We start from the raw sequence: 45,172 nt of genomic DNA on the forward strand, positions 1-45,172 counted from the left end.
GGCCCCCACCGTGTCCTCCACCACCGTGGCCCCCCCCACCGTGGCCGCCGCCCCCGCGGCCCCCCCGCCCCCCCCCACGGGCGGCGGGCGCCCCCCCCCCCCACGACGTTCACATGCGCCCGTTCACGGGAATCAGCGCCCCCGTAATCGCCTGGGCCTCGGCCGATAGCAGAAATCCAATGAGCGCTGCGACTTCATGCGGCGCCACCCAGCGCGTGAAATCCGCATCGGGCATGTCCTTGCGGTTCTGCGGCGTATCGATAATGCCCGGCAGGACTGCGTTGACGGTCACGCCCTTGTCCTTCAACTCCTCCGCAAGCGCCTCGGTCAGCCGGGCGACGCCGGCTTTCGAAGCCGCATAGGCGCCCGTCCCGAGTCCGGCTTTCCATCCCGCGCCCGCGCCGATATTCACGATCCGCCCCGCCTTGCCGCGCAGCAGATGCGGTAACGCGGCCCGCGATGCGTTCAGCGCCGTCTTTACGTTCAATTCGAACATCAGGTCCCAGGTGGCCGGATCGCCGTCCGCCACGGTCTCCCAACGGAACGCGCCAGCGATGTTGAGCAGCGCGTCGAGCCCGCCCAATTGCGTGTTCACGATATCCAGCGCTTCGCGCGCCGCCGCGACGTCGGTCAGATCGACGCCGCCGATGCCAGCCGCTTCGCCGACGCCGGCTGGCAGCGCGTCCTTCGCGGGCGCTGCGCCGCGTCCGATGAGCGCCACGCGTGCGCCGCGCGCAATCAGCCACGCCGCTGTCGCGACGCCCAGATTGCCGAAGCCGCCCGTGATCGCCACCACCTTGCCCTTGACTCCGGCTGCGCCTGTCATGTCCGTTGTGCCCGTTTCCATAGCCGTTTCATCCATCCCGGTTCAACACGATTCAACACGGCGGCCGGTCGGCCGCCTGCGCGCACACCCTTACATCGCTTCAAGCATGCGGCGCAGCTTCAAGCCTCGCTGCGCGCCGCCACGAGGCTGCGCCTGCGCAACGCTTCCGTTGTCGTGCCCTTGCCGTCCGGACTCCAGCCCGGCGGCAGAACGACATGGCGCACCGCCGTCCATAGCGTCTTCGCCGCGGCCACGTCACGGACCAGGCTGACCCAGTGCTCGAACTCGACGACGAGCGGATTGCGCGGCCGCGTCGGCGTGACGAGACCATACCGGCACGGTTCGTCGGCACGTTCGGCGACGTAGGTACCGAACAGCCGATCGAACACGATCAGCACGCCGCCATAGTTCGCGTCGAGGTAATCGACATTCGACGCATGATGCACGCGATGCGCGGAGGGCGTGTTGAACACGTACTCGAGCCAGCCGAGCCTCGGTATCCAGGTGTTGTGCAGCCAGAACTGGTAGAGCAGATTGAACGAGAGCATCGCGAGCACGACCTCCGGGTGCACGCCCAGCCACACGAGCGGCGCGAAGAACATGGCGGGACCCGTGAGCTTGCCGGTCCAGCCGAGCCGGTACGCGGAAGAGAGCGTCAACTGGTTGGGCGAGTGGTGCACCGCATGTGTCGCCCAGAAGAAACGGATACGGTGCGACGCACGGTGATACCAGTAATAGCAAAACTCCTGGCCAACGAAGATCGGCAACGCGAGCAGGAGGCTGTCGAAATGCAGCGTGTAAAGGCGATGCTCCCAGGCGAAGGCAAAGACCGGTGCGGCGAGCGAAAGCGGCACGAGCGCGAAGAGCTTGCGTCCGGCAAGGTCGGCGAGCGAGAGCCAGACTTCATACCAATCGAACGGCGTGCCGCTGCGGCGTTGGCGCCACGTCAGTACGCAAGCTTCGATCAACGAAACGACGATGACGAACAACGTCACGTAGTACGCAATTTTTCCGGTGGTGAGCATGATGAGTCTTTTGTCGGGTGAAAAAGGACGCGCCGTGGGCGGATCAGGCCGCCAGTGCGTCGGATGAAACGCACTCTAGAAGCGCGGCCCCGGAAAAACCACGCACAAACCATGTCGCCGTATGTCACGGCACCTGTCACGCCGAGGGCCGCACGGACAGCGCAAGCGAACGCATGCCGCGCAACGGCGTTCGCCGGATTCCCGCCCGCGCCCGCTGCACGGACCGTAGCGCCGGAAATGCGCCGGACCCCGTCGCCCAAAGAAGCCGCCCTCCGTGTAACACCACGACATGCTTTATGACGCGACCGGCGCGCGTCCCGGTCCTATAGTTCGTCCCGCTGACACGCCAAAGCGTGACCCGAAACGAATCGCAAGGACCTCTGATGAAGACCCGCACTCTCGCCGCCGCCATTTCGCTGCTCGCCTTCGCCAGTGCCAGCGCGCCGGCCTTCGCCGGATGGTCCGGCCACGGCACCGCCTACACGCCGCACGGCACCTACAACACGGCCCATGGGGGCTCGTGCGGCGGCGGTAGTTGCTCGCACGCGGGCGGAGCCGTCGGGCCGTGGGGCGGCGTCGCCACCAACACCGGCACCGTCACGCGCACCGCGCCGGGACAGTTCTCGAACAGCGGCACCGCCGTCGGCCCGAATGGCCGCTCGGTGCAGCATTCCGGCGACACGAGCTGCGCGAGCGACACCTGCTCGCATACCGGCACGATGACCGGGTCGGATGGACGCACCGCTTCGACGGCGGGCAGCGTGACGCGCGACGCACCGGGACAGTATTCGTCGTCGGGCACGATCACGGGGTCGGGCGGCAATACGGTGAGCCACTCGGCTTCGACGAACTGCGCCGGTTCGACCTGCTCGCGTTCGGGCACCGCGACCGGCACGGACGGCGGCACCGTCACGCATTCGGGCAGCGCGCCGCGCGTCGCGCCCGGTGTTGTGACCACCTCGGGCGGTACGACGGTCGTCCATGGCGGCACGGTCACGACAGGCGGAACGGCGGTTGTCGCCGGCGGTACCGTGACGACGGTGGGCGTGGCCGTGGCGCCGGCGCCGGTGGTGGTGGCGCCTCCGCCCCCCGCCACTGCGGTTTATGTCGCGCCGCCGCCGCGGGTCGTGTATGTCGCTCGCCTGGTGCCGCAATCCGTCTACGTCGTGCCCCGCGGCGTCTACGTGGCACCGGCTTCGCGCCCCGCCATCCGGGTGCCGGGCCACTGGGCCGGCGGCGTCTGGGTACCCGCGCACTGGAACTGATCCGTAGACCGTTCAACCGCTTTCGACCTTGATCAACCCAACCCGGCCGGCAAGGGATGCCGGCCACCCCACGGAGAAACCCATGAAGAAGATGATTGCCGTGCTCGTTTTGTGTATCGTTTCAGCAGCAGCCTCGGCTCAGGGCACGCCGCCCCAGGGCGCCGACAATGCCCGCGTCGAACGCGCGATATCCCAGTTGCAAACGCGTTTCGCGAGCGCGAACACCACCCGCGACGGCAAGCTGACCCGCGCCCAGGCGCAGGCCGGCATGCCGATGGTGGCCCAGCATTTCGACGAGATCGACACGCAGCAACAGGGCTACGTCACGCTGGCGCAGATCGAGGACTTCATGCGCCAGAAGATGGCGGCCCGTCAGGGCGGCTGAGGCCGGGCGCGGCCAGGCTTACCAGGAGACCACCGATGGAGCAGGCCAGCAGGATCGTCGTACTCGACGACGAGGTGGAGTTACGCAATATGCTTCAGCGCTTCCTGAGCGGCCACGGCTTCCAGGTGCGCGCCGTGGCGGACGGCAGGAAGCTCGACCGTCTGCTGCAGCGCGAACCGTACGATCTGCTCGTGCTCGATCTGATGATGGAGCCCGAAGACGGTCTCGCTGTCTGCAGGCGTCTGCGCGCCGAGGGCCAGACGCTGCCCATCCTCATGCTCACGGCGAAGGGCGACGCGGCCGACAAGGTCGTCGGCCTCGAAACCGGCGCCGACGACTACCTCGCCAAGCCCTTCCTGCCCGACGAACTCATCGCGCGCATCCGCGCGCTGCTGCGCCGCCAGAAGATGGCGGCGGGCGAGCCGACCGTGACCTCGCAGGTCCTGCGCTTCGGCGACTTCACCTTCGACGTCGGCAAACAAACGCTCCTGCGCGACGGCCAGCCCGTCGAGGTGCATTCGGCGCAGATGCTCCTGCTGCACGCGCTCGGGTCCTCGCCGAACCGCGCCGTGAGCCGGGAAAACCTGCTGGCGCGAGCGCGGGGCCGCGATCACGACGCGCTCGACCGCAGCGTGGACGTCCAGATCCTGCGGCTGCGCCAGATCGTCGAAGACGATCCGGCGAAGCCGCGCTTCATCAAGACGGTCTGGGGCATCGGCTATATGCTCGTGGCCGGCGTCGACGCGTGATGCGCGCCACGCTCCCGCGCTCGCTGCTCGCGCGCAATATCGCGCTGCTGGTGATCCTCGTCGCGCTCGCGCAGGTGTGCTCGCTTGCGGTGCTGCTGCATTTCGTGCAGCGCCCGCGCATCGAACGCGCCTCGACCATTTTCGCCGACTACGTGATGCTGCTGGACGGCGCCATTGCAGGCATGCCGCCCGCCGAAGGGCGCGCCGCCGCCGCCCGCCTTCACGCGCAGCGCGACCCGCCGCCCGCGATTCCCCCGCAGCCGCCCACCCTCCTGAATTTTTTCCGCACGTGGCAACGCGACGTTTTCGTCGCGCAATTGCAGCGCCACCTGCCCGCCGACATGCCCGTGCAATGGCAGGGCGGCGCCGATCAGCGTCTGTGGATCCGCCTGCACGCGGCGGGCGAGCCGGCATGGCTACCCATGCCGATGGTCCCCGACACGCAGGCAGCCGGCCTCATGACGACGCTCGCCCTCTCGCTCGTGCTCGCCCTGCTCGCGGCGCTCACCGGCTACCTGATCCAGTTGCACCTGAACCGCCCGCTGGCCGAGCTCGCCCGCGCCGCTCGCCGCCTGAGCGCGGGCGAAACTCCGCCGCCCCTGCCCACCGACGGTCCGACCGAGATCGCCCAGGTGAGCCGCGCGTTCAACCAGATGACCGAGGCGCTGCAGCAGGCCGAAACGACACGCGCGCTGATGCTGGCCGGTGTGTCGCACGACATCCGCACGCCGCTCACGAAGCTGCGCCTCGCGATCGCGATGGCCCTGCCGCGCGGCACGAACGACGCGCTGGTGGCGTCGTCGGAAAGCTATCTCGATCGTATCGACACGATCCTGCAGCAATTCATGGACTACGCGGGCAGCGGCGAGCGCGAGCCACCCCAGATGGGAGACATCAACGCGCTGGCCGGACAGCTCGTCGCCGATTTCGCGGGACTCGGCCACGAATTCGAGTTCGAGGAAGGCCCGATTCCTCCATTTGCGTTCCGGCCCGTCGCCGTAATGCGCCTGCTCATGAATCTCATGCAGAACGCGGTCGCCTATGGGCACAGCGGCCTCCTCGTGCGCACCTGGGTCGCGCACGACGCCGCGCATGTGGCCGTGTGCGACCGCGGCAACGGCATCGGCGCCGCCGAACTCGAACGGCTGAAGGCGCCGTTCAGCCGGGGCACGAATGCGCGCACGCACTCGGGCGGCACCGGCCTTGGGCTCGCGATCGTCGATCGCATCGCGCGCCTGCATGGCGGCTCCCTCACCTTCCGCGACCGCGACGGCGGCGGCCTCGAAGCGCTCGTCGTCCTGCCGCTCGATCCGCTCGCCGTGCCGACCGGCATGCCGCGCGCCTGAACGCTTCCGGGCTTTCGCACGACCGTGCCGGTGACATGAATCGACATAATTTGCGCGTGGCGCGATCGCGCCCACCCCCTCATACTTGCGCCTGAGCGTTGCGAAACGAAGCCGGCCCGAACGGCCCGCAAGCGTCGAGCAACCCTCCCCGATAGTTCGCAATCCTGATTATGTGGCGATTATCGGCAACTCGTCGGCAACCCGCCGCCCTCAATCGCGCCACTCAGGCAACGGACATCGACATGAACCCCTCCCTCCATTCCCTCGTCATCAAGGCCAAACGTCTCGCGGGCACGGCGCTGATCGCCGGTTCCATCTTCAGCGCGGGCTGCGCCTCGGCCATGCCCGTCATGCAATCGACCGGGCCGGTGCCCGCGGCGAAAGCCGAAATCGTCTACGTGTACGCATTCGACGCCGCGGCAGACCAGGTCAAACTCGACGACAGCGGCCTGCTCCAGAAGCTCATGTCGACGGCGAGCGGCACCTCGGCCGCGCAGCAACAACTGCAGACCGCGCTCAAGGCGCGCGAACAGCTCGCCGACGACATCGTGCACCAGCTCCAGTCGATGGGCGTGCCCGCCATGCGCGTGGACGGCCCCGCCCCCAGCGGCCGCAACGCACTCATCGTCGAAGGCCAGTTCGAGAAGATCGACGCGGGCAATCGCCGCCGCCGTATCGTGATCGGCCTCGGCGCGGGCAAGAGCGAAGTGGAAGCCACGGTGGCGGTGCTCTATCGGCCCGCCTACGGCGCGCCGCAACCGCTCGCCACCTTCTCGGCGAATGCCGACAGCGGTCACATGCCCGGCATGGCGGAAACGGCGGGCGTCGGCGCGGCCGCGGGGCAGATCGCCACGTCCGCGGCTGTGAGCGGCGGCCTGCACGGCGTGTCCGAGACGAAGCGCGATACCGTTTCGTCCGACACGGCCAGACTCGCGAAGAACATCGCAAAGCAGCTCGCCGCGGCGAGCGCGAAGAACGGCTGGCTCGACGGCGTCAAAGCCGGCTGAGCGGGTTCGCCCTGCCATGGCACCGGTCAACCGGCGCTCATGCGCGTTTCGTCGACGAACTTCTCGGTGGCATCGTCGATCCTGCGGCCCCGGCGGCCCATGGGTCCGTGAATGAAGATGGCTTTCATATCGACGCGCGACTCGCTGTTCGTCGCCGGCGGCGGCGCCATCTCGTAGCGCACGTTGCGTTCGTGGTCGGCCATCTGCAGACGCGGGTCGAACACCGAATTGAAACGCCACAGCATCCGCACGAAGTTCGTCTGCCCATGCGCGAGAAGGCGCGCGGCCTGGCCCGCCGCGCCGCGCAGCGCGGTCCAGCCCAGGTGCTTGCGGTTGAGCACCTGCTGCGTGCGCACAAGCTCCGCATAGAACTCCGGCAGCGGCAAGCGCGTCGGCACGACCGCGTGCTGGATGTCGTAGAGCCGGTAGTCGAGGCTCGTGAGGCGCCGCGATTCGTGCTGCCAGTTCTCGGTGCCCGGATAAGGCGTGTTCACGCTGATGTTCACGATCTCCGGAATCTCGAGACACCACTGGCGTATCGTCTCGAAGCGCTCGCGGTCCCAGTCGGGGTCGGCAATCAGGTTGATCGCGACCGTGATGCCGAGCGAGCGCGCGAACTCCAGCGCCTCGAAATTGCGGTCGAGGCTGATACGCTTGCGAAACGCCTTGAGCCCTTCCTCGTCGATTGCCTCCAGGCCGAGAAACATGTACTTGAGCCCGAGCGCCTGCCATTCCCGGAAGACGTCCTTGTTGCGCAGCAGAACGTCGCCGCGCGTTTCGAGGTAATAGCGCTTGCGGATGCCGCGCCGGCGAATCGCCTCGGCGATGGCCATGCCGTGCTCGGCGTGCACGAAGGCCACGTCGTCGACGATGAACACCCCGGGCTCGCGCAGCGCGGCCAGTTCCTCGACCACGACTTCCGGGCTGCGGATGCGATAGCTGCGGCCATAGAACGTCCATGCGCTGCAGAAGGTGCAGTCCCACGGGCAACCGCGCGCGAACTCGATGGACGCGCACGGATCGAGCGTGCCGATGAAGTACCGCCGGCGATGCCGCAACAGGTCGCGCGCGGGGCGCACCGTATCGAGGTCTTCGACGAAGCGCGGCGGCGGCCCCGACCCGTCGCGCGTCAATACGCCCGGCACCGCGAGCAGATTGCCGCCGCTCGCCACCGCTTCGAGCAGGGCTGCCACCGAAGCCTCGCCTTCGCCGCGCAGCACACAGTCGATCGCGCCCGCTGCGTGGCGCAGCAGGTCGGCGGCGGTGAACGAGACGCTATGGCCGCCGACGAAGACGAAGCACGACGGCAGCGCCGCCTTTACGGCTTTCGAGAGATCGACGATTTCGGGAATATTCGCGAGGTAATTGCCGGAAAAGCACAGCGCCTCGGGCCGGAACTCGCGCAGTGTGCGCATGAGGCCGGCGTGCGTGTCGGCCTGCAGGTCGACGAGGCGCACGTCGTGGCCCGCCTCGCGCGCCGCACCTGCCACCGCTTCGAGGCCAAGCGGTTCGAGCCGCAGGAATACGCGCGTATACATCAGACCGCTCGGATGAACAGCAAGCAATCTCATGAAGCCTCCTTGCGATGCGCCGGGGCTATCGCACCGACGACGCCCGCCGCGCCACTGCGCAAGAAACGCGCCTCCCTGCTCGACATCCGTCTGCACGGCGCTTCCGTCCGAGTCTACGCGCGTTCGCACTCCGGCGTCTCGCCACTGCGGCCGCGGTGCGGTTGGTACGGTTGGTGCGGCGGTTGGCAACGGCGACGCGTTTGATAGACTCGTCACCATCGATTGCACCGGCCCCGTCTCGTTCCTCATCGTGCCTGCCACACCCGCCCTGCCCCGTTTGCTCGCGGAAATCCGCGCCTGCCGGATCTGCGCCGAAAGCTTGCCGCTCGGCCCGCGTCCGGTCGTGCAGGCGGGCCTGGGCTCGCGGCTGTTGATCGTGGGGCAGGCGCCCGGCGCCAAAGTCCACGCCTCGGGCGTCCCCTGGGACGACGCGAGCGGCGAGCGCCTGCGCGGCTGGCTGGGCATCGACCGCGAGACCTTCTACGACGCGTCGAAAGTCGCGCTCGTGCCAATGGGCTTCTGCTACCCGGGACGCGCCGCCGACGGCGACAACCCGCCGCGCCCCGAATGCGCGCCGCTGTGGCACGCGCGCCTGCTGGCGCAACTGCCCGACGTCCGGCTCACGCTGCTCGTCGGCCAGTACGCGCAGCGTGCGTTCCTCGGCGCGCGGCGCAAGGCCTCGCTGACCGAGACCGTCGAGCAAGCCTGCGACTACCTGCCCGACTATTTGCCGCTGCCGCATCCGTCGCCGCGCAACCAGCCCTGGCTCAAGCGCCACACCTGGTTCGAGCACGACGTGCTGCCGGCGCTGCGCGAGCGCGTGGCGGCAGCGCTCGCGCCCTCGCGTCCTTCCTCCACCAAGCGCCCCTCGGGAGACCGCACCATGAGCAAGCCGATCATCGACATCCAGCGCGTCTACGATCCGCCGCCCACTGCCGGTCACGCGTGCTTCCTCGTCGACCGGCTCTGGCCGCGCGGCATCCGCAAGGAGACGCTCGCGCATGTGCAGTGGCTAAAGGAAGTTGCACCGAGCACGGCGCTACGACAGTGGTTTCATCAGGACCCGACGCAATGGAACGCGTTCGAGCAGCGCTACCTGGCGGAGCTCGACGCGAATCCTGCCGCCTGGCAGCCGCTCGCCGAAGCCTGCGCGAAGGGGCCGGTCGCCCTGCTCTACGGTTCGCGCGACGTCGAGCACAATCACGCGATCGTGCTGCGCGACTATCTGCTGCAAAAGCTCAAGCGCAGGTAGCAAGCAAAACGTCGTAAAGGTATCCCGGCAAAAGCAGCGCTCCGGAGAGCCTGATCTGCTACCGTAATGGCTGATCACGCAACGATCTTCGAGCCATCCCCTCTCCACGGAGCAACTGCGATGCGCAAGCAGCTTGTCGGTGCAGTGCTTGCCGGTCTCGCCGGCACCTTCGCGGTCTCGGCGCCGGCATACGCCCAAAGCCAGGCCATCACGAGCATGACCGTGAATCTCTATGCGGGCCCGGCGGGCGACTACCCCGTCGTCGCGCAGGTACCGGGCGGCGTGCAACTGGCGGTGATGGGCTGCGTCGCGGGCTATAGCTGGTGCGACGTGAGCCTGCCAGGCCTGCGCGGCTGGGTATACGGCGGCTACCTGAACTATCCGTATCAGGGTAGCCCCGTTCCGCTCCTCAACTATGGCGCCACCATTGGCCTGCCCATCGTCACGTTCTCGATCGGCGCCTATTGGGGCAACTATTATCGCGACCGCCCCTGGTACGGCAATCAGTCCCGCTGGACGCGGCACCCGCCGCCGCGGCCCGCGCCGCCGCCCCGGCCGGGTCCGCGTCCGCCCTCGCACGGCGGGAAGCCGCCGCCGCACGGTGGAGGTTCGGGCCACAACGGCAACCGGCCTCCGGGCGCAGGACCGGGACAAGGCGGCCGGCCCCCTGGCGCCGGCCCGGGCCCCCGGCCGCCCGGTGGACAACCCGGCGCGGGCGGCGGGCGCCCGCCTGGCGGGAATTCTGGCGGCCGCCCGCCCGGGGGGGGCGGAAGGCCGCCGGGTGGGGGCGGTGGCGGCGGAGGAGGGGGTGGCGGAAGACTGCCGGGCGGAGGCTGATCGCCCGTCTGGCGGAACCGGTCTGTCTCCCGCTTGAGCCTCGCGGCGGCCGTCTCAGAAACGGTAGCCGATGCCGCCCAGGATCACGTCGGTATCACGGCTATAGCGCGTCACCACCCGGTTCCACGTGACGCGCGCGGCCCAGTGCTGCGTCACGCGGTAAGACGCCGACACCGAAACGAGGCCGGAGAGAATCCCGTCGCCCGTATCGCGATCGTCGCCATTGCGGCCATGATGGACGGCCGCATACAGGCCCGCGCCGAAGCCGAGCGTGAGCTTGTCGTCGAGGAACGCCCGCGTGAGCCAGAGTTGGGCCGTGGCGCCGTCGCGCCGCGCCTCGATGCCGTTGCCCTCGTGCAGATAGCCGATGGTCGCGTCGACGAAATGCCAGAGCCCGCGGCGGTATTCGATCGATTCCGCCGCCGAAGTCTGCGACTGAAGGCTGTTGAGGATCGTCTCCCCGGCCATCAGCGTAATTTCGTTGTTCGTGACGTCGTGCGTGCGCGGCAGGGCCCAATCGCGCGGTCCCGGCCTGTCGGGCGCGTCGAGCTGATAGCCGATGCCGAGCAGCAGCGCGGTCGTCGACGGACCGTTGACGACCTGCACGCGGTTCAGTTGCAGGTTTGCGGTCACCCGGTTCGACGCATACCATGTTGCGCGTGCGCTGTAGACCACGCCCCAGCCATGCGTATTCGAGTAGCCAAGCCCCTGCGTGGCGGCCTCGGTGTCGAAGTATCGATAAGGCCCCACGCCGAGCGCGAGCACGAGGCGCCGCTGCGCGAGCGGCAGGCGGAACCAGCCCTGGATCGCCTGGCCGTCACGGTGATGGTCGGGAATGTGGCCTTCGTTGAGCCAGTCGATACTGGCCGCGAAATACTCACCGAAGCCTTCGGTGTAGTCCATCGCCCACGAGTAGGTGTGGTTGGAGCCGCTCCTCAGTCCTCCCCCGTACAGCGAGAACTCCTGCGCGTGCGACGGGCTGGAGCCAGCCGCGAGCGCTGCGGCAGCAAAGGCCAGAGTCCACTTCTTCATCGTTCTTCGTAGCCGTTCGAAAGCGGCGCGGCACCGGCTGGCCGCAACCGCCGATAGCGGACATACCCGACGGGCTCATTGTGCCGTGAATTGCCGAACGCCGCTCCAAAGACCGGCACGGCCTGGCCACCATCGCCAGAACTTGCCACGGCCAGCTTGCGGCCGGCCTCAGCATAGCCGGCGAGCGTGTCAATTATATGCGCGACGTTTACCCGCGTTACAGCCATGACACCCACGACTCTACAGCGGTTTCCTTCCGGCATCTACTATGTAATCCTGATTAATATTGCGTAAAAAAATGCCGCATCTTTGTGCGGCATCGCTTGCCGGATAACGCGAATGTCAGTGAACGCGATGGCAAACGCGCAACGGATGATAGTTGTGATGCTCGACGTGACAAACTGTAACGCAAGCCGCTTCGCCGTTCGTTACGCATTTGTAACGCACGTAGCGCTCGCTATCAACGTCTTGACACGTCCTGCCATTGTGCTGCCGGCCCATGTACTCAGCCATTCGCGCCAACCGGTGCGAGTCGCTTCAGCAGTTCCTGACCGCGGCTCGTGAGGCGCAGCGCCGGATCGCGCTCGGTTACGTCCATCTCGACGAGTTGATATCGTTGCAGCGCGAGAAAGTCGGAATCGAGTGCCTGAATCGGCGTATCCGCATCCCGGATCAACAGCAGTGCAGCAAGCTCGTGGTGACTGAGCATCGAATTTCTCCTGTTCAGAACTCCCCGTAGCGACCAGCATAGTCGTCCCGCGGTACAGTTTCGCTACAGTCGTGTTTCGCGGTATTATGTGACACAGCAACGCGGCGCGTGGACCATACGAGAAACGATGCGCAAGCCGCGTTCGCCGTCACGGCGGATTGTTGTGCCGTTCGAATGCAATGATTTGGCTTTTTTTGCTGTTCGCCTGTTAAATCGGATTCCTCAATGAAGATCCGGAATTCCGCAGACGGGCAAAGCGTGACCGGGACGCATCGTTCCGGCCGGCTTCCCGGCGCTCGCTGCCGCTGGCCCACGGCACATCGCGCCGCCGGCTTCATTGCATATGCATTCCGCCGTTGATGGCGATATCGGCGCCCGTGATGAACGCCGCGTCGTCCGAGCACAGAAACGCCACCAGCGCGGCGACTTCGTCGGGCTGCCCGAGCCGCCCGACGGGAATCTGCGGCAGGATGCGCGTCTGCATCACGTCCTGCGGTACCGCTTCCACCATCCGGGTCGCGAGGTAGCCCGGCGACACCGTATTCACGGTAACGCCCTTTCGCGCGACCTCCAGCGCGAGCGACTTCGTGAAACCGTGCATCCCCGCCTTCGACGCCGCATAGTTGGTCTGCCCGAATGCACCGCGCGAGCCGTTGACCGAGCCGACGTTCACGATGCGGCCGAAGCCGCGCTCGATCATGCCCGCCACGAACGGCTTCGTGACGTTGAAGATCGCATCGAGGTCGGTGCGCACCACGGCGTCCCAGTCGGGCTTCGTCATCTTCATGAAGGTCCGGTCGCAGGTGATGCCCGCGTTGTTGACGAGCACGTCCACCTGGCCGAGTTCGCTCAGGACGCGTTCGGCAGCGCGGTGGCATGAGTCGAAATCGGCGACGTTCATCTCGTACGACTCGAAGTGCCGTCCGGCCGCACGCTCCGCCTGGAGCCACGCCGGCGCCCGCTCGTTACCGGGCGAGCGCGATACCGCAACGGTCATGCCCGCGTCGTGCAGCCTTCGGCTGATCGCCTCGCCGAGGCCCCCCATGCCCCCCGTTACCAATGCGATACGTTTAGCGGCCATGCTGCTCTCCGTGGGCATGCCCGGCGGGCTCGGCAGTGTGCACGACCGCGTCGCTGACCACACCATTGCCTGCATAAGCGCTGCCTACGGCGCGCTCGAACATCGCCATCCAGTCGCGCATCGGCAGCGCGGACGCCGTGCCGGCGCCAGGCTGGAACGTGCCAAGCGAGTCATGCCAGTTCTGCGCGAGGTCGCGCGCCAGATCGCTCCACGCGCCTGCGCCCTGCAGCGTGGCGGCGACGCCCTCCTGCCAGAGCGCGGTGCTCGCGCCGACGTAGTCGTGCAGCACGCTCTGGCCGGCGGTGGCGAAGTCGCTCCAGTCATGGGCCTCGCGCAAGGATTCCAGCGTGCTTTCAAGCGCTGCCCTGTCGCGCGCAAGGCGGCGCTGCTGCAACTTCAGGAGTTGTTCGCGCCACTGCTGGCCATGTTCGAGCAGTTGAAGTGCGGCACTGGCGTTGACTCGGTACGCATCGAATGCAGAAAAGGAAACGGTAGCCATGAGCGGGGTCCTCTCAGGATCGGAATGCCCGGCGCGGCGCCGGGTTCGGCGCGCCACGGACCGGCGGGAGCGAACGCGGGCGGCATGTGCGGTTCGGACCCGGTCATGTCCGGATTTCGGGCGCGGACGGCGCGCCACACGACGCACGTTCGTTCGATGCACGTGCGGGCTGCGCGCAGCGGATCGCGGCGGCCCAGGCGGCGCTGCACCGAGGGTTCGGGATGCAGCAGACTTCAGGTTCGCTCGATCACCTCATCATCATAGGCACGAAGATTGGCCGCTGCGTGACGGATGCGCTTCCACCCGCTGATCCAGATCATTTATCGAGAAAACAGAGTGACCCGACAGACGCCACCCAACCCCTTTCCCAGCAATTTCGAGATTAATCGCCGGACCAGCACGAAGTGCTTCACGAATTGTGGACGCTCACGCGGCGGCCTCGTCCTCGCAGCGCACGAGCATCACGGGACGATCGGCCATGCGCAGGAACGATTCCGCCACGCTGCCCAGCAACAGCCGTTTCACGCCCGAAAGGCCGCGCGTGCCCATCACGACGAGTTCGACGCCCTCTTCAGCCGCGATGCGATAAATCACCGCGGCAATTTCTTCGCCGCTCGAATCGGCGGCGCGCGTGCTGCCTTCTACCCCTTCGCGCGCGAACACCGCCCTCGCTTCCTCGAACGCCAGCGTGGCGGCGTCGTTCTCCGCGGACTGGCGCGTCGGCTCCTCGGCGAAGCCCGAGGCGACATCCACGAGCCGTGCGGGATGCTGCACGACGCACAGCGCCTGCACGCGGCCGCCCGTCGCCTTCGCGATCTTTACGGCCTCGTCGAGCGCGCGGCGGCCGCTACGGCTGCCATCGACCGCCACCAGAATTTCCTTGTACATCGTGACCTCCCGGGCAATGCCCATGATGCGCGGCGGCCATTGAGCGCCGCCGCCCCGCATGCACTCATCAGCGCAGGGTCAGCACCGCCGCGCCCGTCAGCCGTCCCTCGCGCAGGTCGGCGAGCGCTTCGTTCGCGCGCGCGAGCGGGTAAGGTTTTGCCTCGATTTCGAGCGTGTGGCGCGCGGCAATCGCCATGAACGCCGCGCCGTCCTCGCGCGTGAGGTTCGCGACCGACACGATGTGCCGTTCGTCCCAGAGCCACGCGTAGGGAAACGCCGGAATGTCGCTCATATGGATGCCGCCGCAGACCACCGTGCCGCCCTTCGCGACCGCCCGCAGCGCGGCCGGCACGAGCGCGCCCACGGGAGCGAACAGCAGGGCGGCATCGAGCGCCTCGGGCGCCGGCTCGTCGCTGCCGCCCGCCCATGCAGCCCCGAGGCGCCGCGCGAACTGTTGGGCCGGGTTGTCGCCAGGACGGGTGAACGCATACACGGTGCGGCCCTGATGCCGCGCGACCTGCGCGACGATATGCGCCGCAGCGCCGAATCCGTAAATGCCGATGCGCTCGGCATCGCCCGCCATCGCCAGCGTGCGATAGCCGATCAAGCCGGCGCACAGCAGCGGCGCCGCGTCGACGTCGCTGTACTGGCGCGGCAGATGGAAGCAATAGCGTGCGTCGGCGACGGTGCGTTGCGCATAACCGCCGTCGAGCGTATAGCCGGTGAAGCCGGGCGTGTCGCAGAGGTTCTCGCGGCCGCGCAGGCAGAAGCGGCAATGGCCGCAGGTGTGGCCGAGCCACGGCACGCCCACGCGGTCGCCCGGCGCGAACCCGGTGACGCCGCGCCCGAGCGCCGCGACCGTGCCGACGATCTCGTGCCCCGGAATCACCGGTTTCTTCGGATGCCGAAGCTCGCCGTCGACGACATGCAGATCGGTACGGCAAACGCCGCACGCGTGCACGTCGATCAGCAATTCGCCCTCGCCCGGTTCGGGGTCGGGCAAATCGACTTCGCGCAGCAACGGACTCGTGCCGTCGAACAGCATCGCACGCATGGCCTGGCTCCCGGGCAATGCACCGCGGATGAATGCGCGGTGTCCACAAGAATCATGTTACGCGGTCGGCATGCGAGCGGCGCATCACTGCGCAAGGCTATGCAACGCCCTCAGCCTCCCCGGCCGAATACTCGTGCGAAAGCGGTCACGAACACGTCGAGCCGGTCCGCCGCGAGGCAGTTGATGCCCGCGGCGCCTACCCGGCCGTTGCCGCCCGGAAAACCGCGGCACAGTTCGTCGGCGCCGCGCGGGCTTGCGAGCGGCGCGCGCACGCTCACGGCATAGCTGCCGTCCGCATTCGTGGTCAGTACGGCGTGCGCGCGCGTGGGCTCCTCGACAGCCAGCGCATTGCCGAACACCCCGCGCACGCGGCGCGCCCATGGCGCGTCCGGCAGCACGACAACGCTGCCGTACTGCAATGCGATGAGCGGCGTCACGGCCTGGGCGAGCGCGAGATCCTCGTGGCGGCGCTCGGCGAGTTGCCCGACGAACGGCTCGGCCCCGAGGAAGTCGAACGGATCGGCGTAGGGCCGGATCGCCTCGTAGAGTGTCTGGGGCGCGATCATCAGGTCCGAGACCGCGTCGCCGTAGGCGTTGTAGTTGATCGACTCGCCCAGCTCGCGCAACTGCCCGGACTGCGCGTCGCTCAAACCGGCCTGCTGCGCAAGCGCACGAGCCGTGGCGGGCAGATTGTCCCCCCACGCCGCCGTGATCGCCCACCCACGATAGCGTCCGCCCACGTGACGATCCACCAGCACGCTCGTGCAAACCTGAGCGGTGGTGTCGATATGCGCGACGAGATTCACGGTGTGCGGCAGGTCGCCCGCGTAATGATGGTCGAAGTATTCGACTCGTACGCCCATTTCTAGCAGCTTGACGAGCGCCTCGCGATTCGTGTCGAACGAGATGTCGAGTACCGTCAGCGTATCGCCTGCCCTGGCCGGCACGCGCGCGACGAGCGCCGTATCCCGCTTCACGCCGGTCACGAGCTTCGTCTCCAGCGGCCTCGCGAGACGAAGCTGGTGCAGCGCGCAGATGCCGTCCGCGTCGCCGTTGAATACATCGAAGTGCGCCATGTTGTCTCTGTTATCGATGTGTAAAACGTAACAGTATCGCGCACCGTGGGGCGCAAGGACAAAGACGAGCGCAAACGCGAAGCGATTCGGTCAAGCCGTGCCACCCGCTAAACATGGCGAGGCGCGGCATGCGAACAGCATCGAATGAGGTGGAATACCGCAGGGTCGCTGCCCGGCGCGGGCCTGCCGGCGGGGACGTTCGTGACGGCGCACCGGCAGGCGCCCGGGATCGGACCGGCGACGGTCGCCCGCGCCGGCGCCCCGGGGAGGGTCAGCGCACGACGATTGGCCGCACGACCGGCCAGCGCAGCGTGGATGCGACCGGAAAGCTCGGTTTGCGGCCCACAGGGGCGCGCCAGGACTGCATGCGGGCGCTCATCGCCGAACACAGGGCAATGCCCTCCTCGCCGTACAGGCTCGCCATGGCCTGCTGCACGAGGCCCGCCTCGAACCAGCCCTTGAAGCGCCGGTGACAGGTGCGAAAGTCGGGATAGCAGTCGGGCAACGCGGACCAGACCGAACCGGTCCGCAGTACCGAGTGGATAGCTTCGAACACGGCCCGCGCGCAATGCGCGGGCCGTCCGCGGCGCGGGCCGCCAAGACGCCCTTCGTGAAACAGCGATGCGACGCTGTTCCATTGTTCATCGTTCAGCTCCAGGCAGGGCTGGCGGGAAATCTGATGTTCCATGAGATTCTCTCTTACAGCAACCCTCCCAAGTTACCGTTCAAGCCAGCCAGACAATATCGGACTAGTCTCAAAACTCCGCGACGCCTCTGGGCGCCGTTCCGCCCGGACCATTGCGCCACCGACGTTACGCCGGCACGCTACACTGCCGCTTTCCGAATATCGCGGACGCATCCCGATGAAGGCTTCCTCCGATTTCTCCGCCGCTTCCCGCATCCGTGTCGGCATCGGCGGCTGGATCTATCCGGAATGGCGTGGCACGTTCTATCCGGACGGCCTCCCCCAGCGGCGCGAACTCGAATACGCGAGCCGCAGCCTGTCGACCATCGAAATCAACAGCACCTACTACGGCGCCCAGCGCCCCGAAAGTTTCGCTCGCTGGCACGACGAGACCCCCGACGATTTCGTCTTCGCGCTAAAGGCGCCGCGTTTTGCGATGAACCGCCGCGTGCTGGCCGAAGCGGGTCCGACCATCGAACGGTTCCTCGCCTCGGGCGTATTGCGCCTTGGCGCGAAGCTCGGCCCGATCAACTGGCAGCTCACGCCCGGCAAGCGGTTCGATCCGGAGGACTACGCACGATTCCTCGAACTGCTGCCGTCCGAGGCAGAAGGCGTGCCTTTGCGGCACGCACTGGAAGTGCGCGACGCGAGTTTCCGCACCGCGGAATTTGTCGAGCTGGCGCGCCGCCACCGCGCGGCGATCGTGGTATCGGGAGACTCCGATTACGTCTCTATCGCCGACGCAAGCGCACCGTTCGTCTATGCGCGCATCATGGGCACGCGCGAGAACGAGCCCCTGGGCTACGCTCCGGGCGAGCTCGACCGGTGGGCGCAGCGGGCAAGTCTCTGGGCCCGCGGCGGCACGCCGGACGATCTGCCCACGTTCGGCGCGCCGCTTGCCGCGAAGGACGGCCGCGACGTGTTCCTCTACGTGATCAGCGGTTACAAGGTGCGCAACCCCGCGGCCGCGAGGGCGTTGATCGAACGGCTGAGCGCGGCGTGACTGGCCGCACCGTTCAGCGCGGCTGTTCGCTGCACCACAGATAACCGATCACCGCGCGCGTCACGCGCGCCTGGAGCACCGCGGCATTGGTCTCGCCGCGCTCGCCTGCCGCGTCGACCATGCCGTGCACGATGGCCGACACGTCATGCGCGGCGGTATCGCAATCGTCCAGCCGCGGCGCATCTGTCAGGCGCAGCAAACAGACGAGTGCCGCGTGGAGCCGCTCGCCCACCCGCGCATCGCGCTCGTCGAGCGGCAGGCGGCGCTCCTCGAAGTCGAGCACGCGCGCGAGCGCCGGACGCCGCATCTGGTGCGCCACGCCCGCCCGGACGAGGCCGAGCAGACCGGCCTCGCAGGTCGACGCCAAGGCTGCCGCGTCGACCTCCGAGAGCAAGACCGCGCTTTCGCGCTCGATGAGCGCGGCCGTCAGCGCGTCGCGATTCGGAAAATATTGATAGAGCGAGCCGACGCTCACGCCCGCACGCTGGGCGACCGCGTTCGTCGTGTAACCTGGCAGACCCGTCGTTTCAAGGATGCGGGCAGCCGCTTCGAGTATGGCCTCGACGGTGGCTGCCGAGCGGCGCTGCGTCGGTTGCTTGCGCGCATCGAGCGGTGCCGGTCGGCGGCGCGCGCCGCGTGTCGTGGTGGTCATGGTCGTGGACGCCAGGGCAGATGTGAGCTATCGCTCGCATTCTACACCTCGCATCCGGGCCTTCCCGCGGGCAGCGCGGGTGAGCGCAGGCGCTTTCAGATCTGCCGGCGCATCTCCGCCGCCGGCAGCTTCATCATCTGCCGGTATTTCGTGACGGTACGGCGCGCGACCTGCACACCCTGCTTTTCGAGTTCCTGCGTGAGCACGACGTCGGAGAGCGGATCGCGCGGATCCTCCGCACCGATCATTTCCTTGATGAGCGCGCGTACGGCTGCCGCCGAACACGTGCCGCCCGTGCGCGTTTCCAGCTCGCGCGGGAAGAAGCGCTTGAACTCGAAGATGCCGCGCGGCGTGGCCATGTATTTGTTGCCGGTCGCCCGGGAAACGGTCGACTCGTGCAGGCCGAGTTCGTCGGCGACGTCGCGCAGCAGCATGGGACGCAGCGCGATCTCGCCATACTGGAAGAACGCCTTCTGGCGCGCGACGATGCATTCGCCCACGCGCAGGATCGTCTCGCAGCGCTTGTGCGCGTTGCGGATCAGCCAGCGCGCTTCCTGCAACTGCTGGGCAAGCGGCGAGCGGCTCGTCTCTCCCGAGCGCGCGAACATCTCCGCGTAGAGTTTGTGAATCCGCGCGCGCGGCTCGATAGCCGGATTGACGCTCACGACCCACTTGCCCCGCACCTGGCGCACGATCACATCGGGCACGACGTAGCCGCCGTCGGCCCGGCCATACTGGTTGCCCGGCTTCGGATCGAGCCGGCGCACGAGCGCGCACGCCGCCTGCAGTTCTCCCGCGTCGCAGCCTAGCTGGCGCTGGAGCTCGCCGTTCTCGCGGCGCGCCAGCCGTTCGAGATGCTGCGTGACGATCCGGTGCGCAAGATCCCGGTTCGGCGTGTCCTCGGGCATCGACTCAAGCTGCAGCGCGAGACATTCGGACAACGAACGCGCGCCGATACCCGGCCTATCGAGCGTCTGCACGACGCGCAGCGCCACGCGCAGGCGGTCTTCGTCGAGCGTGTCGCCCACACCCTCGACGTCCGCCAGATCGGCCAGATCCTGGCGCAGGTAGCCGTCGTCGTCGAGCGCCTCGATCACCACCTGGACGGCGCCGCGATCGAGATCGTCGAGCGGCGAGAGGCGCAATGCATCGTGCAGTTGCTCGCGCAACGATATCGGCACCCGGACCCAGTCCGAGGCCTCCGATTCCGAATCGTCGGCACCGCGATAGTTCGATGTGCGTAGCGTGCCGGCCGCGGGCAGGTCCGCGGTGTAGGCCGACGGCTCCGACGCGAGCGCGCCGTCGTCCGCCCCGTCGCTCGCGGACCCAGCGGCAGTCTCGGGCGTTGCGTTCGCCGCCACGGCGCCGATGCCCGCCGCCGCGCCGTCCGCGGTCTCGGCTGCCTCGCCGTTCTCCGCCGCGGACGAGGCGTATTCCAGGAACGGGTTGGTGTCGAGTGCTTCGCGAAGCTCCTGCTGGAACTCCAGCGACGATAGCTGCAACAGGCGCACCGCCTGCTGCAGGCGCGGCGTCAGGGCGATCTGCTGGCGCGCGTGTAACGCAATGGAAGGCATGGCGAATCCCGTTCGTGAAAAGGCAAGTGAACGAGATCAAGCAACACCCATGCCAGTATCGACAAGTCTATGTTCTGAAACGGGATCGGCACTTGCTAGGCAATTTCGGGCACCCGCCCGGTCGGCACGTTTTTACAATCGCACGGAAAATTCTCGCGACTGGCACGGCTTGCAGCCGGGCCGCGCACGTGGCCGGTGGGGACAGACGCGGCGATGAACCGGCGGGCTCCGGAAGCCGCGCCGCCCGCCACGTTGCGCGGCGCGGCACAACACTTGCACGAGTCATGGCGGACATCACCGCAAAAGGAGAAGCTCGCATGAAGCACACCCTGACTCTCAAGACCGCAGCCGGGATCGCCTGCATGACCTTCGCCCTCGCCGCCGCGGCGCAGACGGACGCAAACGGCTCGACCGCGCCGGCGGCCAGCTCGGAAACCGTGGGCCAGCACGTTGACGACGCAACCATCACGACCAAGGTAAAAGCCGATCTGCTTGCCGCGAACAACGTGAAGTCGGAGCACATTCATGTGAAGACGCGCAAGGGCGTCGTGTCGCTGACCGGCACCGTGCCGAGCGCCGAAGACCGCGACAATGCGAAGCAGGTCGTGGAAAACGTCGCCGGCGTCACTTCGGTGAAGGATCACCTCAAGGTCGTGACCCAGTAACACCACAACCGGGGGCGCAAAATACCGCGCCCCCGGCCTGGACTTCGACCTCGGGCCGTCCGCAGCGCCTGTGCGCCTGTGCGCGTGTCAGCCGCGGCGCGACCCGGCCTGGCTCAGTTGCTCGCGGCGCCGGTCGCCCTGGCGCGCGAGCATCCAGCCCGGATATTCGGCGGGCAGGCGGCTCACGTCGTCGAGCTCCGCCAGTTCCTCCTGAGAAAGCTTCACCTGCGTCGCCGCCACGTTGTCGTCGAGCTGATCGACGCGTTTCGCGCCGACGATCACCGAGGTCACGACAGGCTGATGCAGCAGCCACGCCAGCGCGATCTGCGCGACCGAAACGCCCTTGCGCCCGGCAATCGCCCGCATCGTATCAACGCAATTCCACGCGCGTTCGCGCTCCACGGGCGGGAAGTCGAATGTCGTGCGGCGGCTGCCCGCTTCCCCTGCCTTGTCGCGGCCATACTTGCCGCTCAGAAGGCCGCCGGCGAGCGGGCTCCACACCATGAGACCCAGCCCTTCGCTGGCGAGCATGGGCACGAGTTCGCGCTCGAGATCCCGGCCCGCGATCGTGTAGTACGCCTGCAGCGATTCGAAGCGCGAGAGGCCATGGTGCTGCGCGATGCCGAGCGCCTTGACGATCTGCCAGGCCGCCCAGTTCGATACGCCGACGTAGCGTACATGCCCCTGCCGCACGAGCGTGTCGAGCGCGCGCACGGTCTCCTCGATCGGCGTAGCCGGGTCGAAGCCATGGATCTGGTACAGATCGACATGGTCGAGCTGCAGGCGCTTCAGGCTCGCCTTGATGCCGTCCATGATGTGATAGCGCGTGGCGCCCGCCTCGTTGGGCGTCGCGCCCATCTGACCGAAGACTTTCGTTGCGACCACCACCTGCTCGCGCGGAATCTTGAGGTTTTTCAGCGCCTGCCCGGTGATCTGCTCGGACACGCCCTGCGAGTAGACGTCGGCCGTGTCGATGAAATTGATACCGGCGTCGATAGCCCGGCCGATCAGGCGTTCGGCATCGGCCTGCTGCAGATCGCCGATCTGATTCCAGATGCCGTCGCCGCCGCCGAAGGTCATCGTGCCGAGGCAAAGTTCCGAGACGAACAGGCCGGTGCGGCCAAGAGTGTTGTATCGCATGGTGATGCCTCCGTTTTGAGAACAGGGAGAAAAGCCGACCCCGGCGAGAATACTGCTCGCGGCGCGCGCGTGCAGAAAACCGGCCAGGCCGGAGCGAGCCCCTTCGACAGCGCAGCGAAACGCGTGCCGCTTGCGCCCCATGCAGCCCCGCGCAAAAACTGCGAGACTGGCGCATGCGCACGCTGGACAAACGCGTGTGCGCCCTTACCTGTGTCAGCATGACATTGCCTTCCCCTGCCACCCTGAGTCTCGAAGCGGCTGCGGACGATCCGCTCGCACGCTTCCATCCGGCCGTCGCGAACTGGTTCAGGCGCAGCTTCGCCGCGCCCACGGCCGCCCAGTGCGCCGCCTGGCCGCTCATTGCCGGGGGCCGCGCGACGCTCGTCGCCGCGCCGACCGGTTCCGGCAAGACGCTCACGGCGTTCCTCGCCGCGCTCGATGAACTCGTGCGCGAAGGACTCGCAAACGGCGGCGCCCTGCCAGATGCGACGCTCGTGGTCTACGTCTCCCCCCTCAAGGCGCTCTCGAACGACATTCGCCTGAACCTCGAACGACCGCTCGAAGGCATCGCCGAAGAACTCGCGCGCCTCGATCTGCCGCCCGTCGAAATCCGCACCGCGGTCCGCACCGGCGACACGCCGCAGCCCGAGCGCGCCGCCCTGCGCAAGCGCGCCCCTCACATCCTCGTGACCACGCCCGAATCCCTCTACGTACTGCTGGGTTCGGAGTCGGGTCGCCGCATGCTCGCGACGGCGCGCAGCGTGATCGTCGACGAAATTCACGCGCTCGCGGGCAACAAGCGCGGCTGCCATCTCGCGCTGAGCCTCGAGCGGCTCGACGCGCTGTGCGGACGGCGGCTCCTGCGCATCGGGCTTTCGGCGACGCAAAAGCCTGTCGATGCCGTCGCGCGCTTTCTCGTCGGCATGGGCCCCGAGCCGCAGACGCCACCGGCCTGCGAAATCGTCGACGTCGGCCATACGCGCGAGCGCGATCTGGCGATCGAGGTGCCGCCCGTGCCGCTGGAAGCAGTGATGGCCAACGACGTTTGGGAGCGCGTCTACGACCGCATGGCCGAACTCGTGGCGCAGCACCGCACGACGCTCGTATTCGTGAACACGCGGCGCATGGCCGAACGCGTCGCGCGCCACCTCAGCGACCGGCTCGGCGCCGAAGCCGTCGCGGCGCACCACGGCAGCCTCGCGCGCGAGCACCGCTTCGATGCCGAGCAGCGTCTGAAACGCGGCGCGTTGCGCGTGCTCGTGGCGACGGCGTCGCTCGAACTGGGCATCGATATCGGCGACGTGGATCTGGTCTGCCAGATCGGCTCGCCGCGCTCGATCGCAGGCTTCCTGCAGCGTGTGGGGCGCTCGGGGCACCAGGTTGGCGGCATGCCGAAAGGTCGGCTCTTTCCAACCTCGCGAGACGACCTCGTGGAGTGCGCCGCGCTGCTGGACTGCGTGCGACGCGGCGAACTCGACCGGCTGAGCGTGCCGCACGCGCCGCTCGACGTGCTCGCGCAGCAGATCGTCGCCGAAGTGGCCTGCGAAGCGTGGGACGAAGACGCCCTCTATGCACTCGTGCGGCGGGCGCTGCCCTGGGCCCGGCTGGAACGCGAGCCGTTCGACGCCGTGCTGCGCATGCTCGCCGAGGGCTATACGAGCCGGCACGGACCGCGGGCGGCGTACCTTCATCGCGACGCCGTGCACCACGTGCTGCGCGCGCGCCGCGGCGCGCGGCTCGTCGCGCTGACGTCGGGCGGCACGATTCCCGATAACGCCGACTACAGCGTGCTGCTCGAACCCCAAGGCCTGCAGATCGGCACGGTCAACGAGGACTTTGCGGTGGAGAGCCTCGCGGGCGATGTCTTCCAGCTCGGCAATGCGTCGTATCGCATTTTGCGCATCGAAGCGGGACGCGTGCGCGTGGAAGACGCACAAGGGCAGCCGCCGAACATTCCGTTCTGGCTCGGCGAGGCGCCGGGACGCAGCGACGAGCTTTCTGTCGCCGTAGGACGCCTCCGGTCTCAGGCGGAAAGGTTGTTAGCGGGAGCGGAAACACCCCTTGGCGCTATAGACAAAATTGACCGGCCCGCCTCGCCCTCGCCGGAAGCCGTGCGCGAGGCGGAACTGGCTGTTAGTTGCATTTCAGACGAGACCGACATTCAGCCGCAATGCCCGCCATCCCGGACCGCCGAGCCAGCCTCGTCCGGCGTGGAGCGCGTCTGCGACTGGCTCGCCGCGACGATCGGCCTGCCCGACGCCGCCGCCCGCCAGATCGCCGAATACCTCGCGCGCGCCTGGACCGCCCTCACCGCGCTGCCGACCCACGACACGCTCGTGATGGAACGCTTCTTCGACGAATCGGGCGGCACGCAGCTCGTGATCCATACGCCCTACGGCAGCCGCATCAACCGCGCGTGGGGTCTCGCGCTGCGCAAGCGCTTCTGCCGGCAGTTCAACTTCGAACTGCAGGCCGCCGCGACCGAGGACGCCATCATCCTCTCGCTCACCGGCGCGCACAGCTTCGCGCTGGACGAGGTATGGCGCTACCTGCACTCGAATACCGCCGGGCACCTGCTCGTGCAGGCGCTGCTCGACGCTCCGCTCTTCGGCGTGCGCTGGCGCTGGAACGCCACCACGGCCCTCGCGCTGCCGCGCCAGACAGGCGGCCGCAAGACGCCGCCGCAGATCCAGCGCATGCGCAGCGAGGATTTGCTCGCCGCGGTCTTTCCCGATCAGGTGGCTTGCGTGGAAAACCTCGTGGGCGAGCGCGAAATTCCGCGCCATCCGCTCGTGGACCAGACGCTCGACGACTGCCTGCACGATGCTATGGATACCGAAGCATGGCTCGCCCTGCTCCGGCGTATCGAAGCAGGCAAGGTGCGGCTCGTGACCCGCGACCTGAACGGGCCGTCGCCGCTCGCCGCCGAGATCCTCACGGCGCGCCCCTACGCGTTCCTCGACGACGCGCCGATCGAGGAGCGCCGCACCCAGGCCGTGCTGAGCCGTCGCTGGAGCGACCCCGAAACGGCCGACGACCTGGGCGCGCTCGATGCCGAAGCCATCGCGGGCGTGCGCGAGGAAGCGTGGCCGCAAGCGCGCGACGCGGAAGAGATGCACGACGCGCTCACGACGCTTGCCTGCCTTACCGAAAGCGAAGTGCAACGCGAGCCGGGCTGGTCAGACTGGCTGCGCGAACTGGCACGCTCGGGCCGCGCGACGCGTTTGCCTGTCGCGGAACACGACACGCTCTGGATTGCGGCCGAACGGCTGAACTGCGTGCGCGCGGTCTATCCGCAGGCGCGCGCCGAACCGCCGCTGCAGGCGCCACCCGGCTACGACGAAAGCTGGACCGAGGAAGCCGCCCTCGTCGAAGTGGTTCTTGCCCGGCTGTCGGGCTTGGGTCCGCTCACCCTCGCTCAGGTGGCGCGGCCCCTCGCGCTGGAGGCAAGCGCCGTCGCGCGGGCCCTGACGGCGCTCGAAGCCCAAGGTTCGGTGATGCGCGGCCGCTTCACGCCTGGCGCGCGCGAGGAGGAATGGTGCGAGCGCCATCTGCTCGCACGCATCCATCGCTACACCGTGCGCAAGCTGCGCCGCGAGATCGAACCGGTCGAGCGCCACGACTTCATGCGCTTCCTGTTCGAGTGGCAGCACGTTGCCGCCCCCACCCGCGGCTCGGGGCGCGACGCGCTCGCCGCCGTGCTCGCACAGTTCGAGGGCTGGGAGGCTTCGGCGCTCGCCTGGGAGGACGAGATCCTGCCTGCGCGCATCGACGATTTCACCCCCATGCTGCTCGACGAGCTGTGCCGCTCCGGGCGCCTGGCGTGGGGCCGCCTGCCGTCGCGCGCGACGGCGGGGTCGGCGGTGCGCAGCACGCCGGTCGTACTTCTGCCGCGGCGCGAACTCGCGCGCTGGACCGCGCTCGCGGCAACACCCGACGCAGCCGGCCTGCCGGCCAGAGCGCGGCGCGTCTACGACGCCCTGCTGCGGCACGGCGCGATGTTCTTCGACGAACTGGCTGCCGATACGCATCTGCTGGGCGTAGAGCTGGAAACCGCGCTGGGCGAGCTGGTCGCGGCGGGGCTCGTGAACGCCGACAGCTTCGCGGGCCTGCGCGCGCTGGTAAAGCCCGCGGCAAAGCGAAGTGCGCACGCGGGGCGGCGGCGCACGCGCGGCTTCGCGCCGCTTGTGGGGGGCATGGCCGACGCGGGGCGCTGGGCGGTGGTGAGACGCATCGAGTTGTCTGTCGCCGATGCGGCCGCCGTAGACCAATCTTTGGGTCAACAAGACGTTGCGGCGATTCCGGATACACGCACCCAGCCGCGCGCCGATCCCGATCTGCTCGAACACGTGGCCAACGTGCTGCTGCGCCGCTACGGCGTGGTGTGCTGGCAACTGCTGATACGCGAGGCGGAGTGGATGCCGCCATGGCGGGACCTGCTGCGCGTGCTGCACCGCATGGAAGCGCGCGGGCACGTGCGCGGCGGGCGCTTCGTCACCGGCCTTTCGGGCGAACAATTCGCGCTGCCCGAGGCCGTCGCGCTGTTGCGCGAGGTGCGCCGGCGCGGCCCCGGCGACGGCACCCTGGTCTGCCTCGCGGCCACCGACCCGCTCAATCTGGCCGGCACGCTGCTGCCCGGGGAGAAGGTGCCGGCGCTCGCGGGAAATCGCATCGTGTTTCGCGACGGCGTGCCTGCGGCGACGCTCGTGGCGGGACGCTTCAGCCTGCTGGGCGCCTTCGACGAAACGGTGCGCGCGGCTCTGCAGGCGCGGTTGATGCGGCCGTCGTGCTAGTGCAACGAGCGCAGGCACGGCTCCGGCGACCGCCCATCAGCGAGGCGCCCCGAAATGGCGCCGCACGCGCAAACCGTTCGCCACCACGAGCAGGCTCGCGCCCATGTCCGCGAATACGGCCATCCAGAGCGTCGCCTCGCCCGCCAGCGCCAGGGAGAGAAACACCGCCTTGATGCCGAGTGCGAGCGCGATGTTCTGCGTGAGCACCGCCGCGGTCTTGCGGCTCAGGCCGATGAACGCCGCGATCTTGCGCGGATCGTCGTCCATGATCGCGACGTCGGCGGTTTCGAGCGCCGTCGCCGTGCCCGCCGCGCCCATCGCGAAACCGATGTCGGCGCGCGCGAGCGCCGGAGCGTCGTTCACGCCGTCGCCGACCATCCCTGTCATGCCGGACTGCGCGGACAGTTCCGCGACCGCATCCTGCTTGTCCTGCGGCAGCAGATTGCCGCGGGCCTCGTCGATGCCGAGTTGCCCCGCAATCGCCCGCGCGGTCGCCGGGTTGTCGCCCGTCAGCATCACGGGCCGCACGCCCAGCGCTTTCAGCGCACGCACCGCCGCCGCGCTCTCGGGCCGCGCGGCGTCCGCGACAGCGAACACGGCCACCGCCTCCTTCGGCGAGCACAGCACGATGGCCGTCTTGCCCGCGCCCTCGAGCGTGGCGAGTGTCGCTTCGAGCTCGGGCGAGCACAGCCCCAGTTCTTCCACGAGCCGATGGTTGCCGAGATGCCAGAACGGGCCGTCGACGCGCCCCTTCACGCCGCGGCCGCCCAGCACGGCGAAGTCGTCGATGCGTTCGAGCGTATCGACGGGCTGCCGCTCGCGCCAGCCGGACACGAGTGCGCGCGCCACAGGATGGGTGCTCGATTCGTCGAGACTCGCGGCAATGCGCAGCGCCGCTTCGACAGGCAACCCGGCGATGGCGAGCACATCGGTCAGTACCGGCTCGCCCCGCGTGAGCGTGCCCGTCTTGTCGAGCGCGACGACTTTCAGCAGCCGCCCGCGTTCGAGCCAGACGCCGCCCTTCACGAGCATGCCGAAGCGCGCGGCGGCCGCGAGGCCGCTCACGACCGTCACCGGGGTCGAGACCACGAGCGCGCACGGGCACGCGATCACGAGCAGCACGAGCGCCTTGTAGAGCCAGCCAGTCCAGGCGCCGCCGATGGCGAGCGGGCCGGCCACCGCGATCAGCACTGCGAGCGCGACCACGGCGGGCGTATAGAAGCGCGCGAACTGATCGACGAAGCGCTGGGTCGGCGCGCGTTGCGCCTGGGCGTCCTGCACCGCGGCTGCAATGCGGGCGAGCGTGCTCTCGCGCGCCGTCGCCGTGACGACGGCTTCGACCACACCGTCGACGACGATGCTGCCCGCGTAGAGCGTATCGCCCGCGGCCTTGTCGACGGGAAGGCTTTCGCCCGTGATGGGCGCCTGGTCCAGGGCCGCAGGGCCGTCCACCACGCGAGCGTCGAGCGGCACGCGCTCGCCGGTCCGCACACGAATCCGGTTGCCGATCGCCACCTCGCCGACCGCGCGCGTGAGCCACCGGCCGAGGCCGCGCGCGGCGGCATCGGCAGGTTGGCTGGCGTCTTCCGCCTGCCAGACCTCGGCGGTGTCGGGGGCGAGCGCCGTCAGCGAGCGGATGGCGTTGCGCGCGCGTTCGAGCGACAGCGCTTCGATCTCCTCGGCGAGCGCGAACAGGAACACGACCATCGCCGCCTCCGGCCACTTGCCGATCACGACCGCGCCGATCACCGCCAACGACATCAGGAAGTAGATATTGACCGTGACGTTCTTCAGCGCGATCCAGCCCTTGCGCAGCGTCGGCTGGCCGGTGCTCCACGCGAGCACCTCGGCGGACGCGGCCGCGACGCCGCTGATTGCCAGCAGCAGCTTCTGGCGGCCCGCAAAACGCAGCGTCTCGACCTGGCCTGCGGTCGGCGCGGCCTCGTCGAGCACGCGCGGTGCCATATCGAGGGCACGCAGTGCCTTGATCAACGGCTGCGCATCGTCGAGGCGGTGGTGCACCGTCAGCTCGCGCGCGAGCAGGTTGAAATCGAGGCGCACGACGCCCGGCATCGGTTCGAGGCGGTTGCGGATCAGCCGCTCCTCGGTCGGGCAGTCCATGTTGTCGATGCGATAGCGCGCGCGCTGTGTGCCATCGGGGGCAGGCGGCGGCAGCTCGCTGGGTGCTGCGGCGTGATCGTGGCCGTGGCAGCAGGCGCGGGCTGAGGTGTTGGCGTGGTCGTGCGTATGGCGGGCACCGTGGTCATGCCCGTGGTCGTCTCCGCGGCTGTGCCCGCCATGGTCGTGGTCATGTTCGTCGCCGCAGCCAGGGCCGTGGTCGTGCCCTTGATCACGGGCATGGTCGTGCTCGTGCGCAGGGTCATGATCACAACCATGACGATGCTCGTGCCCCTCATCCAGCGCCGATGCCCCGCCGGACGGATCTCCCGCCAGCCCTTCGATGCGCGCGCAATAGCGTTGCCCCGCGGCGTGCCGCAACCTGAAAGCCGTGACCATGGCCGATTTCTCCCAAAAATGACACAATCATTGGACAGCCTGTAGCGGCTACAGGGTCAAGCCATTTTTGGGAACCACGAGCATGAGGATCGGAGAACTGGCGCGCCTCGCTCATTGCGATGTCGAAACGGTGCGCTTCTACGAACGTGAGGGATTGCTGGACGAACCCGCGCGCGAAACCAACGGCTACCGCAGCTACGCGGGCGGACATGTCGCGCAGCTCAATTTCATCCGCCATTGCCGCTCGCTCGGTATCGGGCTTGCCGATATCCGCATGCTGCGACGCTTCCAGGTAGACCCGAGCCAGCCGTGCGACGAAGTGAACCAGCTCATCGACTGCCAGATCGAGCGGATCCACCAGCAGATCGCGTCGATGCGGACGCTGGAGCAACAATTGCGTACGCTGCGCGAAACCTGCCACGCGCACAACAGCAGCACCAGCGAATGCGGAATCATGAGAAATCTGGAGCAGCCCATGGATGAAGAATCCTGCTCCTGTCACGCAGATGCGCCTTTGCACGCCGCGGACGGCACGCCGCCGCCGGACCATAACTGAGCGCAACCGAGCGGCGCGCCCAGGACGTTTCGGGGTACTTCAGGGCGCGGCGGCAATCACCTCCGCTACCGTGGCCGTGAGCTTTTTCGCGTAGGGCACGTGCAGGAATTCGTTCGGGCCATGTGCGTTCGATTTCGGCCCGAGTACGCCGCAGACCATGAACTGCGATTTCGGAAAGCCCGCCTGCAGCACGTTCATCAGCGGAATCGTGCCGCCTTGGCCCAGGTAGGCGCAGTCCGCGCCGTAATGCTCGCGCGAAGCGGCATTGAGCGCGTCCGCCAGCCACGGTGCGAGTTCGGGCGCACTCCAGCCGTTCGCGGCGCCCGTGTCGGGCCTGAAGGTCACCCTCGCGTTGTACGGCGGGTCGAACTCGAGCAGCGCCTTCAGTTCGGCCACGGCCTTCGATGCCTCGACCAGCGGCGGCAGGCGCAGCGACAGCTTGAACGCCGTGCGCGGGCGCAGCACGTTGCCCGCGTCGGTCAGCGCGGGCAAGCCAGCCGCGCCCGTCACGGAAAGCGAAGGCCGCCACGCGGAATCGAGCAGCGCCTCTTGCGAATCGGTGGTCGTGGGCAGCACGCGGCGGCCGTCCTGGCCGCAGGCCCACGGAAGCGTTTTCCAGACGCCGTCGCCCAGTATCTTCGCGGTGGCTTCCGCTTCACGCAGGCGCTGCGGCGGAATCGGGCAATGGAACCCCTTGGGCAGGAGCGTACCGCTCGCGGCGTCCTCGAGCCGCTCGAAGAGTTGCCGCATCACGCGGAAGCTGGACGGGGCAATGCCGCCATACGAGCCCGAGTGCACGCCCTCGTCGAGCACCTGCACTTCGAGATCGCCCGACACGAGGCCGCGCAGCGACGTGGTGAGCCAGAGCTGATCGTAGTTGCCCGCGCCCGAGTCGAGGCAGACCACGAGCCCGACCTTGCCGAGCCGTTCGCTCAGCACGTCGACATAGTGCAGCAGGTCATAGCTGCCCGACTCCTCGCAGGTTTCGATGATGCCGACACAGCGCGGCCGCTCGATCCCCTGTGCGTCCAGCGCCGCCAGCGCTGTGACGCTCGCGTAGATGGCATAGCCGTCGTCGGCACCACCGCGACCGTACAGCCGCCCGTCTTCGAGCTTCGGCGTCCACGGGCCCAGATCGTTGCGCCAGCCCGCGAACTCCGGCTGCTTGTCGAGGTGGCCGTAGAGCACGACGGTTTCCTCGCTGCCCGAGCGCGTGGCCGGCGCTTCGAAGAAGATCACCGGCGTGCGGCCCACGAGCCGCACAACTTCGAGCTTCAGACCGCGCACCGGCTGCCGCTCCGCCCAGGACGCCGCGTCCTGCACGACACGCTCGACATAACCGTGCTTCGCCCAGTCCGGATCGAAGGCCGGGCTCTTCGCGGGCACCGCGATATAGTCGGTCAGCGCGGAAACGATCTCGTCGTTCCATTTGCGCTCGACGAAGGCGCGCAATGCGTCGTGATCGAGTTGCTGGCTGTCCTGGGTCGAATCGGAAATCATGGTTTGTGTCCCCGCGATGAAAGCTCCGATGATAGACCCGTTCATCCGCCCGCCGATATCCCCCTGGCCGATCGGCCAGGGGCTGCGCGCAATCCCATTTAGGGCGACAATGTAAGCTTACGCTGCAGCCCGGCGCGGGCTTTCACATAAAGGGAGGATCGACATGGCGAGCCATTCCGTCTTCGATATCGTCGTCCTCGTCGCGACGGTGGTGCTCTATTTCCTGCCTGCGCTGATCGCAGACCGCCGCAGGCGTCACGACCTGCTGACGATCGCGCTCTTCAATGCCGTGCTCGGCTGGTCCGTCGTCGGCTGGCTGGCGGCGCTCTACTGGTCGATCCAGCCGAATCCGCCCAAAGATCTCGCGAGAGAAACCAGGGATCGCCAGCGACGCCTTGGCATGGGGGGATTTTCGCGCATGCTCTCCGATCGCATAGCGGCGCGCGCCGCGCGCGGCAGCGGTGATCGCAAAGGCCCGTCGCGCTGAGGGATGCCGCGCCGTCCGGCTTGTCCCGATGGCCAGCGGATGCGGCACGGGCACCCGTTGGCCGGAGCGGCGTGAAATAATGACTCGAAGTCCTCACCGGTCACACGAACCGGCCCGTCTTCCCTGCACTTTCCGGAGCCCACGATGCATCACGCCGCCCCGATCCTCGCATTTGCCGCCGTCTCGCTCGGCATGGCCCTCACGCCCGGCCCGAACATGATCTATCTGCTTTCCCGTTCGATCTGCCAGGGGCGCAAAGCCGGCCTGATTTCGCTCGGAGGCGTCGCGCTCGGGTTCGTGTTTTACATGCTGTGCGCCGCGTTCGGCATTACCGCGCTGCTGATGACAGTGCCTTTTGCCTACGACGCGCTGCGCTTTGGCGGCGCACTCTACCTCGTGTGGCTCGCGTGGCAGGCACTCAAGCCGGGCGGCCGCTCGCCGTTCCAGGTTCGTGAACTGGCGCCGGATAGCCCGCGCAAGCTGTTTCTGATGGGTTTCGTCACGAACCTGCTGAATCCGAAGATCGCGATCCTCTATCTCTCGCTGCTGCCGCAGTTCATCGACCCGCACCAGGGCAGCGTTCTTGCCCAGTCGATCATGCTCGGCTTGATCCAGATCGCGCTTTCGATCACGGTGAATGCCACCGTAGCCATGACGGCAGGCACGATCGCGGCTTTCCTGGCAGGGCGTCCCGCCTGGCTCACAATCCAGCGCTGGTTGATGGGAACGGTGCTGGCGGGACTCGCCGTAAAAATCGCGGCCGAAGGGCAGCGCTAAGGCAAGCCCGGCTGGCCGGCGCCACTGCGTACCCGGAGTGAACGTCGAGCCAATTCCCAGCTAACTCCAGCTAACCGCAAACGAAACTCAAACGCGCCCCGATGGCGAACGCATAGCGGGCGCGTGCAGCTTGACCGAACCGGCGGGAATGGAGCGCGGCTCGATCTGGACCATGTCCTGGGCGAACATGTCCTGCCGCAGTTCGCCATGCTCATCGAACCACTGGCAGATCAGCCAGTGGCCAGGCGCAAAGCCCACCGGGCCGGCATACATGACGGTCATGCGCGGACCGCCGGATTTGAGGGTGACGACGTCGCCAATTCCGGCCATGGCGGCGCGCTGATTTTCGGCAACGTCGATGGTCGTATCAAGCATGTTATTCCCCGGAAATGGGTTATGCATACCCGGCTGGGTTATACGTTTCCCCGCTTGCAGGCCGGTCTGTCAATAATGGCACCCGGCTTTTTTATAAGTCTCGAAAGACTAACAATACGAATTATTCCGCGCAAGTGATTTTTAGATGAAACGGACAGAAAGGAAATCAGGCAATGCCGCAACCCCGGTCGCGGCAGCACGAATTACCGGGCGCCCCAACCGCGACGGGCAAAATCTCCGCCAGCAATCCGGCGAATAATCGGCGCAATGCGCCGCGGCATTTCGTTCTGCAATGCCGCAATAATCTGTCTGTTACCCGCTGAAAGGCGGCTCGCAGAATGCCCGGAATAATCGCCCGTCTGAAATTTTCATGAGGCGATTGAAAACGCTTTGCGGCCGGCAGGCTGTTCGTTATGTACCGTGAAGCACTTTTTGAACAATTCATTAACCCAGACCTGCCGGTATTAGTCATGGTATTTGCCGCAGGACGAGCAGCAAAGAATGCCTGTCACATTGCCCGATTTTCTCGCTCCCCAAAAAGAGCCCGATCCAAACCGGGACATCGCTCTGGAGCCGCATCGACACGGTATCCGACTTGCAAGAAGGCCACATGAAGTTGTCAGTTGACAACCAACGTTACCCCGCATACACTGAGGCAGTTGATGAGACGTCCACATCCGAGGAAAGAGATAGAAGCTGCGCTGCAGTATGCCGAGTCGAACGGCTGGATGGTGCGGCCAAAGAAGGGCAATGGCCATGCGTGGGGACGGATTTACTGTCCCTACAACGATGCAGATTGCCGTTGCGGGGAATTTTGCATTACGAGCGTATGGAGCACGCCTCGCAGCGCCGCGAATCACGCGGCGCACCTGATGCGGGTCGTCAGCAACTGCACGACTCACCGTCCAGAACATGCCCCATGTGGCGCAAGCGCTCACGAGCCGGAGTAACTCATGGAATACGCTTTCACTCTCAAATACCAGTTGACGGCAAGCGATTGCGATCACGAAGCGCTTGTCGAACGGCTTGGCGAGGCGGGCTGCGATGACGCCACCCCGGGTATCGGGCAACCAGGGCGGATCGCTCTTGCGTTTACGCGCGAGAGCCCTGACGCCTGGACGGCTATCCGTACTGCTCTTCAGGATGTGAAGCAGGCCATTCCGTCCGCTCGCCTTATCGAGGCGGCGCCGGATTTCGTCGGTTTGACAGACGCCGCCGACGCAACCGGCATGTCCCGTCAGAACATGCGCAAACTGATGCTCGCGCACGCCACGGACTTTCCCGCGCCGGTGCACGAAGGCAACCCCTCGTTGTGGCACCTGTCCGACATTCTTGCGTGGCTGAACGACCGGGACGGCTACAGCATCGACGCCGACCTGCTCGACATAGCCAGTTCCGCAAAGCAGGTCAATCTGGCAAAAGATGCGCGTGAAAGAGAACCCCTCGCCGGCCGCGAGCTCGAGGGGTTGGTCGCCTGACCGGCATCCTATTCGCGAAACGGGAGCGCACCCTCGCCTTGCTGCCCTTCGGCGCGCATGTCGAACACGTTTAGCGTCATCGCCACGAGCGCGTAGTATCCCAGCAAGCCAACGAGATTCACCGTCACCTCGCGCCCAAACCGCTCTATCGTCCGCGCGTACGTCGCGTCCGATACACGCCTGGCATCGTACAGCTCGGTCGCGAACGCGTAGATAAGCGCATCGTCGGGATCGTCGAACTGCGGCGTCACGCCCGTGCGAATCTGCTCCGCCAGCGCAGCGGGCACGCCCGCCTCGAGCGCGATCGGATAGTGGATATACCACTCGGCCTGAGCCTGCCAGCACGCCGCCGTCACGAGTATCGCCAGTTCCGAAAGGCGCAGCGGCAAACCCGTGCGATAGCGGCAAAACGCACCCAGGCGCTGGGCGTGCTGCGCCAGTTCAGGGCTGTAGATCCAGCCAAGAAACGGTCCGTTCAGGTTGCCGCGTGGACCGGAGAGGATTTCATCGAGCACGGTCTTCTGTTCCGGCGTCGCCTGCGAGGCGTCGAAAGCGGGAAGCCGCGGGTTCCGCAATTGCGTCATGGATGAACTCCGAGAGTCAGAAAGCAAGAATCCGCGCTCACGCTGCGCGCGACACACCCGTTGCGGCAAGCGCGCCGTCGATCGCGTCGGCAAGGCGCTCCGCGATGGCATCGATATCGCGCGCCGTGCAGATGAACGGCGGTGCGAGCAGCACGTGGTCGCCATGCTTGCCGTCCACCGTGCCGCCCATCGGATACACCATCAGGCCTCGCGCGAACGCTTCGCGCTTGATCGCCGCGTGCAGCTTCAGCGCAGGGTCGAAGGTCGCTTTCGTCTCGCGATCTTTCACCAGTTCGACGCCTACAAAAAGCCCGCGTCCGCGCACGTCGCCCATATACGGATGCGCCGCGTAGCGTTCGCGCAGATTCGCGCGCAGTTGCTCGCCGCGTGCGAGCACATTGTCGAGCAGCTTCTCGTCGGCGATCACGTGTTGCACCTCGAGCGCCGCCGCGCAGGCGGTGGCGTGACCGATATAGGTATGGCCATGCTGGAAGTAGCCGCTGCCGCCGACAATCGTGTCGTAAATGCGCTGGCTGACGAGCGTCGCGCCGATAGGCTGATAGCCGGCGCCAAGGCCCTTGGCGATGGTCAGCAGGTCCGGGCTCACCCCGTCTTCTTCGCAGGCGAACAGGTAGCCGGTACGACCCATGCCCGACATGATCTCGTCGAGGATCAACAGCACGCCGTAGCGGTCGCACACCGCGCGGATCTTGCGGAAGTATTCCCGCACCGGCGGCACCGCGCCGGCCGTTGCGCCCACAACCGTTTCCGCCACGAACGCGGCAACCGTCTCAGGCCCGAGTTCGAGGATTTTCTGTTCGAGCTCGTCGGCAAGGCGCTGGGCGTAGACCTCGTCGGATTCGCCTTCGCGGCGCTCGCGATACGCGTAGCACGGGCTCACGTGATGCGACTCGATCAGGATCGGCAGGAACGGCTCGCGGCGCCAGGCATTGCCGCCGATCGCCAGCGCGCCGAGCGTGTTGCCGTGGTAGCTCTGGCGGCGCGCGATGAAATGGCGGCGCGCCAGTTCGCCTTTCTCGACGAAGTACTGGCGCGCGAGCTTGAGCGCGGCTTCGATGGCCTCCGAACCGCCCGACACGAAATAGACGTGATCGAGCCCTGCCGGCGCGGCGGCGATGAGGTGATCGGCCAGTTGCTCGGACGCTTCGGTCGTGAAGAACGACGTGTGCGCGTAAGGCAGTTGCTCCGCCTGGCGTTTGATCGCACCGATCACGCGCGCGTTGCTGTGGCCGAGGCACGAGACTGCCGCGCCGCCACTCGCGTCGATGTAGCGCTTGCCGGTGGAATCGATGATTTCGATGCCGTCGCCCGCAACCGCTACGGGCAGCGTCTGCTTGGGCATCCGATGAAAGACATGGGTCATGGGGTTCTCTCGATGCGGTGAAATGAAATTCGTCGGAACGGCGCTGTCAGCGGCGGGCCTCAGCAGCGATGAAGCGATCGAACACGCGCCGGCCGTCCTGCCAGACGCCGAAGCCGACACCCTCGGCGCCAATCGTGAAGCAGGCTGTCGCGAGCGTGTTCTCGTCGTCGGGATCGTGCGGATCGTCGCGGAAAATCGGCAGACCGTCTCCGGCCCGGTCTTGCAGTACGCCGACGAGTGCGTCGCCGTCCGGCTGCGTGTCCAGCGCCGGCAGCAATTCGGCAAGGCGAATCTGACGATCGCGCGACGAGTCGGTCACGATCTGCGCTTCGCTCTCGCAGCCCGCATGAATCAGGTGGTTAGCATGGCCGGACGGCTCGTCCAGCGCTGCGATCGAGCAGCGTTGCGCGGTCGCCTCGACGCTGTGGACGCGCACGCCATCCGCCTGCGCGCCGCCAATCGTGTGATGAAAACCGCTCGCGCGGGGGGTGTCGCGTAGCAGCGCAAGCGCCTCGTCGAGCGTCGCCGCGTCGAGCACGGCGCGCGCGAGTATCATGCGCGGCACGCCGGCGCGCGGCGCGCGAATGCGCACATTGTTGATTGTCTGGGCAAGACCGGCTCGGGTAGCCGCGAAGGTGTGGCCGGGCAGCGAGCCCGGATAACAGAAGCTGACGAAGCCGGGCTTGCCCTCGGGCTGCACGTCGACGAGGAAGCAGCGGCCGCGCAGATAAGGGTCGCCATCTTCGTTGTGCGCGATCAGCGCTCCCGCCGGCGTGGGGGCCGCGACGGTCGTGCATCCGTCGGGCACCCGATGGATCAGTTCGCCGCGGCAGTTCCAGAGGAACACATCTTCCGCGGGCCAGCCGAGTGCCTCGGCCATGGCATCGAGTTCGGCTACGTAGGCCGGAAAATAGTGTTGTGCGCTATCGCGCAACTGCTGCGCGAACACGCTGCCGCGCCAGCGGCTTACCGCCTGCCACGCCGCGCTCTGCGCCATGTAGGCGTCGAAGATGGGGGCGGCGAGACGGCCAAGCTGCCGCCCTATCGCCTCGGACGTGCCGCCCAAGGGGTAACACTTCAGTTCCTGCATCGATGTTCCTGGTTCCATCGGGCCCGTGTTCTGGCGCCTTTCCTGTCGGAAAAAACGTCCGAAGAGTGCCCGCCATTGCCTAGGGCCGATTTATACGCCTCATCAACATATGTTGTCAATAATTAATATTTAACAACAAATGACTTACTAGGTAGCGTAAAAGTCCCGGCGGCCTCATCGCTGAAAGCCGCCGTGGCAATGAACAAGGACTGCCGATCGGAAAGCGGGAAAAAGCGCGCGTTCAGCACGCTTCAAGGCACTTCAAGGCACGTAAGCGCCCCGGGCATTGAGCGAGCGCTCGGCCTGTTCGAGCCGCGCGACGGCTTCCGCGCCTTCGAGTGCGAGCAGATGCGCGACGAGCGATTCGGTCAACGCCGTCGCAGCCACGAGCGACGGGAAGAACGACGGGCTCTCGTGCGTGAAGATAAGGACCGTTTCGGCATTGAGCGCAACGGGCGAAACCGCACTATCGGTAATCGCGATCAGCCGGCTCCCCTTTTCCAGGGCCGCTTCGGCCACCCGCACAGCCTCCACCGAGTACGGCGCGAAGCTGACGACGATCGTCGCGCTGTCGCGCTCGATGCCCAGCAGTTGCATTTCGAGCGTGCCCGCCTCCCCGCCCAGCAGCGAAACGGATGGGCGAAACAGCCGATATTCGTACACGAGCCCGAATGCGACCGCGTAGCACGAGCGGAAGCCCGCCACATGAACGTGCTTGACCTTGCGCAGCACGCGTGCAGCCTCGACGATCGCGCGGGCGTTCTGCGCGGCGCTGGCGTCGAGATTGTGCTGCTGTGCCGCGAGCAGGTCGCGCGCGAGCGCATCTTTCGCATTGCCGGCAACGAGCGAGCGGGCGCGGCTCGTGAGCGGCTCGGGCCGCGTGCGCACACGTGCGACGAACAGGTTGCGCAACTCGTTCCAGCCGGGAAAGCCCAACTGCTGCGAGAGGCGCACGAGCGAAGCGGGCTGCACGTTGGCGCGCTCGGCGATCTTGCGCATCGACGAGACGGCCACTTCGTCGGGGTGATCGAGCAGGAACGCGGCCCCCGTCTGGAACTGCGGGCTCAGTTCGGCGAAGCGCGCGCGGATCAGCGCGGCAAGCTGATCGAAACTGTCGGGCATGCGGGCAACGGTTGGGTGGGCGACAACAAATGTTACCACCGGTGTTGCGGGATGTTGCAGCCCCGTCAGTCGGTTCGGCGTCGCCGGTCGTATTCCCGCAATGCCTCGGCAAGCGCCGTATCCGGCCATTTTTCATCCAGCGCCTGGCGCAGTATCGCCTGCTGGCTCCTCGGCGCGAGGCCGCCGACGGGCGGGTCGCGATCCAGATTGGCCGGAAACGGATAGCCTTCGGCGCAAGATGCAATCACCGCCTCGATTTCCCCATCGGTCATCCGCCCGGCGGCGCGGTCGTCGCGCAGAACGGGAAATAGCGCTTCGCACATCCGCCGGCGATCGACGCTTTCCATCGCGCGGCCGAATGCCGACGAAATCTGCAACAGATTGGCCATGCGCTGGACGTCAGCCGTCCGGTTCGCGCCGGCGGCGTGAAACAGCGCCGGATTGAAAAACAGCGCGTCGCCCTTTTCGAGCGGCAACTGCACGAAATGCGCTTCGAAATACTCGCGAAAATCCGGGCGTCGCCACGCCAGATAACCCTCGGCATAGCGCTGCGAATACGGCAGAAGCTTGGTCGGCCCGCTCTCGACCGGCATGTCGCTGTGAGCAACCGCGCCCTGAAGCGTGAGGAACGCGGAGACCCGGTGCACGTGAGCCGGGAAGCGCTCGGCCTCCCCGGCCGTCAGGAAGCCGAGGTGGTAGTCGCGGTGCGCGAGCTGGGCCTCGCCCCCAGGACGAACGACGTTGACCTGCGAGGTCATCTGATACGCCGGCCCGAGCCAGGCCCCGGCAACCGCCGCGAGCATCGGATTGGCGAAGTAGCGGGCAAACACGGCGGGCGCCTGCAGACAGAGCTTCTCCTGAGCGTTCCAGATGCGGTCATTCGCGCCGGCCTTCGCGAAATGATCGCCCGCACCGTTCCCGTTGGCGCGCTCGGTGCGGATGATCGATTCGAACACGGCAGTCGCTTCGTCGACCGGACCCACGTCGTCATAAGCTCGCTGGAGCACCAGCACGCCGGCCCCGTCGTGCAGAATGCGCGCCCATTCCGCCTGCAGGCCGGCACGCTGCCGTTCATCCGCCACCACGTGGCGCAGGGCGCGGCAGTCGTACAGCGGAATCTGCTGCCCGACGGCGCTGGCAAATCGCAACGGCGTGGGATCTCGCCGTTCGAGCAGCGCCGCGAATTCGTCGAGCGAGCAGCCATGCTCCGTGTACCAACCCTCGCTGCGCGCTTCCGGGTGCGCTTTCAGGTGCGCTTCTGCGCGCATTTCACGCTGGTTCATCGCGTCTCCTTCCCATCCGGTTTTGTGTCAAACAAGCATAACGGCGAGAGCGAAGCGTGAGCTATCATGAATCGATCAAAAACACATCAAGACGGAGGCTTCGAACGTGGCTCACCGGTTTCTGGTCAAGGAGATAGCGCTGCAGGCAGGTGTGGGCCTCGCGACGGTCGACCGTGTGCTCAATGGCCGGGTGCACGTGCGCGAGCACACCCGCAAGCGCGTCGAGCAAGCCATCCGGGAACTCGAAAAGCAGGAATTACAACTGGCTACGGCTAGCCGCAAGCTCGTGGTCGACGTGGTGGTCGAGGCGCCCTCGAGATTCGCCGACGAAATCCGGGATGCCCTGGAAGCCGAATTGCCGGGCCTGCATCCTGCCATCTTCCGGCCGCGCTTCCTGATGCACGAGACCATGAGCACGGAGGACGTCGTCGCGGCACTCCGGGTGATCGGCCGTCGCGGCAGCCACGGGGTGTTTCTGAAGGCGCGCGATGTTCCCGAAATCGCCGAGGCAATCGGCGAATTGCAGCAGCGCGGTATTCCGGTGGTGACGATCTTCACGGACATTCCGCATTCGGGCCGCATCGCCTATGCGGGTCTCGACAATCGCGTCGCCGGCGCGACGGCGGCCTATCTCGTGGGACAGTGGGCCGGCACGCGGCCCGGCAGTGTTCTCATCACCCTGAGCGACGAGCGCTTCCGCGGCGAGGAGGAACGGGAAATCAGTTTCCGGCGGGCACTACGCACGCGCTACGCGCACCTCGCGCTCGTCGACGCAAGCGGCGGACATGGTCTCGACGAAGCGACCGAGGCGCGCGTGCGCGCCGCGCTGGCCCGCCATGCCGATATCACCGCGGTCTATTCGATGGGAGGCGGCAACGTCGCGATCCTGCGCGCGCTGGCAGCGCTGCAGCGCGCGCCGGTGGTCTTCGTCGGTCACGACCTCGACCGCGACAACGTGCGCCTGCTGCGCGAAGGCCGGATCCAGGCAATCCTCCATCACGACCTTCGGCAGGACATGCGCTCGGCCTGCCAGCACGTCATGGGCTTCCACAAGCTGCTGCCTGCCGCCGCCGTGTCGCCGTCGTCGTCGGTGGTCGTCGTCACCCCGGAAAACATTCCGGAACATATCGCCCGCCGCTATGCCCGCCATGGCCGCGATGACCGCTACGACCAGTAAGCGGCTCATGTACCATCGGTCCGATTTCACATACCTCTTATCGGGAAACTCCATATGGCCACGCCTGCTCTCGAACCCGCCGTCACCGTCTATCGTGGCGGCATCGTCGAAAACACCCACCGGGCCCACGTCGCCGTGGTCGATGCGGACGGCCGGCTGCTCTATGCCTCCGGCGATCCGTACCGCGTAACGCTCGTGCGCTCGGCGGCCAAGCCTGCGCAGGCGCTGGCCGTCGTCGAGACGGGTGCGCTCGAGCGCTTCGGCTTCGACGACGCCGACCTCGCGCTCATGTGCGGCTCGAACAGCAGCGAAGACCGGCACGTCGAGCGCACGCGCCAGATGCTCGCGAAGGTGGCGGCGCAGGAGTCGGACATGCGCTGCGGCCCGCACACGCCGTTGTCGGACGCCGTCTACCGCAACTGGATCAAGCGCGACTTCACGCCGGGACCGGCGTGCAGCAACTGCTCCGGCAAGCACGTGGGCATGCTCGCGGGCGCAAGCGCCATCGAGGCTCCGATCGAGGACTATCACCTTCCGGAACATCCGCTGCAGGCGCGCGTGCGCCAGACCGTTGCACAGGCCTGCGGCCTGCCCGACGACGGCGTGCAATGGGCCATCGACGGCTGCAACCTGCCTACACCCGCCTTCCCGCTCGACCGGCTGGCGCGCCTCTACGCGAAGCTCGCCGATGCCGCGGACCATAGCACCGAAGCCGAAGCCGCTTCGCGCTCCGCCGCCCTCGCACGCATCTACCGCGCGATGACCTCGCACCCAGAAATGGTCGCGGGCGAAGGCCGCTTCTGCACGGCGCTGATGGAAACCTTCGAAGGTGCGCTGGTCGGCAAGCTAGGCGCGGAAGGCAGCTATGCGATCGGCGTGCGCGCTTGCCCGCAAACCGCCCCGCACGCCGGGCAGCGCGCGCTGGGGTTCGCGGTCAAGATGGAGGACGGCAACCCGACCGCACTCTATGCGGTCGTCATGGAAGTGCTGGCGCAACTAGGCATCGGCACTGCGGCCCAGCACGCGGCGCTCGCGCGTTTTCGCACGCCGCGGATCACCAATACGAAGGGCGTCGAGACCGGGCAAGTTACGGCAAAGCTCGCCCTGCGTGCGAGTACCTGAAACCGGTACTCGCCCCCCGCCCCGGCGAGCCGCTCACAGCAATGCCACGACCTTCACGTCGCTGCGGTCCGCTGCCGCGACCACCTTGCCGTCCACGCGCCGGAACGTGAGCGTGACCGTCGACTTGCCCACGCGCAGATCGCCGATCTCGAGCCAGTCGATGCCTTCGGGCAGCATCGGTTCCTCGACGCGCACTTCGTGGCGCGCCGCGTCGATCGAAATGCCGAGGCACGCTTCGAGCATCATGAACGGCGAACCGGCCGCCCAGGCCTGCGGCAGACAAGCGACCGGATAAGCCGTCGGCGGCTCGCCGCGGCGGCGCGGGAAACCGCAGAAGAGCTCGGGCAGGCGCATGTCGAAGGTGACCGCCGCTTCGAAGAGCGCCTGCAGCAGACGCACCGCGGCCTCCTTGTGGCCATAGCGCGCGAGCCCGCGCGCGCAGAGCGCGTTGTCGTGCGGCCAGACCGAACCGTTGTGATAAGCCATCGGGTTGAAGCGCGCCTGCCCGGCGGCGAGCGTGCGCACGCCCCAGCCCGTATGGAACAGCGCCGATTCGAGCGTGCGCGCCACGCTGCGGCCGCGCTCGTATTCGGGCAGGCCGAAGGCAAGCAGATGCCCCGCGTTCGAAGCGAGCACGCGGCACAGTTCGCCGTGGCCGTCGAGGGCGATGCCGTAGAAGTCCGACTCCGGCATCCAGTATTTTTCCTCCACGCACTGCCGGATTTTCGAGGCGCGCGCTGCGTAGCGGATGGCTTCCTCGGTCAACCCTCGGTGAGTCGCGAAACGCGCCATCGTGTCGAACGCGGCGCTCGCGTAGGCTTGCACCTCCACGAGCGCGATGGGACCGTCGGGGAAGCGTCCGTCGGCGTGGAACACCGAGTCGTGGCTATCCTTCCAGCCCTGGTTCGCAAGGCCGCCTTCCGATTCGCGCCGGTAATCGAGCAGCCCGAGCGCGTTGCGGTCGCATACGCCCGACACCCACGCCGCCGCGCTTTCGAGCTCGGGCCAGAGTTCGTCGATCAGCGCCGTGTCGCCGGTGCGCTCCACATAGGCGCCCGCCAGCACGACGAAGAGCGGCGTGGTGTCCACGCCGCCGTAATAGAGCGCGAACGGCACCTCGCCCGTTGCGGCCATCTCGCTCTTGCGCATCTCGTGCATGATCTTGCCCGGCGCCGCGTCGCGGAACGCCGAGTTCTCGCGCGCCTGGTGCGCCGCGAGAAAACGCAGCACGCCGCGCGCGAGCGCGGGGGTGAGCCACAGCGTCTGCAGCGAGGTGATGACCGCGTCGCGCCCGAACGGCGTGGAGAACCATGGAATGCCCGCATAGGGATACGGGCCGGTCGGCAGATCCGTGGTCAGCAGGCCGAGGTCGGCGATCGAGCGGTTGATCCACGCGTTGAAAAGCGGATTGCTCGAACGCACGCGCGCCGTCGCGCGGCGGCGCTCGCGCATCACGATGTGCGAGTCGACGAGCGCCGCGCGCACAGCCGCGCGGCCCACGCGCTGCCCTTTCGCGTCGGCAAGGCAATGCTCGGGCTGGATGATGCTCGCGCTCGGCGCGTCGGGCGCGGCGCCCTCCAGCGGCTCGACCGCGATCGCCACGGTCAGGTAGACCGAGTCGCAAGCCTGGGCGGGAAGCGCCACCGAAAAGTCCGCGCGATCCGCGAAGAGCTTGTCCGGCGTGGGCGAGAACTCGATGCGCACGCGCCGCGCGACCTTGTCGCGGCCGATGTACTCGAGCCGCACCTCGCCGTCCTCCACGCGCGCGGGGGCGAGCGTGCCCCGCACTTCGCGCTTGAGGCCGCGCACTTCGAACATGTCGCGGAAGTCGCTCGCAAACGAGATCGAAAGCGGCACGACAGCATCTTCGGTACCGTAGTTCGTGAGCTCGATGGCCTCGGTCATCATCGTGCCCGAGAGCACGCGCGAGCGCTGCACGTGGATCACGCCTTCGGGCGTGGTCGAGCCGCCGAGCGGCGGCAGCGGACGGTTGGTGAGGTGCGCGGTGAAAGCGGTGTTGTCGCTGCTCACGCTGCCCGAGAGCAGCGACGGCACGCGCCCGCCGAAGGTGAGGCGCAGCGACGAGAGCACGCGCGTGTCGTTGACGAAGAGACCGTCGTCGATGCCGGTGAGGTCGCCGAGCGGATCGTTGACGATGAAGGTGTCGCCCGACTTCAGCACATGCTGGGTCGCGCTGGCGACCTCGGGGGTTTCGGGCGCGATGAACGCGCCGTCCGTATCGTGTTCGGGATGATCCACGCCGCCCGAATGGGTGACGCCGCCGAGTGCTTCTGGATCCTGCATCGTCTGGCTCCTGTGCGGTTCGCTTCCGCTCGATTGTAGAGGCTTCTGCCGCGGCCGACGAAACGCATGCCCGAACCGCAAGAAACATGCGCAAAAAAGGCGCCGGCACGCGGATGCGTGCGGGCGCCTCTGCCTCTTATACCGGCAACCGGCAGCCTGCGGGACTTAGCGCTGCGCGATCGGCCTGGCTTCGCGCGACGCGTCGCCGATGAAGAGCTGACGCGGACGGCCGATCTTCTGCTCGGGGTCGGCAATCATTTCGTTCCACTGCGCAATCCAGCCCACCGTACGCGCCATCGCGA

41 protein-coding genes and 2 pseudogenes are annotated in these 45,172 nt (G+C 67.3%); 18 read left to right on the plus strand and 25 right to left on the minus strand.

What is annotated here, in order from left to right; all coding sequences use genetic code 11:
• Positions 1 to 109 precede the first annotated feature (109 nt).
• Positions 110 to 847, minus strand: coding sequence for an SDR family NAD(P)-dependent oxidoreductase (locus V8683_RS13360; RefSeq protein WP_411190836.1), 738 nt, complete (start codon positions 845 to 847; stop codon positions 110 to 112).
• 98 nt (positions 848 to 945) lie between these two features.
• The gene (locus V8683_RS13365; RefSeq protein WP_411190835.1) at positions 946 to 1,851 is read right to left on the minus strand and encodes a sterol desaturase family protein; all 906 of its coding nucleotides are present in this window, start codon (positions 1,849 to 1,851) and stop codon (positions 946 to 948) included.
• 383 nt (positions 1,852 to 2,234) lie between these two features.
• Between V8683_RS13365 and V8683_RS13370 the strand changes: the two genes are divergently transcribed.
• The 5 genes from V8683_RS13370 (at position 2,235) to V8683_RS13390 (ending at position 6,603) form a co-directional block, all read left to right on the plus strand.
• Positions 2,235 to 3,116 carry a hypothetical protein gene (locus V8683_RS13370; protein ID WP_462880645.1) on the plus strand — a complete coding sequence of 294 codons (882 nt, stop codon included), beginning with the start codon at positions 2,235 to 2,237 and terminating at the stop codon, positions 3,114 to 3,116.
• A gap of 82 nt (positions 3,117 to 3,198) precedes the next feature.
• A complete protein-coding gene (locus V8683_RS13375) occupies positions 3,199 to 3,501 on the plus strand; it encodes an EF-hand domain-containing protein (protein ID WP_411190833.1) in 303 nt (100 codons plus the stop codon).
• Between the two features lie 35 nt (positions 3,502 to 3,536).
• Positions 3,537 to 4,250: a response regulator gene (locus V8683_RS13380; RefSeq protein WP_411190832.1), complete on the plus strand. Its 714-nt coding sequence runs from the start codon at positions 3,537 to 3,539 to the stop codon at positions 4,248 to 4,250.
• Positions 4,250 to 5,596: an ATP-binding protein gene (locus V8683_RS13385; protein ID WP_411190831.1), complete on the plus strand. Its 1,347-nt coding sequence runs from the start codon at positions 4,250 to 4,252 to the stop codon at positions 5,594 to 5,596. Before V8683_RS13380 ends, V8683_RS13385 begins: the two co-directional genes overlap by 1 nt.
• A gap of 242 nt (positions 5,597 to 5,838) precedes the next feature.
• A complete protein-coding gene (locus V8683_RS13390; protein ID WP_411190829.1) occupies positions 5,839 to 6,603 on the plus strand; it encodes a DUF4410 domain-containing protein in 765 nt (254 codons plus the stop codon).
• Positions 6,604 to 6,629: 26 nt separating this feature from the next.
• Here V8683_RS13390 and hpnR read toward each other — a convergent pair whose 3' ends face one another.
• Positions 6,630 to 8,174, minus strand: a complete 1,545-nt coding sequence (gene hpnR / locus V8683_RS13395; protein ID WP_411190827.1) for a hopanoid C-3 methylase HpnR — start codon at positions 8,172 to 8,174, stop codon at positions 6,630 to 6,632.
• A 221-nt stretch (positions 8,175 to 8,395) separates the two neighbouring features.
• Between hpnR and V8683_RS13400 the strand changes: the two are divergent.
• The 3 genes and pseudogenes from V8683_RS13400 to V8683_RS13410 form a co-directional block, all read left to right on the plus strand.
• A pseudogene (locus tag V8683_RS13400) lies at positions 8,396 to 9,039 on the plus strand (uracil-DNA glycosylase family protein); the annotation flags it as partial.
• Between the two features lie 18 nt (positions 9,040 to 9,057).
• The gene (locus tag V8683_RS13405; protein WP_411192485.1) at positions 9,058 to 9,426 is read left to right on the plus strand and encodes a DUF488 domain-containing protein; all 369 of its coding nucleotides are present in this window, start codon (positions 9,058 to 9,060) and stop codon (positions 9,424 to 9,426) included.
• A gap of 120 nt (positions 9,427 to 9,546) precedes the next feature.
• Positions 9,547 to 10,263 carry an SH3 domain-containing protein gene (locus tag V8683_RS13410; protein ID WP_411190825.1) on the plus strand — a complete coding sequence of 239 codons (717 nt, stop codon included), beginning with the start codon at positions 9,547 to 9,549 and terminating at the stop codon, positions 10,261 to 10,263.
• Positions 10,264 to 10,317: 54 nt separating this feature from the next.
• On the opposite strand, the gene V8683_RS13415 is transcribed toward V8683_RS13410, so the two are convergent.
• The 8 genes from V8683_RS13415 to V8683_RS13450 form a co-directional block, all read right to left on the minus strand.
• On the minus strand, positions 10,318 to 11,295 hold the full coding sequence (locus tag V8683_RS13415) for a hypothetical protein (RefSeq protein ID WP_411190824.1): 978 nt from the start codon (positions 11,293 to 11,295) through the stop codon (positions 10,318 to 10,320).
• A 505-nt stretch (positions 11,296 to 11,800) separates the two neighbouring features.
• Positions 11,801 to 12,004 carry a hypothetical protein gene (locus V8683_RS13420; RefSeq protein ID WP_411190823.1) on the minus strand — a complete coding sequence of 68 codons (204 nt, stop codon included), beginning with the start codon at positions 12,002 to 12,004 and terminating at the stop codon, positions 11,801 to 11,803.
• A gap of 334 nt (positions 12,005 to 12,338) precedes the next feature.
• Entirely contained in the window at positions 12,339 to 13,085 is a 747-nt protein-coding gene (phbB, locus tag V8683_RS13425) for an acetoacetyl-CoA reductase (protein WP_411190822.1), read from the minus strand.
• The gene (locus V8683_RS13430) at positions 13,075 to 13,584 is read right to left on the minus strand and encodes a hypothetical protein (RefSeq protein WP_411190821.1); all 510 of its coding nucleotides are present in this window, start codon (positions 13,582 to 13,584) and stop codon (positions 13,075 to 13,077) included. The genes phbB and V8683_RS13430 overlap by 11 nt, the downstream gene beginning before the upstream one ends.
• A gap of 426 nt (positions 13,585 to 14,010) precedes the next feature.
• Positions 14,011 to 14,472, minus strand: coding sequence for a universal stress protein (locus tag V8683_RS13435; RefSeq protein ID WP_411190820.1), 462 nt, complete (start codon positions 14,470 to 14,472; stop codon positions 14,011 to 14,013).
• A gap of 67 nt (positions 14,473 to 14,539) precedes the next feature.
• On the minus strand, positions 14,540 to 15,526 hold the full coding sequence (locus V8683_RS13440) for a zinc-dependent alcohol dehydrogenase family protein (RefSeq protein WP_411190819.1): 987 nt from the start codon (positions 15,524 to 15,526) through the stop codon (positions 14,540 to 14,542).
• Between the two features lie 110 nt (positions 15,527 to 15,636).
• Positions 15,637 to 16,602, minus strand: a complete 966-nt coding sequence (locus tag V8683_RS13445) for an acetyltransferase (RefSeq protein WP_411190818.1) — start codon at positions 16,600 to 16,602, stop codon at positions 15,637 to 15,639.
• 271 nt (positions 16,603 to 16,873) lie between these two features.
• Positions 16,874 to 17,290, minus strand: a complete 417-nt coding sequence (locus V8683_RS13450; RefSeq protein ID WP_411190817.1) for a transposase — start codon at positions 17,288 to 17,290, stop codon at positions 16,874 to 16,876.
• A 175-nt stretch (positions 17,291 to 17,465) separates the two neighbouring features.
• On the opposite strand from V8683_RS13450, the gene V8683_RS13455 reads away from it, so the two are divergent.
• Positions 17,466 to 18,290 (plus strand): DUF72 domain-containing protein, encoded by an 825-nt coding sequence (locus tag V8683_RS13455; RefSeq protein WP_411190816.1) that lies wholly within the window; start codon positions 17,466 to 17,468, stop codon positions 18,288 to 18,290.
• Between the two features lie 13 nt (positions 18,291 to 18,303).
• On the opposite strand, the gene V8683_RS13460 is transcribed toward V8683_RS13455, so the two are convergent.
• Positions 18,304 to 18,942: a TetR/AcrR family transcriptional regulator gene (locus V8683_RS13460; RefSeq protein ID WP_411190815.1), complete on the minus strand. Its 639-nt coding sequence runs from the start codon at positions 18,940 to 18,942 to the stop codon at positions 18,304 to 18,306.
• A gap of 95 nt (positions 18,943 to 19,037) precedes the next feature.
• Entirely contained in the window at positions 19,038 to 20,516 is a 1,479-nt protein-coding gene (locus V8683_RS13465) for an RNA polymerase factor sigma-54 (RefSeq protein WP_411190814.1), read from the minus strand.
• A 317-nt stretch (positions 20,517 to 20,833) separates the two neighbouring features.
• On the opposite strand from V8683_RS13465, the gene V8683_RS13470 reads away from it, so the two are divergent.
• Positions 20,834 to 21,181: a BON domain-containing protein gene (locus V8683_RS13470; protein WP_411190813.1), complete on the plus strand. Its 348-nt coding sequence runs from the start codon at positions 20,834 to 20,836 to the stop codon at positions 21,179 to 21,181.
• Between the two features lie 87 nt (positions 21,182 to 21,268).
• Here V8683_RS13470 and V8683_RS13475 read toward each other — a convergent pair whose 3' ends face one another.
• Entirely contained in the window at positions 21,269 to 22,321 is a 1,053-nt protein-coding gene (locus tag V8683_RS13475; protein WP_411190812.1) for an aldo/keto reductase, read from the minus strand.
• A 218-nt stretch (positions 22,322 to 22,539) separates the two neighbouring features.
• Here V8683_RS13475 and V8683_RS13480 point away from each other — a divergent pair, with 218 nt between their 5' ends.
• Positions 22,540 to 27,114: an Lhr family helicase gene (locus V8683_RS13480; protein WP_411190810.1), complete on the plus strand. Its 4,575-nt coding sequence runs from the start codon at positions 22,540 to 22,542 to the stop codon at positions 27,112 to 27,114.
• 36 nt (positions 27,115 to 27,150) lie between these two features.
• On the opposite strand, the gene V8683_RS13485 is transcribed toward V8683_RS13480, so the two are convergent.
• Complete coding sequence (locus V8683_RS13485; RefSeq protein WP_411190809.1) at positions 27,151 to 29,235, minus strand: heavy metal translocating P-type ATPase; 2,085 nt, start codon at positions 29,233 to 29,235, stop codon at positions 27,151 to 27,153.
• Positions 29,208 to 29,510: a hypothetical protein gene (locus V8683_RS13490; RefSeq protein WP_411190808.1), complete on the minus strand. Its 303-nt coding sequence runs from the start codon at positions 29,508 to 29,510 to the stop codon at positions 29,208 to 29,210. The genes V8683_RS13485 and V8683_RS13490 overlap by 28 nt, the downstream gene beginning before the upstream one ends.
• A gap of 203 nt (positions 29,511 to 29,713) precedes the next feature.
• Between V8683_RS13490 and V8683_RS13495 the strand changes: the two genes are divergently transcribed.
• Positions 29,714 to 30,187: a Cd(II)/Pb(II)-responsive transcriptional regulator gene (locus tag V8683_RS13495; protein WP_411190807.1), complete on the plus strand. Its 474-nt coding sequence runs from the start codon at positions 29,714 to 29,716 to the stop codon at positions 30,185 to 30,187.
• A gap of 39 nt (positions 30,188 to 30,226) precedes the next feature.
• Here V8683_RS13495 and V8683_RS13500 read toward each other — a convergent pair whose 3' ends face one another.
• Positions 30,227 to 31,687: a M20 family metallopeptidase gene (locus V8683_RS13500; RefSeq protein WP_411190806.1), complete on the minus strand. Its 1,461-nt coding sequence runs from the start codon at positions 31,685 to 31,687 to the stop codon at positions 30,227 to 30,229.
• A gap of 163 nt (positions 31,688 to 31,850) precedes the next feature.
• Here V8683_RS13500 and V8683_RS13505 point away from each other — a divergent pair, with 163 nt between their 5' ends.
• Both V8683_RS13505 and V8683_RS13510 read left to right on the plus strand, forming a co-directional pair.
• Positions 31,851 to 32,174 carry a superinfection immunity protein gene (locus V8683_RS13505; RefSeq protein WP_411190805.1) on the plus strand — a complete coding sequence of 108 codons (324 nt, stop codon included), beginning with the start codon at positions 31,851 to 31,853 and terminating at the stop codon, positions 32,172 to 32,174.
• Between the two features lie 144 nt (positions 32,175 to 32,318).
• Positions 32,319 to 32,951 (plus strand): LysE family translocator, encoded by a 633-nt coding sequence (locus V8683_RS13510; RefSeq protein WP_411190804.1) that lies wholly within the window; start codon positions 32,319 to 32,321, stop codon positions 32,949 to 32,951.
• A gap of 87 nt (positions 32,952 to 33,038) precedes the next feature.
• Here V8683_RS13510 and V8683_RS13515 read toward each other — a convergent pair whose 3' ends face one another.
• Entirely contained in the window at positions 33,039 to 33,326 is a 288-nt protein-coding gene (locus tag V8683_RS13515; protein WP_411190803.1) for a YodC family protein, read from the minus strand.
• 659 nt (positions 33,327 to 33,985) lie between these two features.
• Here V8683_RS13515 and V8683_RS13520 point away from each other — a divergent pair.
• Both V8683_RS13520 and V8683_RS13525 read left to right on the plus strand, forming a co-directional pair.
• The gene (locus tag V8683_RS13520; RefSeq protein ID WP_462849260.1) at positions 33,986 to 34,276 is read left to right on the plus strand and encodes a hypothetical protein; all 291 of its coding nucleotides are present in this window, start codon (positions 33,986 to 33,988) and stop codon (positions 34,274 to 34,276) included.
• Positions 34,277 to 34,279: 3 nt separating this feature from the next.
• Complete coding sequence (locus V8683_RS13525) at positions 34,280 to 34,804, plus strand: helix-turn-helix transcriptional regulator (RefSeq protein WP_411190801.1); 525 nt, start codon at positions 34,280 to 34,282, stop codon at positions 34,802 to 34,804.
• 8 nt (positions 34,805 to 34,812) lie between these two features.
• Here V8683_RS13525 and V8683_RS13530 read toward each other — a convergent pair whose 3' ends face one another.
• The 5 genes from V8683_RS13530 to V8683_RS13550 form a co-directional block, all read right to left on the minus strand.
• Entirely contained in the window at positions 34,813 to 35,388 is a 576-nt protein-coding gene (locus V8683_RS13530; protein ID WP_411190800.1) for a carboxymuconolactone decarboxylase family protein, read from the minus strand.
• Between the two features lie 37 nt (positions 35,389 to 35,425).
• Positions 35,426 to 36,772 carry an aspartate aminotransferase family protein gene (locus V8683_RS13535; RefSeq protein WP_411190799.1) on the minus strand — a complete coding sequence of 449 codons (1,347 nt, stop codon included), beginning with the start codon at positions 36,770 to 36,772 and terminating at the stop codon, positions 35,426 to 35,428.
• Between the two features lie 46 nt (positions 36,773 to 36,818).
• Positions 36,819 to 37,862, minus strand: coding sequence for a C45 family autoproteolytic acyltransferase/hydolase (locus V8683_RS13540; RefSeq protein WP_411190798.1), 1,044 nt, complete (start codon positions 37,860 to 37,862; stop codon positions 36,819 to 36,821).
• 261 nt (positions 37,863 to 38,123) lie between these two features.
• Positions 38,124 to 38,984 carry a MurR/RpiR family transcriptional regulator gene (locus tag V8683_RS13545; protein ID WP_411190797.1) on the minus strand — a complete coding sequence of 287 codons (861 nt, stop codon included), beginning with the start codon at positions 38,982 to 38,984 and terminating at the stop codon, positions 38,124 to 38,126.
• Between the two features lie 65 nt (positions 38,985 to 39,049).
• Complete coding sequence (locus V8683_RS13550) at positions 39,050 to 40,252, minus strand: phytanoyl-CoA dioxygenase family protein (protein ID WP_411192484.1); 1,203 nt, start codon at positions 40,250 to 40,252, stop codon at positions 39,050 to 39,052.
• Positions 40,253 to 40,373: 121 nt separating this feature from the next.
• On the opposite strand from V8683_RS13550, the gene V8683_RS13555 reads away from it, so the two are divergent.
• Both V8683_RS13555 and V8683_RS13560 read left to right on the plus strand, forming a co-directional pair.
• Positions 40,374 to 41,444, plus strand: coding sequence for a LacI family DNA-binding transcriptional regulator (locus V8683_RS13555; RefSeq protein ID WP_411190796.1), 1,071 nt, complete (start codon positions 40,374 to 40,376; stop codon positions 41,442 to 41,444).
• 54 nt (positions 41,445 to 41,498) lie between these two features.
• The gene (locus tag V8683_RS13560) at positions 41,499 to 42,566 is read left to right on the plus strand and encodes an asparaginase (protein WP_411190795.1); all 1,068 of its coding nucleotides are present in this window, start codon (positions 41,499 to 41,501) and stop codon (positions 42,564 to 42,566) included.
• A gap of 33 nt (positions 42,567 to 42,599) precedes the next feature.
• Here V8683_RS13560 and V8683_RS13565 read toward each other — a convergent pair whose 3' ends face one another.
• Positions 42,600 to 44,870: an amylo-alpha-1,6-glucosidase gene (locus tag V8683_RS13565; protein ID WP_411190794.1), complete on the minus strand. Its 2,271-nt coding sequence runs from the start codon at positions 44,868 to 44,870 to the stop codon at positions 42,600 to 42,602.
• A gap of 165 nt (positions 44,871 to 45,035) precedes the next feature.
• A pseudogene (gene gltA, locus V8683_RS13570) lies at positions 45,036 to 45,172 on the minus strand (citrate (Si)-synthase); the annotation flags it as partial.

It is taken from the genome of Paraburkholderia sp. AV2 (genome assembly GCF_054968425.1).

What these genes read in the sequence shown, in the direction of transcription:
- V8683_RS13360 (WP_411190836.1), bottom strand. Translation starts at nt 847, where the DNA reads ATGGAAACGGGCACAACGGACATGACAGGCGCAGCCGGAGTCAAGGGC.
- V8683_RS13365 (WP_411190835.1), bottom strand. Translation starts at nt 1,851, where the DNA reads ATGCTCACCACCGGAAAAATTGCGTACTACGTGACGTTGTTCGTCATC.
- V8683_RS13370 (WP_462880645.1), top strand. Translation starts at nt 2,235, where the DNA reads ATGAAGACCCGCACTCTCGCCGCCGCCATTTCGCTGCTCGCCTTCGCC.
- V8683_RS13375 (WP_411190833.1), top strand. Translation starts at nt 3,199, where the DNA reads ATGAAGAAGATGATTGCCGTGCTCGTTTTGTGTATCGTTTCAGCAGCA.
- V8683_RS13380 (WP_411190832.1), top strand. Translation starts at nt 3,537, where the DNA reads ATGGAGCAGGCCAGCAGGATCGTCGTACTCGACGACGAGGTGGAGTTA.
- V8683_RS13385 (WP_411190831.1), top strand. Translation starts at nt 4,250, where the DNA reads ATGCGCGCCACGCTCCCGCGCTCGCTGCTCGCGCGCAATATCGCGCTG.
- V8683_RS13390 (WP_411190829.1), top strand. Translation starts at nt 5,839, where the DNA reads ATGAACCCCTCCCTCCATTCCCTCGTCATCAAGGCCAAACGTCTCGCG.
- hpnR (WP_411190827.1), bottom strand. Translation starts at nt 8,174, where the DNA reads ATGAGATTGCTTGCTGTTCATCCGAGCGGTCTGATGTATACGCGCGTA.
- V8683_RS13405 (WP_411192485.1), top strand. Translation starts at nt 9,058, where the DNA reads ATGAGCAAGCCGATCATCGACATCCAGCGCGTCTACGATCCGCCGCCC.
- V8683_RS13410 (WP_411190825.1), top strand. Translation starts at nt 9,547, where the DNA reads ATGCGCAAGCAGCTTGTCGGTGCAGTGCTTGCCGGTCTCGCCGGCACC.
- V8683_RS13415 (WP_411190824.1), bottom strand. Translation starts at nt 11,295, where the DNA reads ATGAAGAAGTGGACTCTGGCCTTTGCTGCCGCAGCGCTCGCGGCTGGC.
- V8683_RS13420 (WP_411190823.1), bottom strand. Translation starts at nt 12,004, where the DNA reads ATGCTCAGTCACCACGAGCTTGCTGCACTGCTGTTGATCCGGGATGCG.
- phbB (WP_411190822.1), bottom strand. Translation starts at nt 13,085, where the DNA reads ATGGCCGCTAAACGTATCGCATTGGTAACGGGGGGCATGGGGGGCCTC.
- V8683_RS13430 (WP_411190821.1), bottom strand. Translation starts at nt 13,584, where the DNA reads ATGGCTACCGTTTCCTTTTCTGCATTCGATGCGTACCGAGTCAACGCC.
- V8683_RS13435 (WP_411190820.1), bottom strand. Translation starts at nt 14,472, where the DNA reads ATGTACAAGGAAATTCTGGTGGCGGTCGATGGCAGCCGTAGCGGCCGC.
- V8683_RS13440 (WP_411190819.1), bottom strand. Translation starts at nt 15,526, where the DNA reads ATGCGTGCGATGCTGTTCGACGGCACGAGTCCGTTGCTGCGCGAAGTC.
- V8683_RS13445 (WP_411190818.1), bottom strand. Translation starts at nt 16,602, where the DNA reads ATGGCGCACTTCGATGTATTCAACGGCGACGCGGACGGCATCTGCGCG.
- V8683_RS13450 (WP_411190817.1), bottom strand. Translation starts at nt 17,290, where the DNA reads ATGGAACATCAGATTTCCCGCCAGCCCTGCCTGGAGCTGAACGATGAA.
- V8683_RS13455 (WP_411190816.1), top strand. Translation starts at nt 17,466, where the DNA reads ATGAAGGCTTCCTCCGATTTCTCCGCCGCTTCCCGCATCCGTGTCGGC.
- V8683_RS13460 (WP_411190815.1), bottom strand. Translation starts at nt 18,942, where the DNA reads ATGACCACCACGACACGCGGCGCGCGCCGCCGACCGGCACCGCTCGAT.
- V8683_RS13465 (WP_411190814.1), bottom strand. Translation starts at nt 20,516, where the DNA reads ATGCCTTCCATTGCGTTACACGCGCGCCAGCAGATCGCCCTGACGCCG.
- V8683_RS13470 (WP_411190813.1), top strand. Translation starts at nt 20,834, where the DNA reads ATGAAGCACACCCTGACTCTCAAGACCGCAGCCGGGATCGCCTGCATG.
- V8683_RS13475 (WP_411190812.1), bottom strand. Translation starts at nt 22,321, where the DNA reads ATGCGATACAACACTCTTGGCCGCACCGGCCTGTTCGTCTCGGAACTT.
- V8683_RS13480 (WP_411190810.1), top strand. Translation starts at nt 22,540, where the DNA reads ATGACATTGCCTTCCCCTGCCACCCTGAGTCTCGAAGCGGCTGCGGAC.
- V8683_RS13485 (WP_411190809.1), bottom strand. Translation starts at nt 29,235, where the DNA reads ATGGACTGCCCGACCGAGGAGCGGCTGATCCGCAACCGCCTCGAACCG.
- V8683_RS13490 (WP_411190808.1), bottom strand. Translation starts at nt 29,510, where the DNA reads ATGGTTGTGATCATGACCCTGCGCACGAGCACGACCATGCCCGTGATC.
- V8683_RS13495 (WP_411190807.1), top strand. Translation starts at nt 29,714, where the DNA reads ATGAGGATCGGAGAACTGGCGCGCCTCGCTCATTGCGATGTCGAAACG.
- V8683_RS13500 (WP_411190806.1), bottom strand. Translation starts at nt 31,687, where the DNA reads ATGATTTCCGATTCGACCCAGGACAGCCAGCAACTCGATCACGACGCA.
- V8683_RS13505 (WP_411190805.1), top strand. Translation starts at nt 31,851, where the DNA reads ATGGCGAGCCATTCCGTCTTCGATATCGTCGTCCTCGTCGCGACGGTG.
- V8683_RS13510 (WP_411190804.1), top strand. Translation starts at nt 32,319, where the DNA reads ATGCATCACGCCGCCCCGATCCTCGCATTTGCCGCCGTCTCGCTCGGC.
- V8683_RS13515 (WP_411190803.1), bottom strand. Translation starts at nt 33,326, where the DNA reads ATGCTTGATACGACCATCGACGTTGCCGAAAATCAGCGCGCCGCCATG.
- V8683_RS13525 (WP_411190801.1), top strand. Translation starts at nt 34,280, where the DNA reads ATGGAATACGCTTTCACTCTCAAATACCAGTTGACGGCAAGCGATTGC.
- V8683_RS13530 (WP_411190800.1), bottom strand. Translation starts at nt 35,388, where the DNA reads ATGACGCAATTGCGGAACCCGCGGCTTCCCGCTTTCGACGCCTCGCAG.
- V8683_RS13535 (WP_411190799.1), bottom strand. Translation starts at nt 36,772, where the DNA reads ATGACCCATGTCTTTCATCGGATGCCCAAGCAGACGCTGCCCGTAGCG.
- V8683_RS13540 (WP_411190798.1), bottom strand. Translation starts at nt 37,862, where the DNA reads ATGCAGGAACTGAAGTGTTACCCCTTGGGCGGCACGTCCGAGGCGATA.
- V8683_RS13545 (WP_411190797.1), bottom strand. Translation starts at nt 38,984, where the DNA reads ATGCCCGACAGTTTCGATCAGCTTGCCGCGCTGATCCGCGCGCGCTTC.
- V8683_RS13550 (WP_411192484.1), bottom strand. Translation starts at nt 40,252, where the DNA reads ATGCGCGCAGAAGCGCACCTGAAAGCGCACCCGGAAGCGCGCAGCGAG.
- V8683_RS13560 (WP_411190795.1), top strand. Translation starts at nt 41,499, where the DNA reads ATGGCCACGCCTGCTCTCGAACCCGCCGTCACCGTCTATCGTGGCGGC.
- V8683_RS13565 (WP_411190794.1), bottom strand. Translation starts at nt 44,870, where the DNA reads ATGCAGGATCCAGAAGCACTCGGCGGCGTCACCCATTCGGGCGGCGTG.